The organism is Streptomyces sp. NPDC002870, assembly GCF_042888505.1.
Lineage (GTDB): Bacteria > Actinomycetota > Actinomycetes > Streptomycetales > Streptomycetaceae > Streptomyces.
On sequence record NZ_JBIAPW010000001.1, the window covers coordinates 111,658 to 166,951 of the forward strand.

A 55,294-nucleotide genomic window follows, 5' to 3' on the forward strand; every position below is an offset into this window, starting at 1 on the left:
GCGTGACCTGCGACGCCACCGTGTTCATCAGCAGCTCCGCGGACTGGTCCGTGCGCCAGACGCGGCCCGGGCCCGGGGGCGCCGGGTCGACGAGGTGGATCGTCAGCGGCGTGTCCGGGGTCAGTTCGGGGGCCGACGCGCAGAGCCGTTCGAGCACGGAGGTGCCGCGCGGGCCCGCGCCGACGACCGCGATGGCGCGGGCTGCGGCGGGGGCACCGGTGTGCGGAACTGCGGACCATGCGTCTCGTACGTGGGACAAAGCGGTGACTCCCGGGGCATGTGGGGCTGCATGGAAGCTGAGCGTCCGGCTCATCATGCCGGGGGTGCGCCGGGAGTCGAACCCCTGGGGACGAGGATCACCCTCCGCTGTGGGAAGGATCACGGCTCGCTGTCAGCTCCCGCTCGTCCGCCGTCACCAGCCGCGCGCGAGCGTCGGTACCCGCCCCGACCACCTGCGCCTGGTCCAGCCGCAGGTTCGCCGAGCGGCCCCGCAGCATGAGCGTCATCAGCTGATTGCCGAACCACGGACCGCCCGTGCGCCCCCAGTTCACCGCCGACCTGCGCACGCGGCCATGGCGGGCCAGCGCATGGCCGAGCCGCCGGCCCACCCGGCTCCAGCCGAAGGTGAAGCCGAGCTGTATTGAGCGCGGGATGGAGTTGTGCACGGGCGAGCAGGTCAGCTGCAGCACCCGGGAGTCGGGCTGCGCGCCGTGGGGCCACTCGGGCTCGGCGACGTACGCATGGTGCACATCGCCTGACAGCACGCATACCGTCGCGGGCGCGTCCTCGCCGCTGCCGACCTCCGCGATCAAGGCCGCCAGCTTCTCGAAGGAGTCGGGGAAGGCGGCCCAGTGCTCCAAGTCGGCCCGTCTGCGCAGGTCCTCGCCGACCCGCGCCCATCTCTCGCCCCGCTCACCGCGGCACAGCGCGGCGTTCCAGCTCTCCGCGTCGTGGATCAGCGGCGGCAGCAGCCACGGCAGCGAGGTGCCGATGAGCAGGTGGTCGTACGCCCCCCGATCGGCCAGCGCCTGGTCGCGCAGCCAGTGGGCCTCGTCCGGGTCGAGCATCGACCGCCGCTGCTCGTCCAGGACACGGCCCGCGCGCGTGTCTACCATCAGCAGCCGGGTCCGGCCGAAGTCGCGGCGGTAACTCCAGCGCACACAGACCGGGTCGGTGTCGGCCTCCTCGGCGAAGCGCCTGAGCCGGTCGGTCCCGTCGTCAGTCGCCCGTACCGCCGCGTACAACTCGTCCGACTCCAGCGCCTCCGGGGAGAGATTGCCCAGGTGCTGGTAGACCCAGTAGGACATCAGGGCGCTGAGCACCCGTTTCTGCCACCAGGGGGTGGCCCGCATCTCCGCCAGCCAGGACGCGCTGGTGTTCCAGTCGTCGATCACGTCGTGGTCGTCGAAGATCATGCAGCTGGGGACGGTGGAGAGCAGCCAGCGCACCTCGGGGTCCAGCCAGGACTCGTCGTAGAGGCGGGTGTACTCCTCGTAGTCCGCGACCTGCGTTGCGGGAGGCTCGCTCAGATCCCGGCGGGTGGCGAGCCATGCCTGGGTCGCCTTGGACGTCGAGTCCGCGTACACCTGGTCGCCCAGCAGGAGCAGCACATCGGGCCGTACGGCATCGGGCTCGGCGATGAGCTTCGAGGCGAGGGTGTCGAGCGCGTCCGGGCCGATCGGATCGTGCTCGTCGGCGGGCGCGGACGACCAGCGGCACGAGCCGAAGGACACGGTGACGCCGGAGGACGGGACGTCGGGCATACGGATCGTGCTCGCCGGGAACGGGGAGTCTTCGAGCGGCCAGACCCGGTGGCCGTCGAGCAGTACCTCGTACTCCGTCGCCGTGCCGGGCGTCAGCCCGGTGACGGGGACCAGCGCATAGTGGTGGCCCTCGATCTGGAATGTACGGGAAGTCCCCTTTGCGCCATCCGTGCACCGGACCTCGGCCGTGCACGGCCGGTCGGCCTCGACCCAGACGGTCGCGCTCCCGCCGGATTCCCAGTCGACGTACCGCAGCAGTGGTCCCAGGCGCAGCCCGGTCATGTATGCCCTCCTCTGTCGCACCGTACGGTACGGAACGACAGAGGAGGGCGAACAGGTTCCGGCCGGATCGTGGCCGGAGTGTAAGCGGCTGGTCAGCAGCCGTTCAGCACCGACTGCAGCGCGCTCTTCTCGGCCGAGTCCACCGACAGGTTCCAGTGGTGCTTCACGTGCACCCACATCCGGGCGTACGTGCAGCGGTAGGCGGTCCGCGGCGGCAGCCACTCCGCCGGGTCGAGGTCGCTCTTGGCCTGGTTGACGTTGTCGGTCACGGCGATCAGCTGCGGGCGGGTGAGGTCGTTGGCGAAGGACTGCCGCTGGGCCGTGGTCCAGCTGCTCGCGCCGGAGCGCCAGGCTTCGGCGAGCGCCACGACGTGATCGATGTCCAGGTCGGAGGCGAGGGACCAGGTGGCGCCGTCGTACTCGGAGTACCAAGTGCCGCTGACCGCCGCACAGCTGGAGTCCTGCTGAACGTTCTGGCCGTCGCGCTTGAGGACGACCTCACGGGTGTTGCACGCGCCCGACTGGGTGATCCAGTGCGGGAACTTGTCGCGGCTGTAGCCGGTGGAGGAACCTTCCGCCTTCACCGTCAGCTGGCCGAGGTAGGTACGGGCGGTGGAGGCGCTGATCGGGGTGGGCGGGGCGGCCTGCGCGGTGGGGGCGGTGGCGAGCAGACCGGTGGCGGCGAGGGCGGAGGTTGCGGCGAGTACGGCTATACGGCGGAAGCGACGCGCGTAGACACCAGGCATGCGAACTCCTTTGATGTGGGGGGTACTTGGCCGTTCGGGCGTGGCCATGTTGACGGCGCCAGGTTTCCTGGGGGTGGGCGCCAGGTAACAGGGTGGCGACATGGGCACGTCACATCAAGGGTTCCGACGCTCCGACGCCTCTGAATCTCCCCGGATGCCCGGTGCCGCCCGATGCCGCCGCCCCCGGACATCCCTGGACATCCAGGGTCTTGACGCCCCGGCACATGACGTGCGGCGGCGTAGGGTTGCCGGGTGCTGCTGCAGGTCAATGTCACGTTCGGGGTCGTGCTGGCCGTGCTGCTGGTCGTCGCCGCGACGGTGGCAGCCGTCGCTCACCTGGGGCGGGGGCGCGAGATCGCCGTGGCCGGCGTGCGGGCCGCGGTCCAACTCGGGGCCGTCTCACTGGTGATCGGCTGGGTGGTCCGCTCCGTACCGCTGCTGCTTGCGTTTCTGCTGCTGATGTACGCCGTCGCGGTACGCACGGCCGGCCGGCGCATCACCGCGAACAGGACCTGGTGGTGGGCCTGGCTGCCGATCGCCGCGGGCGTCGTGCCCGTCGTCTGTGCCCTGCTGCTCACGGGCCTTGTCCCGCTGAAGGGCATCGCGCTGATCCCGGTGACCGGCATCCTCATCGGCGGCGCGCTCACCGCGACCGTGCTCGGCGGGCGGCGGGCCCTGGACGAGCTGGGGCTGCGGCACGGCGAGGTGGAGGCGGGGATGGCGCTGGGGCTGCCGGACCGGGACGCGCGGATGGAGGTGGCGCGCGAGGCGGCGTCCGACGCGCTGCTGCCGGGGCTCGATCAGACGAGGACCGTCGGCCTGGTCACCCTGCCGGGCGCGTTCGTCGGCATGCTGCTCGGCGGGGCGTCACCGCTGCTGGCGGGCGCGGTGCAGCTGTTTGTGCTGGTCGCGCTGATGGCGGTGCAGGCGGTGGCGGTGTCGCTGGTGCTGGAGCTGGTGGCGCGGGGGCGGCTCTACCGCGATCCGGCTTGACGGGCCGGGCTCATGGGCCGGGCTCACACGCCGGGCTCACGGGCCGGGCTCACGGGCCGGGCTCACGGGCCGGGTGGCATACCCTGGACGGAGCAGAAGGGGAGTAGCTCTTCGCCGGAACGTCGACATACTGCTGGGCCTCGTGCCCGGCCGGCGCCCGGAGGCGGACCTTTTCCGAGACCTCGGTGAGGCCGCCAGCGAGACCTTCGGCCGCAGTTCCATGTATCCATTCATGGTGCTGCCGTGCCGAAGCGACCCCTGAAACGCTCAGGACTCTCGGCAGGGCCGCGCCCGACCGATTGAGGAATCCCAACCGTGATCAGCTTCACCGTCATGGCGGTCACCTTCGGCGTCGTCTTCCTCGCCGAACTCCCCGACAAGACCGCCCTCGCCGGTCTGATGCTCGGCACCCGCTATCGCGCCTCGTACGTCTTCGTGGGTGTCGCCGCCGCGTTCGCCGTGCATGTCACGCTCGCCGTCGCCGCGGGCAGTGTGCTGACCCTGCTGCCGCACCGGCTGGTGCAGGCGGTGGTCGGCCTGTTCTTCCTCGCGGGCGCGCTGATGCTGCTGATGAAGAAGGACGACGGCGACGAGGAGAAGATCAAGGCTCCGGCCGACCAGTCCTTCTGGAAGGTCTCCGGGGCGGGCTTCATGCTGATCCTGGTCGCGGAGTTCGGCGATCTGACCCAGATCATGACCGCGAATCTCGCGGCCCGCTACGACAGCCCGCTCTCGGTGGGGATCGGCGCGGTGCTGGCGCTGTGGGCGGTGGCGGGGATCGGGATCCTGGGTGGGCGGACGCTGATGAAGTACGTGCCGCTGCGGCTGATCACGAGGGTGGCGGCGGGGGTGATGCTCGCGCTGGCGGGGTTCAGCCTTTTTGAGGCGGTGGTGGGGTAGGGGGTGCGGGGGCGCCTGCGGCGGGCGGTGCGGCGGTGCGGGCGGTACGGTGCGGGCGCCTGCGGCGGGCCTGGTCCCCTCCCCGCCCTCCCCCAGAGCTTCGCCTGGGAGGTACCCCCATCCCGAAACCGGGGCTCCGCCCCGGGCCCCGCGCCTCAAACGCCGGCGGGGCTGGATTTGGGGGCTCCGCCCCGGGCCCCGCGCCTCAATCGCCGGCGGGGCTTGGTTCGGGGCTCCGCCCCGGGCCCCGCGCCTCAAACGCCGGCGGGGCTGGATTTGGGGGCTCCGCCCCGGGCCCCGCGCCTCAAACGCCGGCGGGGCTGGATTTGGGGCCCGGTTAAGCCGTGACGTGGAGGTGGATCGCGCCGTCCGGGGCGTGCGTCACCCGGAGGTGTGTCAGGTCCGGGACGTGGACGTCGGGGGACAGTGCCGACGCGCGCGGGCCCACGCCCACCACCCGCATCCCCGCCGACCTCGCCGCCTCGATGCCCGCCTCCGAGTCCTCGAAGGCCACGCAGTCCGCAGGGGCGAAGCCCAGCTCCGCCGCGCCCTTGAGGAAGCCCTCCGGGTCCGGCTTGCTCGCGCCGACGCGTTCGGCTGTGACGCGGGTCCGCGGCATCGGCAGGCCAGCCGCGGTCATCCGGGCCTGGGCGAGCGCCTCGTCCGCCGAGGTCACCAGGGCGTGCGGGAGCGCGGCGATCTCCGCCAGGAAGGCCGGGGCGCCCGCGACGGGGACGACGCCTTCGGTGTCCGCGGTCTCCTGGGCGAGCATCACGCGGTTGTCGGCGTAGTTCTGCTCCATCGGCCGGTCCGGGAGAAGCGCCGCCATGGTCGCGTACCCCTGCCGGCCGTGGACGACCTTCAGCGCCTCGTCCGGGTCCAGGTCGTGCTCGGTCGCCCAGGCGCGCCAGCAGCGCTCCACCACCGCGTCCGAGTTGACGATGGTGCCGTCCATGTCGAGCAGGAGGGCACGGGCGGTCAGGACGGGCGGCGGGACGGTTGCCGGCATCGGCGTACTCCAAGGCGCGGGAGAAGAGAAACAAGGCGGTTCCGCCCGCCGGTCAGGGAGTACGGGCGGAACCACTTTGTTCAACCACGATACAAAAACGGGGCGGCCGACGCCACCCCGTCTCGCAACCCGTACTCAGCACCCCGTTCCGCTCAGCACCCCGACCGCCCGCCCGCTCGGAGTGAGCCGGGACTCACGGCTCGCTCGTCTCCGCCTCCAGCGCCCGGCGCGTCTTCGGTCCGTAGACCCCCTTCGGATCACCCTTGACGTTCCGGCTGTCCTGGTAGGACCGCACCGCGTTCTCGACGGACTGTCCGTACCGTCCGTCCATCGGGCCCACGTACAGCAACAGCTTGGCCAGCCGCTGCTGGAGTTCCACGACCTCCTCCCCGCTGTCCCCGCTTCGCAGCGTGCCCGACCCCGCCGCCTGCGGCGCCTCGGTCACCGCGCCCGTGGCCTGCTCCGTCGAGGGCGCAGCGGCCGACGGGTCGGCAGGTGCGGACGGGTCGGTGGACGCGCCCGCCGACAACCGCCCCGCCGACGCCGTACCGGACGGTGAGGCCGAGGCACTGGCCGAAGCGGACCCGGACGGCGACGACGTGGGTGTGTCCGGCAGTGCGCTCACGGTCGGCGCGCTCGTCCACCTGTCCGGCAGGGCCTTTTCGCGCTCGTCCTCCCCCGAGAAGAGCCCTCCGGCGAACGCGGCCGTCCCGGCCACCGTCACCGCCGCCGCGACCACCATGAGCCCCTTGTGCGGCTGCCGCCGGCGCCGACGGTGCCGCGCCGGGGTGAGGTTGACGGGGTCGAGAGTCGCCGGCTCGTCACGCGGCGCCAGATCCATCGCGTCCGGCAGCGGCAGCGGCACCGTCCCCCCGTCAGGCGCCGGCAGCCGCACCGCCCCGCCGACCGGCGCGGGACCGCTCGGGGCCACGTTCCGCAGCGTCACATAGGGCCGTACGCGCAGCGGATCGAAAACCTCGGCCGCCGCGATCTCCGCCCCCTGCCCTGCCTCCCGCTCCGCCCGTACCGCGTCCGCGGCCCGCTCCGCGCAGGCGCAGCCGGGCCCGGCTCTGCCCTCGGTATCTCGCGGCGTACCGCATTCAGGACACAGGTGTCCGGTCATTGCTGATTCCCTCCCCTTGCGCTGCGAGCGATTATGCAGCCGCCCGCCGCGACGCCCAACGCCGCCCGCCCGCCCGCCGCCCACTCAGCAGGCCGTAACCGGTCACAACGCCCAGGATGGGGAGGAGAGTGATGGAGGGCCGCGTAACCGAGGAGATCGGCATGGCTCAGGAAGTGAGCACTCCGGCCGTGAATCCGGCGCCGGGGGAGGGCCAGAACCGGCGGGCCGTCCTGGTAGCCATCGGCGCACTCCTGCTCGGCATGCTGCTCGCCTCCCTCGACCAGACCATCGTCTCCACCGCCCTGCCGACCATCGTCAGCGAACTCGGCGGCATGGACCATCTGTCCTGGGTCGTCACCGCGTACCTGCTCGCCTCGACGGCGGCCACCCCGCTGTGGGGCAAGCTCGGCGACCAGTACGGCCGCAAAAGACTCTTCCAGGCCGCCATCGTCATCTTCCTGATCGGCTCCGCGCTGTGCGGCATCGCCCAGAACATGCCGCAGCTCATCGGCTTCCGCGCGCTCCAGGGCCTGGGCGGCGGCGGCCTCATGGTGCTGTCCATGGCGATCGTCGGCGACATCGTCTCGCCGCGCGAACGCGGAAAATACCAGGGCCTGTTCGGCGCGGTGTTCGGCGCGACCAGCGTCCTCGGCCCGCTGCTCGGCGGCTTCTTCACCCAACACCTCAGCTGGCGCTGGGTGTTCTACATCAACCTCCCCATCGGCATCGTCGCGCTGCTCGTCATCGCCGCCGTACTGCACATTCCGGCCCGCCGGACCCGCCACACCATCGACTACCTCGGCACCTTCCTCCTCGCCTCCGTCACCACCTGCCTGGTCATCGTCGCCTCCCTCGGCGGCACCACCTGGGCCTGGGGCTCGGCGCAGATCATCGGCCTCGCCGTGCTCGGCGCCGTACTCCTGGTCGTTTTCGTGTCCGTCGAGCGGCGCGCCGCCGAACCGGTGCTGCCGCTGAAACTGTTCCGGATCCGCACCTTCACGCTTGTCGCCGTCATCAGCTTCGTCGTCGGCTTCGCGATGTTCGGCGCGTTGACCTATCTGCCGACGTTCCTGCAGGTCGTACACGGCATCTCACCGACCCTGTCCGGTGTGCACGTGCTGCCGATGGTGCTCGGCCTGCTGCTCACCTCCACCGCGTCGGGGCAGCTCGTCAGCCGCACCGGACGCTGGAAGGTCTTCCCCATCGCGGGCACCGCCGTCACCGCCGTGGGCCTGGTGCTGCTCCACCGGCTCAACGAGTTCAGTTCCACCGCGGAGATGAGCGCGTGCTTCTTCGTCTTCGGCGCCGGTCTGGGCCTGGTCATGCAGGTGCTCGTACTCGTCGTCCAGAACGCCGTCACATACGAGGATCTGGGCGTCGCCACCTCCGGCGCGACCTTCTTCCGTTCCATCGGGGCCTCGTTCGGCGTTGCCGTCTTCGGCACGATCTTCAACAGCCGGCTGGAGGACAAGCTGACCGAGGCGCTCGCCGGACAGACCGTGCCCCCCGGCGCCGGCCCCGGGCAGCTGGCCGCCGACCCGCGCGCGATCGCCGAACTGCCGCCCGCGCTGCGCCCGTCGGTGCTCCACGCGTACTCGTCGTCCATCACCGACGTCTTCCTGTACGCCGTGCCCGTGGCCGTCCTCGCCTTCCTCGTCTCCTGGTTCCTCAAGGAGGACAAGCTGCGCGGCTCGGTCACCGCGCCCGATCCCAGCGAGACCCTGGCGTCCAACCCGGTCCACCGCTCCTCCCATGAGGAGGTGGCGCGGGCCCTGTCGGTCCTCGGCTCGCGCGAGGGCCGGCGCAAGATCTACGAGAAGATCACCGAGCGGGCGGGGTACGACCTGCTGCCCGCGGCCAGCTGGCTGCTGCTGCGCATCCGCCGCCACGGCATGGTCGAGCCCGCGCTGCTCGCCGACAGCACGATCGTGCCGCTGCGTGTCATCACCGAGGCCGCCCGCCAGGTGGAGGTACGCGGCCTCGCCCGCCGCGAGGGACTGGATCTGCTGCTGACCGACCGGGGCCTGGAGGCGGCCGTACGGCTGGCGAAGGCCCGCGAGGACTCGCTCGCGGAGCTGCTCGGCGACTGGTGGGACCCGGAGCGGCCGACCGATCTGGTGAAACTGGTCCAGGAGTTGACCACGGAGCTGTGCGGCTCGGACCATGAGCGGCCGGACGGCCCGCCTCCCAGGCGCGACCACGCGGCCTGAACTCCGCCTGCCTCACAGCTCCTTGCCGTACCAGATTTCCATGTACGGACCCGAGCAGTACGCCGGGATCTCGGCGTAGCCGTTCCGGACGTACAGCGTGCGTGCCTCGATCAGATCGAGCCGCGTATTGAGCACCATGCGCCGAGCGCCGAGCCCGCGCGCCTCGTCCTCCAGGGTCCGCAGCAGCAGCCCGGCGCCCTTCCTGCCGCGGAAGGCGGGCCGCAGATACACCCGCGTGAGCTCGGCGCGCCCGGCGTCCAGCAGCAGGATGCCGCCGCAGGCCGCGGCCTTGCCGCCGTACCGCCCGACGACGAACTGGCCGGTGGGCGGCGTGAGTTGCTCGACGCCGTCCCCGGCGAGCCCCTCGGCGATCTCCTGGGGGGTCGCGGGCCGCTTCCAGTAGCGGCTCGCGACCTCGTCGTAGTACTCACGCCGCAGGGCGCTCGCGTCGGGGGAGTCGAAGGCCTCGGGGGCCAGGGTCCAGGTCGTCATGCCGGTCTCTGTACCGGACAGACAGCCCCCGCGGCCAACGATTTCCCGCGCCCGGCCCGTGCTGGGCAGCTACGCCTTCGGGGCGGCCTGCTGCACGACCTCGAAGGACCACAGCGTCGACCCGGTGGCGGCGGGCTTCGGCCGCTCGCCGCCCTCGCTGCCCGCGCCGCCTCCGCCCCCGTGCGAGGCCCGCATCGAGCCCTCCATCCAGGCCTGGAAGGACGCCTCGTCGGCCCAGCGGGTGTAGACGAGGTACTGGTCAGTGCCTTCGAGCGGGCGCAGCAGCTCGAACCACTCGAAGCCGTCGGAGTTCTCCACCGAGCCCGCGCGGGACGCGAAGCGCTTCTCCAGCACCTCGCGCTGCTCCTCGGGAACGGTCAGGACGTTGATCTTCACGATGCTCATGAGTCCCATCCTGCCGTACGGCACACGCCCGCCCGCGGCCCCTCGGGCCACCACACCGCCCGCCTGCTCAGGCCACCACACGCGCCAGCAGGAACCCGTCGTACCCCTTCGCGCCCACCGTCTGGACCGCGGTCGCGTCCAGCCGTGGTTCGCGCGCCACCTGCTCGTACATCCGCCGTGTGCCGACGATCGCCGGGTCCGTGCTGTCCGCGTCCAGCACCGCCCCGCCCCGGATGGCGTTGTCGACGATGATCACGCTGCCGAGCCGGCTGAGCTTCAGCGCCCACTCCACGTACTGCGGGTTGTTCTGCTTGTCCGCGTCGATGAAGACCAGGTCGAACGGGCCCACGCCCGGCTCCGTCGCCAGCGTCGGCAGTGTCTCGAGCGCCGCGCCCGTCCGGACTTCGGCGACCTTGTCGAGGCCCGCGTTGGCGAGGTTCGTCCGGGCCACGTCCGCGTGGACCGGGTTGTATTCGAGGGAGATCAGCCTGCCGCTCTCCGGTAGCGCTCTGGCCAGCCAGATCGTGCTGTAGCCGCCGAGTGTGCCGATTTCGAGGATCGTGCGCGCGCCCTGCATCTGCGCGAGCAGATACAGCAGCTTGCCCTGGTTCTGCGCGACCTGGATGGGCGGGAGACCGGCCGCTTCGCTCGCCGCGAGGGCTGTGGTCAGAGCTTCGTCGTCGGGCGCGAGGTGGTCGGTGACGTAGCTGTCGACGGCGTTCCACTGGTCCTGGGGCTGCTCCTGGGTCATGTGCCCAACCTATTTCAGGCGACCGGCGACGGCACGGGAATCTGCGAAGGCGACCGCACCTGCCCGCGCCGCCGGCGCTGCGGATCTCGCGGTCCGGTGCAGCCCCGGGAGATGTCCCGAGAGATATTCAGCCAAAACGGGGTGACAGTCAGGCGAAGAGGGGGTTGCCTGAGTCTCCTTCATGGAGCAATGCGAGGCTCTATGAACCAGAAACGCGGAACGTAAACGCGGAACGTAGCGGAACGTAGGGGAGGCGCGGCGCGACGTGGCGAACGCGGAGCACAGCGTGCGGGGGAGTGCGACGACGGACACGAGGACGGGCGCGGCCAGGGCCGCCCTGTGGCTTGTTGCCGCCGTACTCGCGATACGGCAGGCGGCGGCGGTGCTCCGGCAGCCGCCCGGTGAGCGGTTGACCGACCTGGAGACCTGGATCGGCGAGAACGGCGTCCTGCATGTGAAGGGCTCGCTGTACGACGCCGACAAGTTCACCGGTACGCCCTTCGCCGGACTCGTGCTCAAGCCACTGGCCCGCTCCGCCGAGCAGAGCCTCGGTGTCGCCTGGACCTTCGGCACGCTCCTGCTCGTCGTCGGCATAGGCCTGGTCGTCGCCCGCGCCCTGCCCGGCCCGGTCTCACGCCGCAGCGGCCTGCTCGCCGCGCCCATCGCCATCAGCCTGCTGATGCTGTCGCTGCCCGTACGCAACAGCTTCTATCTCGGCCAGACCAGCATCATCCCGGTCCTGCTCGTCCTCCTCGGCTGCTTCGCGGCGCGCGGGGAGAGATCCTCGGGCGTACTGATCGGCCTCGGCGCGGCCCTTCAGCCCACCGTCCTCCTCTTCGCGCCACTGCTCTGGTTCACCGGCCGGAAAAACGCCGCCGTCACCTCGGCCGGCACCTTCGCCGCCCTCTCGGCGCTCGCCTGGGCCGCGCTGCCCAGCGACTCCTGGGCCTACTGGGTGCACCATGTCGCGGGCGCGGGCCTCGGCGCCCGCCCGGACAGTCTCGCCAACCAGTCCCTGCACGGCGCACTGCTCCGCTTCGGTCTCGAGGGCCCGCTCGAGATAGCCCTGTACGTCGCCCTCGCCGCCGCCGTCTGCTGGTTCGGCCTGCGCCGCGCCGTCCGGTACGCCCAGGACGGCCAGCTCCTCCTCGCCGTCGCCCTCACCGGATGCGTCGCCGTCGCCGTCTCGCCCACCGCCTGGCAGCACCAGCTCCTGTGGGTGCTCCTCGCCGTCGTCGGCCGCGTCGGAAAGCGCGCCTCCGACCGCATGCTCTGGCCGGTCCTGATCATCCTGGCGATAACCCTGCCCGGGAAGATGCTGCTGCCCAACATGGCGGTGCTCTACCCGATACGCGAGAATGTCCTGCTGATCGCCGCCGTCGCCGCGGCCTGCGCGGTGCCCTTCCTGCCGCGCACCTCGCCGTACTTCCGCCGGCCCGTCCCCACCGAGTACGCGACGCCCGCCCCGGCCCGCTGGGCCCTGGTTCCGCTGCTGCCCTTCTGGCGGCGCGTCCTCAGCCGCCCCAACCTGCTCCTCGAACTCCTGGTGATCCGGGTCGGCTACTCCGTCTACTCGCACATCCGCGCCGCCGCGACCGGCGGCGTCGCCGCAGCCGAGGAGCACGGCCGCCAGATCGTCTCCGCCGAGCGGGCCCTCGGCCTCGACGTCGAGCACTGGGTCAACCACGCGGTGGTGAACGCGAAGTGGGCCGAAGCCTTCTTCGACTTCTACTACACGTCCTTCCACTTCGTGGTCCCGCTCGCCATCCTCGGCGTCCTGTACGTCCGCCGCCCCGCCGACTACCGCTGGGCACGCTCGTCGCTCGCCTTCGCGACGGTCCTCGCGCTCCTCGGCTTCTGGCTCTACCCACTGGCCCCGCCGCGCCTGATGCCCGGCATGGGCTTCATCGACACCGTCCACGGCCCGCAGGACCTCGCCAACCCGGACTACGGCGCGATGACCGCCGTCACCAACCAGTACGCGGCCATGCCCTCGCTGCACTTCGGCTGGTCCCTCTGGTGCGGCCTGGTCGTCTTCATCCTCGCGCCCAAGCTGTGGATGAAGCTCCTCGGCCTGCTCCACCCGCTCTTCACCGTCTGCGCGATAGTCGCCACCGCGAACCACTGGGTCCTCGACGCGGCAGGCGGAGCGGCGGTGGTGGGCGCGGGCTTCGGCCTGACGTACGTACTGGCAGGCCGCCGCGATCTCCTGGTGCCCCAGGGCGCGGTGCCGCCCGCACGGGCGCACGTCGGAACCCCGGTCCCGGCCGCGCCCAAGTAGCACGCGCGCCCCAGGGAGTACGGGTCAGTGCCCGCACCCCCTGGGGTGGATCGTCGCGTTCAAGCCAGCATCCACCCGCGGGCCCGTTTCCGCCACTCGGGCAAGTGCGGCCCCACCCGAACCCCACAGGACCGGCCGCGGTGGTGGCCGGTGGCTAACGGGCCAGCTCGAACCACACCGTTTTGCCTGGCCCGCGGCTCGTCTCCACGCCCCACTTGTCCACCACGGCATCCAGCAGCGCCAGGCCTCTGCCCGACTCCTCCTCCCCGCCCGCGTCGCGGGCCAGCGGCAGCCCGGGCGCGCGGTCGGAGACCTCGACCCGCAGTCCTTCCGGATGCCGCAGGATCAGCAACCCGCAGTGCCGGTCGGGCACATGGCGTACGACATTGGCGAGCAGCTCGGTCACGGCGAGCTCGGCGGCGTCGGTCAGTTCGGGCATGCCCCACACTCCGAGGTAGCTGCGGACGATCCGCCGGACGTGCCGCGCGGAGTGCTCGCCGACGGTGAAGCGCATGCCGTACTGGGAAAGTTCTTCGTTCACGGTACGAGCGTGGAGCGCGTTGACTACTCTCGGCTACGGGCCGGATACAACGTGCCCCGCCGTTGGCGGAGTTGAACGAGGGGATGCCCGCCATGACCCACATCAACGTTCTCGACCCGAGCGCGTCGCCGCTGGACTACTACGGGTATGAGCTGCGGCGATACCGCGAGGCGGCGGAGCTTACGCAGAAGCAGCTGGGCGCGGTCATCAACTACACGGGGTCGCTGGTCGGCCAGATCGAGACGGCGCGGAAGTTGCCGACGGCGGAGTTCAGCGAGCGGGTGGATGTGGCGCTGGGTACGGGTGGGTTATTGACGCGCCTGCTGGGGCTGGTACTGCGGAGCCAACTCCCGGCGTGGTTCCAGCAGGTGGCGGAGCTTGAGGCGCGGGCCAGTGAGATCTACGTCTTCCAACCGCAGCTGGTGCACGGGCTGCTGCAGACCGAGGGGTACGCGCGGGCTGTGCTCGGCGTCGTGGACCAGAGTGATCTGGACAACCGAACAGCCGCCCGGATGGCGCGGCAGCGCATCTTGGAGAAGGAAAAGCCGCCGGTGCTCTGGGCGGTTCTCGGCGAGACGGTGCTGCGTCAGGAGATTGGAGGCACGGAGGTCATGCGGAACCAACTGGCCCACTTGTTGAGCTTCGAGTCCAACTCCCGGGTGCACATTCAGGTACTGCCCTTCAAGGTCGGGGCGCACGCTGGACTGCCGGGTTCCTTCGACCTCTTCCGATTCGCAAGCGACCCGGCCATCGTCTATAGCGAGGGCTATGAGGCCGGGCATCCAAGCGCTAACCCGGATGAGTTCGGGGCCCGTTCGCTCCGTTACGATCACCTCCAAGCCGCCGCCCTGTCCATCCAGGATTCGGCGGAGCTGATCCGGCGCACGATGGAGGAACGCTATGGGGAGCAGCACGAAGTGGCGTAAGTCCAGCTACAGCACCGACACCGGCGGGTCCTGCGTGGAGTGCGCCCCGCTCGGCGGTGCCGCCTGGCGTAAGTCCAGCTTCAGCGGCAGCACCGGCGGCGAATGCGTCGAGGTCGCCGAGACCCTCCACACCGTCGCCGTACGCGACTCCAAGAACCCCGACGGACCCGCCCTCACCGTTTCCCGCACAGCCTTCGCGGCCTTTGTCGCTGCCGCCCGCCTTCGTTGAACCATGCGACATACGATGGCAGTTGGTGGATAGCGCGGCGGTGAGTCGCGAGTTCTGAGGGGGACGATTGCCGCCGGTTACGACGACGACGTGCTGGTGCTGGTGGCGGCGTTCTACATCGGTTCGGGGCTCTACGAGGGATGGCGGACCTCGTACCGCATTCTGCTGGGCATGGACCATCCCCCGGTGAAGTCGATCCCCTTGCTGCCGTGATCCGTTTCGCTGACGGCTGGGTGCTGGTGCCGGGTCTGGTGGGTGGTCTCGCCGGTCACATCATCGCCGCCCGAATATCCCGGACGGGCGGCACGTCCTCTGCCGGGCCGTTCTCCCGCCGTTCATGGAAGCAGCGGCTGACGCCGCCGCCTGTGCTGCACTGGCTCGGTGACTACTTCCACGGCCAGGACAGCGATGTGCACTTCGTGGAGTGCTTCGTGCGGGTGGCGCACAAGAACGACTGGCTCGTGGCACAGGATCACTGGGAGACGACGGTCACCGAGGTGATGCGGACGGCCGAGTTCTCGGAGCTGGGGCGACTGGAGAACCTGCCGAAGGCCCAGAGTCTCTGCAAGATCGTGCTCCGGATCGTCGCGCTCACGGGGAAGTGTGTTGTTTGCGAGGCCCGCAAATGACGGGCTCGGAAGTGAAGGTGGGGAACCATGCGCCCTCGCAGCGCTGTTGAGATGGCGCGGACCATGCTCGGGGATGTCTTCGTCCGGGCGGATGACCAGGGACTGGACGAGGCCGCTCGCTATCTCGTCCGCTGGGGATCCGAAGGGGTCGGTGACCGGCTTGATGAGCAGTCGACCCTGATGCTGCTGTTTGACCTGATGGGGGTGGTGCGGGACGAGCCGGACGGTGTCGTCGTGGTCCAACCGCGTGGCGAACCCGACCCCGAGACCAGGACCTGGCGGCATCCCGGCGCAACCCGGGGTTGACCCGGGACTGCGGTGATGACAGGGCGGCGGGGACCGGGGCGTGGGTGAGGTGGTCCCCGCCACCCTCGATGGGGGGCGGTCAGCCGTGCGTGACCTGGAGTTCCTTGATGCCGTTCAGCCAGGCCGAGCGCAGCCGGCGCGGGTCGCCCGCGAGGCGCAGGTGGGGCAGGACGTCGGCTATCGCGTTGAAGATCAGGTTGATCTCCATCACGGCAAGGGACTTGCCGAGGCAGAAGTGCGGGCCTCCGCCGCCGAAGCCGAGGTGGGGGTTCGGGTCGCGGGTGACGTCGAACTGCTCGGGCGTGTCGAAGACTTCGGGATCGTTGTTGGCGGATGAGTAGAAGAGGCCGACCCGGTCGCCCTTCTTGATCTGCTGACCGCCCAGCTCCAGGTCCTGGGTTGCCGTGCGCTGGAAGGAGACGACGGGCGTCGCCCAGCGCACGATCTCCTCGGCCGCCGTCTCCGGCCGGTCCCGCTTGTAGATCTCCCACTGCTCGGGGTGCGTGAGAAACGCGTGCATGCCGTGGCTGATGGCGTTTCTCGTCGTCTCATTGCCCGCGACCGCCAGCAGGATCACGAAGAAGCCGAACTCGTCGTTGGAGAGGTTGCCTTCGTCCTCGGCCGCGACCAGCTGGCTGACGATGTCCTTGGCCGGACACTCCTTGCGGGCGGCCGCGAGGTTCATCGAGTACGAGACGATCTCCATGGCCGCCTCGGCGCCGATCTCTTCGGTGATGGCGTACTCGGGGTCGTCGTACGCCGCCATCTTGTTGGACCAGTCGAAGATCTTGGTGCGGTCCTCCTGCGGTACGCCGATGAGTTCGGCGATGGCCTGGAGCGGGAGCTCTACGGCGATGTTGGTGACGAAGTCGAAGCTGCCGTCGTCCTTCGCGCCCGCGAGCGCGGTCTCGACGATGCTGCGGGCGCGGTTGCGGAGGGCGTCCTCCAGGGACCGGACGGCGCGCGGGGTGAAGCCGCGCTGGACGATCTGGCGGACGCGGGTGTGCTCTGGCGGGTCCATGTTGAGCATGATCAGCTTCTGGACCTCGATCTGGTCACGGCTGATGGACTCGTTGAAGCGGATGACCGCGGTGTTGGTGTTGGAGGAGAACAGTTCGGGGTGTGTGGAGACGTGCTTTACGTCGGCATGCCGGGTAACGACCCAGTAGCCCTCGTCCTGGAAGCCGGAGATGCCGACGGGCTGTGCGCACCACCAGACCGGGGCGGTCTGCCGCATCCGGGCGAACTCCGGGTGGGGGATGCGCGCTTGGAGCAGATCGGGATCGGTGAAGTCGAACCCTTCGGGCAGATGGGGGCAGTCCTTCGGCAGCTTCAAGGTCAACTCCAGGTTCTGGCAGGGGTGTCGGTGACAGCGGCTTGTCTGACGACCCATCAGAAGTTGACGGAAAGGTAGTAACGAGTTCTACAAGTGGCAAGGGCCACGGCGGGATCTGTTGCGGGCAAGAGCTGCAGTGGGGGCGTGCAAGGCCCTTGCGTACCGGGGGTAGCACTTATCAGACTGCACAGAGAACTAGAACGCGTACTAGTTCGGCCGTAGGGCGCCGGGACGCCCAGCGGCTGTGTGAGGAGAGGACGAGCTCATGGCCGCGGAACCCGTCATCGTCGAAGCCGTACGCACCCCCATCGGCAAGCGCGGAGGCGCGCTCGCCAATCTGCATCCCGCCTATCTGATGGGCGAGACCTACCGTGAACTCCTCGGCCGCACCGGCATCCACGCCGACTGCGTCGAGCAGGTGGTGGGCGGCACGGTCACCCACGCCGGCGAACAGTCCATGAACCCCGCGCGGAACGCCTGGCTGGCGATGGGGCTGCCGTACGAGACGGCGGCGACGACGGTGGACTGCCAGTGCGGATCGTCGCAGCAGGCGAGTCATATGGTCGCGAACATGATCTCGGCCGGGGTCATCGACGTCGGGATCAGCTGCGGGGTGGAGGCGATGTCGCGGGTGCCGCTGGGGAGCGGGTCCAAGCACGGGCCGGGAAAGCCGTTCCCCGACGAGTGGAATGTGGACCTGCCGAACCAGTTCGAGGCGGCGGAGCGCATCGCGCGCAACCGCGGTCTTTCGCGGGAACGGGTCGACTCGCTGGGGCTCCTGTCGCAGGAGCGGGCGGGGGTGGCGTGGGCGGAGGAGCGCTTCAAGCGCGAGACGTTCGCGGTGCAGGTGCCGACGACGGAGGAGGAGCAGGCGGCGGGGCAGGGCATGTGGCGGCTCGTCGACCGGGACGAAGGGCTGCGGGACACGAGCATGGAGGCGCTGGCGAAGCTGAAGCCGGTCATGCCGACGGCGGTGCACACGGCCGGGAACTCGTCGCAGATCTCGGACGGTTCGGCGGCGATCATGTGGGCGTCGAAGCGGATGGCGCGGGCGCTGAAGCTGAAGCCGCGGGCTCGTATCGTCGCGCAGGCGCTGGTCGGGGCGGACCCGCACTACCACCTGGACGGGCCGATCGACGCGACGCGTGCGGTGCTGGGCAAGGCGGGGATGTCGCTGAAGGACATCGACCTGGTCGAGATCAACGAGGCGTTCGCTTCAGTGGTGCTGAGCTGGGCACAGGTCTTCGAGCAGGACCTGGAGAAGGTCAACGTCAATGGGGGCGCGATCGCGCTCGGGCATCCGGTGGGGGCGACGGGGGCGCGGCTGATCACTACGGCGCTGCATGAACTGGAGCGCAGGGACAGGGAGTTTGGGCTGGTGACGATGTGTGCGGGTGGGGCGCTGGCGACCGGCACGATCATTCAGCGGCTGTAAGCCGTGTGCCGGGGCTCCGCCCCGGACCCCGCGCCTCAAACTCCCCCAGACTCCGTCCGGGGGGACCCCCACGGGGCTGGGTTTCGGGGCTCCGCCCCGGACCCCGCTCCTCAATCGCCGGAGAGGCTTGATTCGGGGCTTGATGTTGCCCGGGGAGTGCGGGGTCCGGGGCGGAGCTCCAGGGTGGGGCGGCTCAGTACCAGCCCTGGGCCTGCCAGGACGCCCACGCGCCGCACGGGCTGCCGTAGCGCTCCTTCATGTAGTCCAGACCCCACTTGATCTGCGTCTCGGGGTTGGTCTTCCAGTCCGCGCCGGCGGAGGCCATCTTGCCGCCCGGCAGCGCCTGGACCAGGCCGTACGCACCGCTGGACGGGTTGGACGCGTTCACGTCCCAGTTGCTCTCGTGCGACACGATCTTGCTGAAGCACTCGAACTGCGCGGCGTCGCCGATCATCTTCTGGGCGATCGCCTTGGGGGTGCCGGACGGCGCGGCGGGAGCCTCAGCGGCGCTGGCCGGGCCGGCGCCGAGCACCATGGCGGCGGAGCTCACCACGAGCGCGGAGCCGACAAGGGCGGTCTTCGGACGGTTGGCGATGCGGCGGATGATCGAGCGAGACACAGGCGAGACCTAACTTCGGGTACAGGGCGTCGCGCGGGCATGCCGAATCTCGTTTGCACGATGGGGAATCCGGCCGCCTCCAGGGCGCGATGGGCTCGGGGTGAGCACTGGCGCCTTGCGACTGGACCATGTTTAGCGAGCCGCTCGCGCCGCCGCAATGACCCTTGTTACTAGCCGAGCTCGCACCCGGGGTGAAACCTGCCGGGGCTTGACAGGTGCTATTCGCGCAGGTCAGGGCGTAGATGGATGGGTTTGTCCGGGTTCCTGACGTCAACTACTCCGCTTCGTACCGGCCAAAGGCGTGTGGGGCGGCTCACCCCGGAGGGACCCTCCCAGGGGTCTGAAATGTGACCTGCGCCTCGAAGTTGGCGCGTCGCGTGGCTCGGCGCAGCGCCTTGAGAAGGGTCGAACCGATGGTGAAGGTCAGTACAACCGTGAGCACCGCCCGGCCCAGGTCCCAGCCGAACGAGGTCGCCGCGCAATAGGCGAGGAAGCGGACCAGGTTCTCGTGGACGGGATCGCCGGGGTGGAAGGAGATGCCGGAGGAGAGGCCGCCGATGTACGTCCAGCCCTGGAGGTTCATCACGGTGCCGTACGCGAACGCGGCGACGGCTCCGTACGCGCCGAGCATCAGCAGCTCCGCGCGGCCGCGCAGCCGGTCCGGGCCGGGCAGGAGCCCCGCGCCCATCGTGAACCAGCCCATCGACAGCATCTGGAACGGCATCCACGGGCCCACACCCCCGGTGAGCAGGGCGGACGCGAACATCGTGACCGAGCCGAGTACGAAGCCGAAACCCGGGCCGAGGACTCTGCCGCTCAGCACCATCAGGAAGAACATGGGCTCCAGTCCCGCGGTGCCCGCGCCGAGGGGGCGCAGGGCAGCCCCGACCGCGGCCAGTACGCCGAGCATCGCCACCGCCTTGGCGTCCATCCCGGTGTCGGCGATCGTCGCGACCACGACGGCCACGAGGAGCGGGAGCAGCGCCGCGAAGAGCCAGGGGGCGTCTGCGGAGTGGGCGAGCCCGGAATCGGAGTCGGCGAGCAGCGGCCAGCCGAAGGCCATGACACCGATCGCGCTGACCAGGGCGAGGGCGGCGATGGAGCGGGGGCCGAGGCGTACGGCGCGGGCCTGGGGCGTGGTCACAGCGCCTCCCTGACCTGGGCGACGGTCAGCCACTGCTGCGGGGCCAGAACCTTGGCGACCTGCGGCGCGAAGGCGGGGGAGGAGACGACGACCTCGCGGGTCGGGCCGTCCGCGAGGACCTCGCCGTCGGCGAGGATCACCACCCGGTGCGCGAGCTCGGCCGCCAGCTCCACGTCGTGGGTGGCCAGGACGATGGCGTGCCCTTCGGCGGCCAGGGCCTTGAGGATGCCGACGAGGCGGGCCTTCGCCGCGTAGTCCAGACCGCGGGTCGGCTCGTCGAGGAGGAGCAGCGGGGGCCGGCCGGTGAGCACGACGGCCAGCGCCAGGGCGAGGCGCTGCCCCTCGGAGAGGTCGCGGGGGTGGGTCGCGTCCGGCACGCCCGGCAGTAGCTCGCTGACCAGTGCCCGGCAGGAGCCGGGGGCGGCGTCCGCGTCGGCGTCCGCGGCCGCGCACTCGGCGGCCACCGTGTCCGCGTACAGCAGATCGCGCGGCTCCTGCGGTACGAGGCCGACCTGGCGGATGAGCTCGCGGGGGTGGGTGCGGTGGGGGGTGCGGCCACCGACGAGGACGGTGCCGGAGGTGGGCTCGACCATGCCGACGAGGGCGGCGAGGAGGGTGGACTTTCCGGCGCCGTTGCGGCCCATGAGGGCGAGGGTCTCGCCGGGGGCGAGGGTGAGGGTGACGCGGCGGAGGGCGTCGATGCGGTCGCGGCGTACGCCGAGCGCGCGGATTTCGGCGAGCGCCCCGCCCGAGCCGGGGCTCCGCCCCGGACCCCGCTCCTCAATCTCCCCCAGACTTCGTCCGGGGGGACCCCCAGAGGCTCCAATGGAGCCCGTCCGGCGATTGAGGACACGCCCGAAGGGCGTACTGGGGTCTGGGGGCTTGCCCCCAGTTACGGGAAAGGGCGGGGTGGGGGAAAGACCCGTCAGGCGGTCCCGCAACGCACCCGCTCGACGCCGCGCATCCCGTACCGACAGCGGCAGCGGCTCCCACCCCGCCAGCCGCCCCAGCGCCACCACCGGCGGATGCACCGGCGAGAGCGCCATGACCTCCGCCGGCGACCCGGTCACCGGCGGCGTCCCGGGCGCGGGCAGCAGAATGACCTGGTCCGCGTACTGCACCACCCGCTCCAGGCGGTGCTCGGCCATCAGGACCGTCGTGCCCAGGTCGTGGACCAGGCGCTGGAGCACCGCCAGCACCTCCTCCGCCGCCGCCGGGTCCAGCGCCGACGTCGGCTCGTCCAGGACCAGCACCTTCGGGTGCGGCGTGAGGACCGAGCCGATCGCGACGCGCTGCTGCTGACCGCCGGAGAGCGTGGCGATCGGGCGGTCGCGCAGCTCGGCCAGGCCGAGCAGGTCGAGGGTCTCCTCGACGCGGCGGCGCATCACCTCGGGGGCGAGGCCCAGCGACTCCATGCCGTACGCCAGCTCTTCCTCGACCGTGTCGGTGACGAAGTGGGCGAGCGGGTCCTGGCCCACCGTGCCGACGAGGTCGGCGAGTTCGCGGGGCTTGTGGGTGCGGGTGTCGCGGCCGTCGACGGTGACGCGGCCGCGGAGAGTGCCGCCGGTGAAGTGCGGGACGAGCCCGGACACGGCGCCCAGCAGCGTCGACTTGCCGACACCGGAAGGTCCTACGAGGAGCACCAACTCGCCTTCGGGGACGGTCAGATCGACGCCGCGGATCACGGGCACGCTGCCGTCGCCGTACGTCACCGATACGTCTTCGAAGCGGATCACGAGGTCTCCTTCGAGGGGAACGGGGCCACGAAGGCGGGGAGCAGTCCGATCAGGATGCTCGCGGCGGGCCACAGCGGCAGCGTCGGCGCGGTCAGCGGTACGACGCCGGGGTGCAGCGCGTCCGGGGCGTATGTACCCGCCCTGATCAGCAGCGCGGCGACGGCCGCGCCGGAGGCCGCGACCAGCCAGGAGCGCGGGCCGAAGCGGTCGGGGCGATAGCGGGTGCGTACGGAGCGGCGGCCGCCGAGCCGCAGGCCCACGAGTGCGGCGAGGAGCCCGGCGACGAGGAGCGGCAGACCGTACGACGCGCCCGCGGCGGCCAGCAGTCCGTACGAACCGACGCAGACGCCGAGGAGCCCGCCGAGGGTGAGGACGGTCGTCGTCCGGCGTACGGCGGGCGGGATCTGGGCGGTACGCCCGTATCCGCGCGCGTCCATCGAGGCGGCGAGCGCGACGGAGCGCTCCAACGCGCCCTCCAGGACGGGCAGTCCGATCTGGGCGATCGCCTTGATGCCGCCGGTGGGGCGGCCGCGCAGACGCCGGGCGGTACGCAGGCGTACGACGTCGGCGACCATGTTCGGCGCGAACGTCATGGCGACGACGACGGCGACGCCGACTTCGTACAGGGCGCCCGGCAGCGACTTGAGCAGCCGCGCCGGATTCGCGAGCGCGTTCGCGGCGCCCACGCAGATCAGCAGGGTCGCCAGCTTCGCACCGTCGTACAGAGCGAAGAACAACTGCTCGGCTGTGACCCGGCCACCGACGCGGACGCCCTTCGCCCAGTCGGGCAGCGGCACTTCGGGCAGCGTGAACAGGGTGTGCGTACCCGGGATCGGGGAGCCGAGGAAGACCGAGAAGAGCAGCCGGATGACGAGTACGGCGAGGCCGAGCTTGACGAAGGCACCGTAGGAGCGGGCCCAGGGGGCATGGGTACGGCGGGCGGCGACGACGTATCCGGCGACGCCGACGAGGAGGCCGAGGAGGAGGGGGTTGGTGGTCCGGGACGCGGCGGTGGCAAGCCCGAGTGCCCACAGCCACCAGGCCCCGGCGTGGACGGCGTTGCTCCGATTCGCCTCGGGCGCGCGGAGCCGAAGCCGGAGGGGGTGGCGGGCGCGGGTCGCCTCCGGCGCGGGGGTACGGGGCGCGGGTTCCGGGGTGGTCTGGACCGGCGGCCGGGTCCGCCCGCGAGGCCACCCACCGGACAGCAACCACCAACTCCCCCTGGCCCACGGCAACCACGGACCCGGCACCGGCCCCGTCCGGCTGGACTCCTCGGGGCCGGCGGCGTACGCGCCGTTTTCCGGTGACCCGCTGATTACCGCCGATCCCCGGGACGGGACGGCCGCGGGCGCGGGCGCGGGCGCGTCGGAGCTTGCCGCCGGGGCCTTCGGGGCTTCCCCGAGAAACCAGCCCCGAACGGCAGCCGCCAACGCCCCCATGCCCACGCTCATCGCGGACCGGGGTACCTGCGGCGGCGGGACTGCCACACGGCCGCCGCGCCGAGCGCGAGGATCGCCGCGAGGCCGGCCAGCAGCCCCACGGACGGGCCGCTGTCGTCGTCGGCGTCTGCCTTGGGCGCGGCGCCGGACGCGGTGCCAGACGCTGCGGCCGAGGCCTTCGGCTCGGTTGCCGCGACCTGCTCGCCGCAGCCCGTTCTCGGGTAGCCCGAGATCGCGCAGAGCAGCGCCTGGCTGTCGTACCGCAGCGGCTTCGCCACCTCAGCCAGCGCCTCCGCGGTCGTCGCGTCCTGCCGCACCTGCGCGCACGCCACCCGTGACGCCGGGGGCGTCTCGCCCGACGGGGCGTCCTCCTGCGTGCCGGAGTCGACGACGAGCGCGATCCGCTTCGCGCCCGGCTTCGGCCGCGTACCGCCGCAGATCGCCTCGAAGTCCGGAGCCGTGCGCGGCTGCGCCGAATCCCCGCTGTCCTCGCTCACCGAGAACCGGAAGCCGTTCACCGAGCCGTCGGCGGGCTTCGCCGTCGCCGGACCCTGTGTCGCGTACGTCCATGTGCCGCCGCTGCTCTGCCAGAACGACCAGTAGCGGTAGCCGGCCGCCTGCGCCGGCCCCGCGCCCAGCACCGTCAGTGCGGTGCCGAGCGCGAGGACCAGGGCGAGCAGTCGCGTACGCATCACAGCTGCCGGTTCTTGCGCCGGCCGCTGAACAGGATGCCCGCGCCGATGCTGGCGACGAAGAACGCGCCGACGATCCACCACATCCCGGTGTCCGAGCCCGAGCCGGAGTCCTTGTTCGCGGAGTCCTTCTTGTCGGCGGACTCGTCAGCCGACGCCGCGGGCTTCTCCGGTGCCGGGCCCGTCGCGTTCAGGGCCGCCACCAGGTCCGTACCGCCGAAGCTCTTCGGGTCCGCGCCGGCCGCGTGCGCCGCCAGGATCAGCTGCGCGTACGCCGCCGGGCCCGACTCCTTCGCCCAGGCGACGGAGTTCTGCTGCAGCCACGCGAGCGGCTTCTTCGCCTGGTCGCCCATGCCCTGCGCGTTGAGCGCGACTACCGCGTCCGCCGTGTTGCCGAAGTCCGGCTTCTCGGCCGGGTCCGTCGCGCCCGGCATGGGCGGGGTGTTGAGATGGCCGGTCTTGGCGAGCGCGGTCGCGAGATACGCCGCGCCGTTGTGCGCCGCACCCTCGACGGTCGTCGACTTCTCGCAGACCGTGCCCTTCGCGTCCTTTGTGCCCTTCGCGCTCGCCGTAACGACAAGACCCTTGCCGTGCGCACCGAGCACCGCGGCCGCGGTGGAGTCGGCGACCATCCCCGGCTGCTTCGGCTGGAAGACGAACGCGCCGCCGTCCTTCCCGCCGCACGGCTGCGCGAACGTCAGCAGCGCGTCGTACGGCGTCTTGCCGCCCTTCGACTTCACTCCGTCCGGCTTCTCGCCGGCCGCCGCGAGCGCGCCGATGACTATGGAGGTGGAGTTCGCGTCGCTGGCCCCGCCCGGGTTGTAGCCCCAGCCGCCGTCGGCGTTCTGGACGGACTTCAGCCAGCCGACCGTCTTCTTCACGGTGGCGTCCTGCCCGCCGAGCGCGGCGAGCGCCTGCACGGCGGCCGCGCTCGCGTTGGAGTCCAGCGGCAGCTTCGCGTCGCACGGCTTGGTCGCGTCGGCGCGGTACGCGGGGAAGGCCCCGCCGTCGCACTGCTGCCCGGTCAGCCAGTCCACGGCCTTCGCGGCGGGCTTGACGCCCACCGTGTCCTGCGCGAGCAGCGCGAGCGACTGCCGCCAGACGCCGTCGTACGTCGGATCGACCGTGCCGTACAGGCCGGAAGGCAGCACGGTGGAGGGCGTCGGGGCCGGCGCTGCGACGGCGGCCGGTGCGGCGGCCGAGGCGATGGCCATGCCGACTACGGCGGAGGCGGCGAGCGTTGCGGCGCTGCGGCGAACGGTGGTCATGGCGGGCTGGGCCTCTCCTGCGGGAGCCGGGCACAGGCACGCTGAGGCACCAGGGCTCAGCTCCGTATGCCTCGACGGTGCCTGCCACCGGCGGTTCCGGTGGCGATGAGCCGGTCACGACCGCGTACGGGGCATTCCGACTCACCGCTTTCGACGGCGGTTCACGGCTGCGGGTCAGTGCCGGAATTGCACCGGCTTCCCCCCGTACGGGCATGATGACGACTCGCCCACTGTACCGGCCGGTCATCGACGCACTGTGGGCGGCCGCCAGGGTCGATATCCAGCCAAGATCACAGGGCTGCGTACGTTGTGGGCGCGCTGCCCGACAGCACCTCCGCGCGCCCCAGCTTCACCAGCCTGCGCAGATGCGCCTCCGCCTCCGAGACCGCGATGTTCCGTGATCCGTACGGAATCTGCTCCCATGGCCGGTTCCACTCCATCCGCTCGGCGACCTGCCAGGGGGTGAGCGGCTCGGCCAGCAGGGCGAGCAGTCCGGCGAGGCGCTCCTCGTGGTGGGTGAGCAACTCCCGCACCCGGCCCGCCGCGTCGGGGAAGGCGTACTGGTGGGCCGGGAGCACCTCGGCGGGGGCGAGGCGGCCGATGCGCTCCAGGGAGTCGAGATAGTCGCCGAGGGGGTCGGTGACGGTGGTGTCGTCCGGGTCCTCGTACAGGCCGATGTGCGGGGTGATCTCGGGCAGGAGGTGGTCGCCGGAGAAGAGCCGGCCGTTGCCGGGCCGGTTTGCCGGGTGGGTCTCCTCCAGGTGGAGGCAGACATGGCCGGGGGTGTGGCCCGGGGTCCAGATGGCGCGGAGCCGCCGGCCCGCCAGGTCGAGGAGCTCGCCGGGGACGATCTCCCGGTCGGGCAGGGCCGCGCGCAGCCCCGGCAGCGTACGCATCCGGCCCGAGGCGCGGGCCGCGCGCAGCGGCTCGATGTGCGCGTCGGGAGCGCCTGCCCTGGCGAGCTTGTCCGCCAAGTAGTCGAGCCAGAGGCCGGGTTCGGCCTCGCGGGTGCGGCGTACCACCGTGCTGTCGGCGGCATGCATCGCGATCCACGCGCCGGACGCGTCACGGACCTGCCCGGACAGGCCGTGGTGGTCGGGGTGGTGGTGGGTGATGACGACGCCGTGGATCTCGGCGACGGAGACACCGAGCGAGCCGAGACCGGCGGTGAGGGTGTCCCAGGACGTCGGGTCGTCCCACCCGGTGTCGATGAGGACGGGGCCGCGGTCGGTGTCGAGCAGGTGGACGAGGGTGTGACCGAGCGGGTTGTCCGGAATGGGCACCTCGATGGACCAGACGCCGCCGCCGTGCTCGGTCACCTGCGTCATGGGGCTCTCATCTCTCTTCGGCGGCCCGGCCATCCATTGCTCACTATAACTAGAACTGGTTCCAATGGTCGCCCAAGTCGACTGGTCTTGCGGGGAGTTGACTGACCTGCGGTGTTCTCTCGCGCGCTGCGGCCGCGGCACCGCTGGTGCGGACAGCCCAGGCCGAAACTAGACTGGCGGTGGTGTGGAAAGTCCTGAAATCAGGGAGATGTGCGCGATGGCCAAGCGAGGGAACAAGCGACGCGCCCGGAAGAAGAAGAACGCCAATCACGGCAAGCGCCCCAACGCCTGAGCCGCTGGTCAGCGGGTTGATCACGCTGTCCGGCTGAAGCACCCGGCAGGCCGGCCCGCGCGGCGTCGACCTCGTGTGTCCGCCTCGCGTGTCCGCAGCTAGTCGGTTGGTCCGTCGGCGTGAACGCCTGTCGCGAATGAGTCCGCCGCCGCCTGGACCGCGGCAACGTACTCCCGCCACCAGGCCTCGTCCCCGATCTCGTCATGATCGGGACCTGCGCGCCCGTCGATGAGCTCGCGGACGACATCTGCGTGGCCGGCATGCTGGGCAGTCTCGGCCACCATCCGGATGAGCAGTACGCCCAAGGTCGTGTCGCGTCTGTCCTGCGGCCAATGTGCCACCCACCCGGGGGCCTGCAGGTCCAGCTCCGCGATGGTCTGATCGCCGTGCGCGCAGGCACGCTTGTAGAGCCCGATCAGGTACTCGCTGGACTCGTCCGGGGTCGCCCACATGTCGGCGCCCTCCCACAGCGAGCCGTCCTCGACCCACGACATGGTCTCAAGCGGCGGCCGCTTGAACGAAGCGCCGAGGTACTCGTACTCGACTCCGGCCAGGTGCTTGACGATGCCGAGCAGGTTGGTGCCGGTCGGTGTCATGGGCCGGCGCAGGTCGAACTCGCTCAAGCCCTCAAGCTTGGACAGGAGCCCTGCCCTGCCGACCTGCAGCTTGCGGTGCAACTCCTCTTTCAGATCGGACATGCTCGCTCCTCTGGCCAACGGATGCCTGTACGTCATATCCAAGCATCCGCGCCGACTTTGGCCGGCCCGAAGCAGCACGCCGCTGTCTCCGGAGCCTGCGCGCACCGAGGGCCGGGCAGCTGGTCCTCGGCCGGGTCGATGCCGACTCATGCCCCTGGCCAGTAGGAAATGCCTGGTCGGGGCTCTTTCGCCATGGCCATTGCCCACCATAACCAGAACGCGTTCCATAGCCCTCCGAGTCGAGATCTCCCACATGGCCGCTCTCGTGATGCCGGCCTCTGGCATAACTCCGACCTCAGCAGTCCCTGCGGAGAGGCCATCGGATAGTAGTAGCGATCTTTAGCCCCCGAAGTGGGCGACGAGGTTACGTACTGCGAGTGCGCGCGATACAGTCAGGTACCGCATCGTCAGAAGCCTGTCGATGAGCGGTAATTGGCCAACTCGGGCGGCAGAATAGATGCGTCCAGCCGCCCCAGACGGGAACAGGAACGATGACCTCCACCAACCTCGCAGAGTTTCGAGCCAAGTTTCGCCTCGACGAGCTCACTATTCACTCGACAGAGCATTGGACATGGTCTGTTCGACCCGTCCACTCCACGCTCGGATCAGGAATCCTGTCTCTCAATCGGTACGCGGACAGTTTTGCCGCCATCACGCCGGAAGAGGGAGCGGACCTGACGGCTATGACTCGGCACATCGAGTCCAAGCTGAAGAGTGTCTTCGGTCCGCAGAAGATGAACTACATCATGCTCATGATGGTGGACAGTCATCTTCACTTTCACGTACTGCCGCGTTACGCGACCGAGCAACAGTTCGCCGGTCTCGGCTGGTCGGATTCTGGTTGGCCGACCCCGCCCGCATTGACCGACAACGCCGACAGGGCCGACTCGCCGGCGCTCGTCGAGGTTCGGGACGCACTCAAGTAGTTCGTAGGAGGCTGACATGAGGTCTCGTGAGATCCTTCCAGGGGATCCGGCGCAAAAGTTTCTCATTCCGCACCTCGAGAAGACCGAGCGAGTACTTAGGTCAGCACTTCGAAAGATGGACCCGGAAGCGGAGTGCAAAATTACTCCTGCTGCCGATCTGTGCGTTCCTCACGACGTGATCAGAATTGCAGGCGGATTTGCAACCGGCTGCCTGGTGGATTGGCAGTGCGCCGTGCCGATCATTCCAGTCGACACAACAGTGAATATCGACACGTCTTCCATCTTCTGGCTCTCGGATCATGCTGCGGATACGTGGACTGCTCAACGCTTCGATGAATTACGGGCGATCATAGATCAGTCAAGCAGCTACGAATGGAACTTTCACAAAGGTAACCATTTCATCGCCGGCGTGGTTCGAGAGTCCGACGGGCAGCCCGGTATTGTGATCCACAGCAATGAGAAAGAGTTCAAATACCAGTACAACGGCTTGATGCCCGTACCTGGTAATTGGTTCATGGACGACGTTGTCGTGCATGAACAGGATGATCATTACGTCCGACTTCTGGTCGGCCCCAAGGCCACGCTGTTTGCACAGATTGCGCTCGACCTCGAACCCTTCAACATCAACCGGCACAGATTCCTCGCGACCTTGCTCACCGAAGGGGGTGCGCACATTCAGGACGAGTACCACAAGCAGCACTACTACATGCCTTCCAGTACGGCAGTGGCGATCGGGTGTTACTTATGCCAGCCGGGTGAAGTGGTCCCGGTTTTCAGCAAGCCCGGCGCAGACATCCACCTGTTTGAATGTCACGATGGCGGCCAGAATCAGATCCTGTGCCTTAACGGCGAACGCTCACTGATTGTCCCCCACGGATGGGGAAAGACGTTTGCGAACGATCTCCTGGTCACCCGCGGGGAAAAAATTTTGAATGTTAATGGTGTCAGCTTCGAGGTCGCTCCGAAGGTGACTCTGGGAGCGCATCCGGATTTGATGGTCCGTGCGTTCTCGGAGGACCCGGGTGATCCACAGAGTCTGTACGCGAAGATGCGTGAACATACCCCAGGAAGAGTTGTAGACAGGTTGCACCAGGTAAGTTCCTACTCCAAGGCTGGATACGTTCGGCATCGTGCGGTGACCGGCTGGTGAACGCGATGAGCGAGGGCCGAACTGTCTTTCTCGTGCGGCATGGGCAAACAACCTCCAATGCCGGCGGAGTCTACCAAGGGGCGTCTGATTCACCCGCCTTGAGCGATCACGGCAAACGTCAAGTGAACCAACTGATGGACTACCTGGCGGATGCACGCATTGGCCAGGTGTTGAGCAGCCCTTTGCTCCGTGCTCGTCAGACCCTTGAGTTGATGCTGCGCAGCCCAAATCTCGCGAGTGTGTCAGCCCACATTCGGGACGACCTCGTCGAAACGTCCATTCCGGAATGGGATGGACGCGTGAAGAGTGAGATCGCAGCAACCGACCACGTACAGCTGAGTACATGGCGTGAGAAGCCACATGATTTCATCGCGATGTCAGGGCGCTCACCTCTGACCGACACCCTGGAAAGGACGCGAGACCTTCTCCACACTCTCCGACAGGGCGGCGAATCGGGACGTCTGGTCATTGCTCACGACCACGTCAACAGATGTCTTCTGACGTCCCTGATGGGTGTGCCAGCCGATATTCATGCGTCACTTCCGCAGAAAAACGCCGCCTTGACAGTGCTGACCGCTGTGGAAGGTGCCAGCGATTTCTCCCTGAAATCCAACAATATTGGCCCCACTTCCTTCGCCTCACTGGCGGAAGATGCCGGAAAGCCAAGGATTCTGCTGGTGAGGCATGGCACAACCGAGGCCAACAGGAACAGAATCTATCAGGGAAGTCTTATTGATTTGCCGCTGGACGCCCGCGGAGGCATGCAGGCCGATTTGCTTGGGAGGACCATCTCGGCTGTCGCGCCCCGTGTAGTCATTTCCAGCCGCTTGCGCAGGGCTCGGCAAACGGTCGCGCGTCTGAAACTGAGCCGCAAAGTCCCGCACGTAACCGACAGTCGCTTGAATGAATTTGACTACGGTCATTGGACTGGGCTCACCGCGTCGGAAGTTCAGAGAAGATTTCCGGTCGAACTTCGTGACTGGGACCGGTTGAGGAACGAGCGACCCATCTCGGGCGCCGAATCTCTGAAGCAACTGGACGAGCGAGTCAGAGGGGCCATGCGGGCTGCCTGGAAGGAGGCCAACAAGGGTGGGACAGTTCTTTTGGTGGCCCATGACGTCGTCATCAGAACAGCTATTTCCCAGTCCCTCGGTCTGAGTATTGAACACTCCTGGAAGTTCCCTATCACGAACGGAGCATTGTCGGAACTGTCCATGGCTTCCAGTGGAAGGGTTCTTTTGAGGCATCACAACATGTTGCCGGGGAGACTGAGCGATCGTCATGATAACGACTTCCTATGAGCGGCAACGCAATCTGAACACCACGATCATGCTGCTCGTGGTGTTCATCGCCGTGCAAGCTCATCAGATATTTCCCCGGCTGGAGAAAAATCTCCTGGTCAACCTTGTCATTGTTGTCACCTCCAAGGGTCTCTACGAGATCCTCATAAAATTGATCTACCGGCTCATCAATTCCAGCGAGATGCTGCTGCGTCTATATTGGGGGCCTCTCTTCCTGCGTGGCTGCTGGTCGTACGAGTACACGCTGAATGGCGCCACCTATTTTGGTGTCTGGGAGTTCGACCAGAACACCTGGGATTTTCAGGTCATCGGAAACGGGTTGAGCCCGGATTTTCATAGCAGGACGATCGTGAGGTCGGTCAGTCCACTGATTCCCGAGCAAGGAGGATATTTTGTCCTCAACCGCAGGAATGAGTTGTCGAACGACAATGCCCTCGTCTTCTCGAAGACCACGCTCCTGCTGAACAAGCCGCGTCGCTCCTGGCATCTGGTGATGACGATGCGGGCTACGACAGAGGTGTACGGCGGACCTTCGGATCGCCAGTTGCACGCGAACGTCGTCTTCCTCCGGCATCCGAAGGCCGCAAGTATCGAAGAGGTCATCGACTACCTGCGGGACAAGTACAGCACCGCGTCCTGAACTCGAGCGGTACGCGCAGACGGCCCTGCCCAGCTCAAGTAGAGCCCTGCCCAGCTCAAGTAGCCCCCTGGCCAGCGGGAAAGCACTGGTCGGGGGCTATTTCGTTCCTGCCGTGGACTCCTTGAACTAGAACTGGTATCAGTTCTGAAACAGTGTCAGAAAGCGCCGGGCAGCGGGAGGCAGCAGCCATGACCGAGCTTGTGGAACACGGAAAGCTGTTCATCGGCGGGGAGTTGACCGATCCCCTCGGTGGCGACGCCATCGAGGTCGTCTCGCCCCACACCGAGCAGGTCATCGGTCGCGTCCCGCACGCCTCCCGCGCGGACGTCGACCGGGCGGTGGCCGCCGCCCGCAAGGCCTTCGACGACGGGCCCTGGCCGCGGGCGACGCTGGAGGAGCGGATCGCGGTGGTGAGCCGGATCAAGGACGCGATCGCCGTACGGCACGAGGAGATCGCCCGCTCCATCAGCTCGCAGAACGGCTCCCCGTACTCCTGGAGCGTTCTCGCCCAGGCGCTCGGCGCGATGATGGTGTGGGACGCGGCGATCACCGTCGCCCGGGACTGTCCGCACGAGGAGCAGCGGGCCGGAGTGCTCGGACCGATCCTCGTACGACGGGAGCCGGTGGGCGTCGTCGCGGCCGTCGTGCCGTGGAACGTCCCGCAGTTCACGGCCGCGGCCAAGCTCGGCCCTGCGCTGCTGGCCGGCTGCACCGTGGTGCTCAAGCCCTCGCCCGAGTCGCCCCTCGACTCGTACATCCTCGGCGAGATCGCCCAGGAGGCCGGGCTCCCGGAGGGTGTCCTGTCGATCCTGCCCGCCGACCGGGAGGTGAGCGAGTACCTGGTCGGGCATCCCGGCGTCGACAAGGTGTCCTTCACCGGGTCGGTCGCCGCGGGCAAGCGGGTCATGGAGGTCGCCTCGCGCAACCTCACCCGGGTCACCCTGGAGTTGGGCGGCAAGTCGGCGGCGGTGATCCTGCCGGACGCGGACCTGGAGTCGGCGGTCGCCGGGATCGTGCCCGCGGCGTGGATGAACAACGGGCAGGCGTGCGTGGCCCAGACCCGTATCCTCGCGCCGCGCAGCCGCTACGACGAGATCGCCGAGGCGTTCGCGGCGGCGGCCTCCGCGCTGGTGGTGGGGGACCCGCTCGACGCGGTGACGCAGGTCGGGCCGCTGGTGGCCAGGCGCCAGCAGCAGCGTTCGCTCGACTTCATCAGGATCGGCCAGGAGGAAGGCGCCAAGATTCTCACCGGCGGTGGGCGTCCGGCCGCTCTGGAGCGGGGCTGGTACGTCGAGCCGACGCTCTTCGGCGGGGTCGACAACTCGATGCGCATCGCCCGAGAAGAGATTTTCGGGCCGGTGATCTGTCTGCTGCCGTACGGGGACGAGAGCGAGGCGGCGAAGATCGCGAACGACTCGGACTACGGGCTCAGCGGCAGCGTCTGGACCGCGGACGTCGAGCGCGGCGTTGATTTCGCTCGGCGAGTCAGAACCGGGACATACAACGTCAATACGTTCAGCCTCGATATGCTCGGGCCGTTCGGGGGCTACAAGAACTCGGGCCTTGGGCGGGAGTTCGGGCCCGAGGGGTACGCCGCGTACCTGGAGCACAAGATGATCCACCTGCCGACCGGGTACGGGAGTGAGTGATGGGTGACCGCTGGCACGTCGAGGTCGACCGGAGCGTGTGCATCGGCTCGGGCATGTGCGTGAGCCACGCCCCGGACGGGTTTGAGCTGGACTCGGCACGGCAGTCGCATCCGCAGACCGCCGACACCGATGCCAATGAGCTGCTCCTGGCGGCGGCGGAGAACTGCCCCGTGGAGGCGATCGCGATCAGGCTGGAGAGCGGGGAGCCGGTCTTTCCCCCGGAGGACTAGGCGCCTGGGGCATCCCGGGCCTGGGGCTTCGCCCCCAGGCCCCCAGGCCTCAAACTCCCCCAGACTTCGTCCGGGGGCCCTCAGGGGCTGGATTTTCCGGCGCGTCCGGGCGGGGCGGCCCGTCCGGGCGGAGCGGGCGGAGTCCCAGTCAGGTCGATCAGGCGGCACACCGTCTCGATGTCGATCTTCACCTGGGCGATCGACGCCCGGCCCGAGAGCCAGGTGATCAGCGCCGAGTGCCAGGTGTGCTCGATCACGCGGACCGCGGACAGCTGCTCCGGCGTCGGGTTCTCCAGGCCCATCGCGTCCAGGATGATCGCCGTCGTCTGCCGGGACACCGTGTCCACCTCGGGGCTCACGCTGCGGTCCGCGAAGGTCAGCGCCCGTACCATCGCGTCCGCGAGATGCGGCTCCCGCTGCAGCGCGCGGAACGCCCGCATCAGCGTCTCGGCCACCCGCTCCGCCGCGGTGTCCCCGGCCGGGGGCCGCTTTCGCAGCGTCGTGTGCATGTGCTGGAGCTGGTCCTGCATGGTGGCGACCAGCAGATGGACCTTGGAGGGGAAGTATCGGTAGAGCGTGCCGAGCGCGACGGACGAGGACTCGGCAACCTCGCGCATCTGCACCGCGTCGAAGCCGCCCCGGCTGGCCAGCTGTGCGCTGGCGTGCAGGATGCGGCGCCGACGCGCCTCCTGGCGTTCTGTCAGGGGCGGCGACGCCGGCCGAGCAGACTTGGCTTCCGCTGTCATATGTCCCGTTCCATGCGCGAGTCCGGATCGCAAAGCATGGCAGCGTGCCCGTCGTGGCGCGAATCACCTGATCCGGCCCTCACAGCGGCGCTACCTGCCGGTAGATTCGAAGCTCCTTGAACGATCAAGTCTGTAACTTGTTCTAGATTAGCGCGAGCGGTTACGCTCCGGCGAAAACGCAGTGAGAAGGGGGCCGTGAGTGACCGCAGAGGCCATAGAGGCCGGCCCTCGTTCGGGCCCGTCCGGGGAGTCGTCCGGGCGCCCGTCCGGCGGTGACGATCCGCTGCGAATCGCGCTCCTCACCTACAAGGGCAACCCCTTCTGCGGCGGTCAGGGCGTCTATGTGCGGCACCTTTCGCGCGAGCTCGCCCGGCTCGGCCACAGCGTCGAGGTGATCGGCGCGCAGCCCTATCCCGTACTGGACGAAGGCGTGCCGCTCACCGAGCTGGGCAGCCTGGACCTTTACCGGAGCCCGGACCCGTTCCGTACGCCGAGGCCCGGCGAGTACCGCGACTGGATCGACGCGGTCGAGGTCGCGACGATGTGGACCGGCGGCTTCCCCGAACCCCTGACCTTCTCGCTGCGGGCCCGGCGTCATCTGTCCGCGCGGCGCGGCCAGTTCGACGTCGTCCACGACAACCAGACGCTCGGATACGGGCTGCTGGCCGACCTCGGTGCGCCGCTGGTCACCACCATCCACCACCCGATCACGGTGGACCGCCAGTTGGAGCTGGACGCCGCGGACGGCTGGCGGCGGCGTGCGTCGGTGCGGCGCTGGTACGGCTTTACCCGGATGCAGAAGCGGGTGGCCCGGCGGCTGCCGTCCGTGCTGACCGTCTCCGGCTCCTCGCAGCAGGAGATCGTGGACCACCTCGGGGTACGGAGCGATCGCGTCCATGTCGTGCACATCGGGGCCGACACGGACCTGTGGTCGCCCGACCCGGCGGTCGCGGAGGTCCCCGGCCGGATCGTCACCACGTCCAGCGCGGACGTCCCGCTGAAGGGCCTCGTGCACCTGGTCGAGGCGCTGGCGAAGCTCCGTACGGAGAACCCCGCCGCGCATCTCGTCGTCGTCGGCAAGCGCGCGGAGGACGGGCCGGTCGCGCAGGTCATAGAGCGGTACGGGCTCGTGGACGCGGTCGAGTTCGTCAAGGGGATCACGGACGCGGAACTGGTCGACCTGGTACGGAGCGCGCAGATCGCGTGTGTGCCGTCGCTGTACGAGGGCTTCTCGCTGCCGGCGGCGGAGGCGATGGCCACGGGGACGCCGCTCGTCGCCACGACCGGAGGTGCGATTCCGGAGGTGGCCGGGCCGGACGGGGAGACGTGCCTGGCGGTGCCGCCGGGTGACGCGGGGGCGCTGGCGGCGGCGCTGGGCCGGCTGCTGGGCGATCCCGAGCTGCGGGTACGGCTGGGGGCGGCGGGCCGGGAGCGGGTGCTGGCCCGGTTCACCTGGCGCCAGGCGGCGATCGGCACGGCGGAGTACTACCGCGAGGCGATCGCGGCACGGCAGCCATCGGCCCGCTCCGCGACCCCGTCTCCCGTCCGGTCCGCGGCCACGGGAGTTGCCCGGTGACGCGTCAGTCGCAGACCGTCCGCCGTTCCGCGGGCCGCGGGGATGCCCCGGTGACGCGGCACGCTCAGGCTGTCGCCCGCGGGGGTGCCCCGGTGACGCGGCAGCCGCAGGCCCCTGCCCGTGCCGCGGGCCAAGGGCGCCGCCGGACCCCGCAGTCGCAGGCCCCTGACCGCTTCGCGGTACCGTCTCCCGGCCGCTCCGCGGCCCCACGTACCTCCTGGGCACGGTGCGTCCAGGGCGCTCGCCGCTCCGCGGCCACAGGAACTGGTTCCTCCGACCTCGAAGGCAGGCCGACCCCGTGCTGACCGTCGACTTCTCCCGCTTTCCGCTTGCCGCAGGCGACCGCGTGCTCGACCTCGGGTGCGGCGCCGGGCGGCACGCGTTCGAGTGCTACCGGCGCGGTGCGCAGGTCGTGGCGCTCGACCAGAACGGCGAGGAGATCCGCGAGGTCGCCAAGTGGTTCGCCGCGATGAAGGACGCGGGCGAGGCGCCCGAGGGCGCGACCGCCACCGCCATGGAAGGCGACGCCCTCAACCTCCCCTTTCCCGACGAGTCGTTCGACGTCGTGATCATCTCCGAGGTGATGGAGCACATCCCGGACGACAAGGGCGTGCTCGCCGAGATGGTGCGGGTCCTCAAGCCCGGCGGGCGCATCGCCGTCACCGTCCCCCGCTACGGCCCGGAGAAGATCTGCTGGGCGCTCAGCGACGCGTACCACGAGGTCGAGGGCGGCCACATCCGCATCTACAAGGCCGACGAGCTGATCGGCAAGATGCGGGAGGCCGGGCTCAAGCCGTACGGCACGCATCACGCGCATGCGCTGCACTCGCCCTACTGGTGGCTCAAGTGCGCCTTCGGCGTGGACAACGACAAGGCCCTGCCGGTCAAGGCGTACCACCGGCTGCTGGTCTGGGACATCATGAAGAAGCCACTGGCCACCCGCCTCGCCGAGCAGGCGCTCAACCCGCTGATCGGCAAGAGTTTCGTGGCGTACGCGACCAAGCCGCACCTGCCTGCGGCGGCCGCCAAGTGACCTCTCCGGGCCGTACTGAGCACCTCGTCCTGCCCGGGGTGCTCACCGCGGAGGAAGCCGCAGAGACGGTCGCGGGGATTCTCGCCGCGCAGTGCGAGGACGGCGCGATTCCGTGGTTCCGCGGGCACCACCTCGACCCGTGGGACCACACCGAAGCCGCCATGGCGCTGGACGCGGCGGGCGAGCACGAGGCCGCGGCCCGTGCGTACGAGTGGCTGGCGCGGCACCAGAACCGGGACGGGTCCTGGTACGCCGCGTACCAGGACGGCGACGCGGACCGCCCCACCGACCGCGGCCGCGAGACCAACTTCTGCGCGTACATCGCCGTCGGCGTCTGGCACCACTACCTCGCCACCGGCGACGAGGCGTTCGTCGACCGGATGTGGCCGGCCGTGTTCGCCGCCATCGAGTTCGTACTGGAGCTGCAGCAGCCCGGTGGCCAGATCGGCTGGAAGCGGGAGGCGGACGGCACCGCGGTGAACGACGCGCTGCTGACCGGCAGTTCGTCGGTCCACCAGGCGCTGCGCTGCGCGCTGGCGATCGCCGAGGCGCGCGAAGAGCCGCAGCCCGACTGGGAGTTGGCGGCGGGCGCGCTCGCGCACGCGATATGCAGGCACCCCGAACGCTTCCTCGACAAGAGCCACTACTCCATGGACTGGTACTACCCGATCCTCGGCGGCGCGCTGACGGGCGTGGAGGCCAAGTCCCGTATCGAGCAGAGCTGGGACGATTTCGTGGTCCCCGGCCTCGGGGTGCGGTGTGTGCTGCCCAACCCCTGGGTGACCGGCGGCGAGAGCTGTGAACTGGCCCTGGCCCTGTGGGTGATGGGCGAGTCCGACCGGGCGCTGGAGATCCTCCAGTCCGTCCAGCATCTGCGGGCCGAGGGCGGCCTGTACTGGACGGGTTACGTCTTCGAGGGCAGCCGGGCCGTCTGGCCGGAGGAGCTCACCACCTGGACGGCGGGATCGCTGCTGCTGGCGGTGGCCGCGCTCGGAGGGGACGAGGCGACGACCGCGGTCTTCGGCGGGGAGCGGTTGCCGCGGGGGCTGGCGCCGGACTGCTGCTAGGGCGGCGCCCGCGGCGGGCCTCTTCCCCACCCCGCCCTTTCCCGTAACCGGGGGCAAGGCTGACCTGGCTACGGTGTTGAGGCTGCGGGAGGGAAGGTTCTTCTCTGTCATGACCTGCCGCAAAACACGTCGTTGACCAGCGAGGATGTGCTGATCGCCTCTACTCAGGGCGCTCAGGACGGCATACTTCCTACCGCATCCCGGGACCTGCGTCATGCTGCAGGTCCCGGGATGCGGTAGGAAGCTCCCAGACCCCCGTACGCGCTTCGCGCGTGTCCTCAAATGCCGGAGGGGCTGAACATTCAGCCCCTCCGGCATTTGAGGAGCGGGGGTCCGGGGCGGAGCCCCGGTTACGGGAAGGGGCGGGGTGGGGGAACTCCCCGGTCACCCCCTAGTGCCTGCGCAGGCGGCCCGCCACCGCGTGGCCGACGAAGAGGTACACCACGGCGGCCAGGCCGTAGCCGGATACGACTCGCGCCCATGCCTCGTCGAAGGTGAACAGGTCGTAGGACCAGCCTGCCAGCCAGCGGGCGGCGTCCTGGACGAAGCCCACCAGGTCGTTGGCGCGGTTGGCGTCCAGCAGATACATCAGGATCCAGAGGCCGAGGATGACGGCCATGACATCGGCAACGATCATGACGACCGTCGCGGCCTGATTCGTTCCCTTGCGTTGACTGAGACTCATACCCTTCGGGTTGCCGCTTGTGAGCCTGTGAAACCCATTCCGGTCTCTGAGGGCCCCTGGGCCTACGAGTTGAGCTCTGCCAGGACCCGGAGGGTGTGCGGGTCCGGGGCGGTCACCAGCAAGTCCGTGACCGGGCCCTTGCGCCACAGCTCCAGGCGTTCGGCGATCCGACGCCGTGGTCCGACGAGTGAGATCTCGTCGGCGAAGGCGTCGGGGACGGCGAGGACGGCCTCCTCGCGGCGGCCGTCGGCGAACAGTTGCTGGATGTGCCGGGCTTCGGACGCGTACCCCATGCGCGCCATCAGGTCGGCGTGGAAGTTACGGGCCGCGTGGCCCATGCCGCCGATGTAGAAGCCGAGCATCGCCTTGACCGGAAGCAGTCCCTCTGCGACGTCGTCGCAGACCTTGGCGCGGGCCATCGGCGCGATCACGAAGCCTTCGGGCAGCTCGGTGAGGGAGGCCTCGTACACATCCGTGCGCAGTGGCGACCAGTACAACGGGAGCCAGCCGTCGGCGATGCGCGTCGTCTGGGAGATGTTTTTCGGCCCTTCCGCGCCCAGCAGGACGGGCAGCGAGGCACGCAGCGGATGCGTGATGGGCTTGAGCGGTTTGCCCAGACCACTGCCGTCCTCACCGGCGTACGGATAGGAGTGGAAGCGGCCCGCCAGCTCAACGGGGGCCTCGCGTCTGAGGACTTGGCGGATCACGTCGACGTATTCGCGGGTCGCCGTCAGCGGGCTCTTCGGGAAGGGGCGGCCGTACCAGCCCTCCACCACCTGCGGTCCCGACAGGCCGAGCCCGAGCATCATCCGGCCGCCGGAGAGGTGGTCCAGGGTGAGCGCGTGCATCGCGGTGGCGGTGGGCGTGCGGGCGGCCATCTGGGCCACCGCTGTGCCGAGCCGGATGCGGGAGGTGTGTGCGGCGATCCAGGTGAGGGGGGTGAAGGCGTCGGAGCCCCAGGCCTCGGCGGTCCACACGGAGTCGTAGCCGAGTTGTTCGGCCTCGCGGGCGAGCTCCAGATGGCCGGGGTCGGGGCCGCGGCCCCAGTAGCCGAGAGCAAGGCCGAGTCGCATACCGGGTTCCCTCCAGCCGTACCTCTCTGACGGGGCGTCAGAGTACGGCAACAGCCCCCCGCCCGGAAGGGCGAGGGGCCGTGAACGGACCGTGCGAGTCAGCCGCCGGCATCAGCCGTGTGTGTCAGCCGCCGACGTCAACCGCTTGCGGCAACCACGTGCCTCAGCCGCGCTGGATGCCCGAGGTGTCCTGCAGGACGCCACGACGGCCGTCCTGCGTCTGGGCGATGAGGCCCGGACCGCGCTGCTCGACCGCGAGGTACCAGGTGCCCGGTGCGAGTTCGGCGATCGGGGTCGGCGAACCGTCCTCGCCGTACAGCGGACGGGCCACCGGAACCGCGAACCAGAACGGCGTGAAGTCGGCGGCGCCGCCGGTCTGCTGCGGCGCGGCCGGGGCGTGCTGCTGACCCGGCTGCTGCGGCTGGGCGCCGTACGGCTGGGGCTGACCCGGCTGCGCGCCGTAGGGCTGCTGCTGGGCGCCCGGGTAGCCGTAGCCGCCGGGGACGCCGGGCTGCGCGCCGTACGGGGTCGCGGCCGGCTTCGGGGCGCCGACGAGCGGGGCCTTGAAGGCGGGCACGATCAGGGAGCAGACGGCGCCGGCCGCGAGGACGAGCGCCGCGATGAAGCCGAGGATCAGGCCGGTGCCGGCGTCGACGCTGTCACCGACGTCAAGGGAGCCCGCCGGGTCGAAGATCGCGCCGAGCGCGCTCCACGCGGTGAAGACCGTCAGGGCGACGCCGAGCTGGCCGAGGTCGAGTCCGATGACCTTGGGCGGCTGCGGCAGCGCGCGGGAGATGACGATCAGCGCCGCACCGATGATGCCGGCCAGGTAGACACCCAGCAGCAGGGAACCGTTGTCCCAGGCGGTCGGCACGTCGTCGCAGTTGCTGCCGGAGCAGTCGAACGTGTCGAGGAACGAGGCGATGAACAGCAACACCGCTGCTCCGATCACCACGCCATCGCCTCGAGTGAGGGAGCGGATGTTCACGTAAAGAATCCTTCGTCGGTCGTCTCATCGGGGCGGTCGTCGCTGCCGCCTGTGTGGCGGTGTGCACGGCGCGGAGCTCGGGGGTGACTCCCCATCGTAGAGGTGAATCTATCGTCTGCCCGATCCCGCCGTCTGCCGGGTATCGCACTGTTACCTCTGGAGGTAACTGCCGATGCCGTCCGCGATTCCCTGCGCCGCTTTCTGCCGCCAGCTCGAACTCTTCAGCAGGGCCGCGTCTTTCGGGTCACGCATATTGCCGCATTCGATGAACACCTTGGGCACGGTGGACAGATTCAGGCCGCCGAGATCCTCGCGCACGTCCAACCCGGTGCCGCCGCCGAGGTAGTTGGAGGGGGCGCTGCCGGTCGCGCGTACGAACTTTCCCGCGATCCGCTCGCCGAGGTCGCGGGACGGGGCGACGATCTTCGCGGTGTCCGCCGCACCGCCCTTGACCAGGGCGGGAAGGATGACGTGGAAGCCGCGGTTGCCGACGCCCGAGCCGTCCGCGTGGACGGAGACGACCGCGTCCGCCTCTGCCTTGTTGCCGATCCGCGCCCGTTCGTCCACGCAGGGACCGAAGGGACGGTCGTTGGTGTGGGTGAATTCGACCGTCGCGCCCTGCTTTTCGAGCAGTGTGCGAAGACGTTGTGAAACATCGAAGGTGAATGCGGCTTCGGTGTAGCCGTCGTTGGTGGCTGTGCCCGTCGTGTCGCATTCCTTGCGATTGGTTCCGATATCCACGAGTTCATTGATTTCGCTCGTGTGCCGGAAATTTCCGGGATTGTGCCCCGGGTCGACGACCACGACCTTGCCGGCCAGCGGCCCCGACGCACTCCCCTTCGGGGGCAAGGACGTGGACGAGGCGGCGGGGGAGGAGGCCGACGGCGAAGGCGACGGGGCAGGTCCCGGCTTGCCCGCGGTGGTCTGCTTGCTCGGCGTCGGCAGCGCTTTCGGCGGCTCGTTGTCCTCCGGGCCGTTCATCGCTTTCCAGACCAGCCACCCGGCCAGGGCGGTCGGCACCAGCGCGGCGATCGCGATGGCCAGATTGCCGCGGCCGGTGCGGTGCGGACGGGTTGGGGGCTGGTTCTCGTCGTACGACACCCTCGCGATGCTAGCGGGGCGGCTCAGATCCCCGGCCCCGTACGTCGCAGGACGCGCAGCGAGTCGGTCACCGAGACCTCGGTGAACGCGCCGGACGCGAGTGCCCGGAGGTAGACGCGGTACGGGGCCTGGCCGGTCCACTCGTCGGCCGGGTCGGGGAAGACATCGTGGATCACCAGCAGGCCGCCGTCGGCGACATGCGGGGCCCAGCCCTCGTAGTCCGCGGCCGCGTGCTCGTCGGTGTGCCCGCCGTCGATGAAGACCAGGCCCAGTGGCGTACCCCACATCTTCGCGACCTGCGGGGACCGGCCCACGACCGCGATGACGTGGTCTTCCAGACCGGCCCTGTGCAGGGTGCGACGGAAGGTGGGAAGCGTGTCCATACGGCCGATCTCGGGGTCCACGGTCTCCGTGTCGTGGTAGTCCCAGCCCGGCTGCTGCTCCTCGCTGCCCCGGTGGTGGTCGACCGTGACGGCGACCGTGCCCGCCTCGCGGGCGGCGTCGGCGAGCAGGATGGTCGAGCGTCCGCAGTACGTGCCGACCTCGAGCAGCGGCAGCCCGAGCTTGCCGGCCTCCGCCGCGGCCGCGTACAGGGCGAGCCCCTCCTGTACGGGCATGAAGCCCTTGGCCGCCTCGAAGGCGGCGAGGGTCTCCGGCTTGGGGGCGGCGGCCATGGGTTCCTCCAGGTCGTACGGGGTGTCCGGCCGCCCATCGTGCCTCACGCGTCGCACTCGAACCACATCGTCTTCCCGCCGGGCCGAGGCCCCCGACGGCGCCGTCCTCGGAGGACGGCGCTCAGCCTCCTTCGAGTTCCCGGCGCACGGTAGCGGCGATGCGGGTGAGTGCGGCCCCGAGGTGGCGGCGCTGAGCGGCGCTGAGCGGATCGAACACGAGCCGCTTCACCTGCGCGACGTGTTCCGGTGCGCTCTCGACGAGCTTCTGCCGGCCGGCGTCGGTCAGGGTGGCGAGGGTGTATCGACCGTCGCTGGGGTCGAGTCGGCGGGCGGCCCAGTCGCGGGCTTCGAAGCGGTCCATCACCTTCGACAGGCGGGGCTGGGTGCTGTCGCAGACCCGGGCCAGGTCGCTGAGCCGCATCGTGGCCTCGTCGGCTATGGAAAGCCGGGCCAGAACCCCGTACTCGAAGTTGGAGATGCCTGCGTCTCGCTGCAGCTGGCGGTCGAGGGCCGCCGGGAGGGCAATGACGACTGTGAGGAGCGCCTGCCACAGGTCCTGCTGCCCGTCGTCGAGCCAGGGTGACTGGTTGTTCATGAGCCCCATCATACTTGCCCGGGCAACTCGCATCACTTGCCTAGGCAACTCTTGGTGAGCTACTTTTCAACTTGCCTTGGCAAGTGAAAACACTTGCCAAGGCAAGTGAAGGAGCTGATTTCGATGACCACCACGAGCAGCCTGGCCTCCCCGAGCGGCCCGACTTCCCCAGTCCCGTCGCGCACACCAGCCGCGGCGTACGACGACCTCCTGGCCCGGGTCCTGCCACAGGCGCGCGAGCAGCGGGTGTGGAAGCCCTCCGACGGTCCCCTGCCCAGCCTCTTCGTCAGTCACGGGGCCCCGTTCACCCTCGACGATGCGCAGTGGCTCAGCGACCTCTTCGACTGGGCCCAGTCGATGCCCAAACCCCGGGCCATCGTCGTCATCTCGGCGCACTGGGAACAGGCACCGGTCGCGATATCCGCAGCCGCGGCCGGCACCCCGCTCTACTACGATTTCAGCGGCTTCCACCCCCGCTACAAGACCCTTCCCTACGCGACCCCGGACGCCACCGACCTGGCTCGGCGACTCACGGGCCTGCTGGGCCGGACGCCGGTGCACGAGTTCGCCGACCGCGGCCTCGACCACGGCGCCTTCATCCCGCTCATGGCCATGCATCCCGCGGCCGACGTCCCGGTCGTGCAGTTGTCGATGCCCAGCCTCGACCCCAGCGCTCTGCTCGAACTCGGGGCACGCCTGCGGCCCCTGCGCGGAGAAGGCATCCTCGTTCTCGGCTCGGGCTTCATGACGCACAGCTTCGCCGTCTTCCGCCAGCCGGAGCTCGCCGCCGACACCACGGCCTTCGACGAATGGGCCGTTGACGCCCTGGCCCGGGGCGACGCCGACGCCCTCACCGACTACCGCAACAAGGCACCCAGCGCCGCGGTCGCCCATCCGACGGCCGACCACTTCGTACCGCTGCTGCTCACCGTCGGCGCCGCCGATGACCCCGGAAGCGCCGTGAGCGCCATCGACCGCATGGTGATGGGCAACTCCACCCGGTCGGTGCAGCTGACCTGAGCGCCTCGACGTGCTTCACCTTCCCGCCTGATCGCCTCATCCCTTGGCGACGACATCAATTCACCCTGGAGGAAAGTGCCATGAAGGCAATTCGTTTCCACGAGTTCGGCAGCAGCGAGGTCCTGCGCTACGAGGACGTCGACCGTCCGGTCCCCGGCACCGGGCAGGTGCTGGTGCGGGTGGCGGCCACGTCGTTCAACCCCGTCGACGACCACATCCGCGCCGGTGTCCTGGCCGAGATGATCCCGATCACTCTCCCGTACGTGCCGGGGATCGACCTGGCGGGTACCGTCGCTGAACTCGGCGCGGACGTGACGGGCCTGGAGGTCGGCGACCGGGTCGTGGCGATGCTGCCCCTCGACTCCGCCGGCGGCGCCGCCGAGTACGTGCTCGCCCCGGCCGAGTCCCTGGCCCCGGCGCCCCGGACGACCGAGCTGGTCGACGCCGCGGCGCTGCCGCTGACCGGCCTGGCGGCCTGGCAGACGGCATTCGAGCTCGCCGAGCTGAAGCCCGGTCAGACCGTCCTGGTCAACGGGGCGGGGGGCGCGGTGGGCAGCCTCGTGGTGCAGCTCGCCGTCGACGCGGGAGCGCACGTGACCGCGGTGGACGCGCCGCAGCACGCCGACCGCCTTCGGGGCTACGGCGCGGACCGGGTCGTCGGCCCCCTCGACCTCGCCGCGGGTCCGGCCGCCGTGGGCGGTCCGTTCCAGGTCGTGGTGAACCACGTGCGCGTCTCCCCGGAGGAACTCGCGCAGCTGACGAATTACGTCGCCGACGGCGGGGTCGCCGCCAGCACAGCCGGCCCGATACCCGAGGGCCCCACCCGGGGGGTGCGCAGCGCAAGCCTGTGGGTCCGCAGCGACGGAGCCCAGCTGGCCGAGCTGGTCGCCAAGGTGGATGCCGGCAAGCTCCGGCTCCACGTCGCCGCCCACCGCCCGGTGGCCGATCTGGCAGCCGTGCATGAGGACGCCGGCGCCGGGCGGCTGCCCGGCAAGACGGTCGTGCTCGCTCCCTGATCACACCCTGACCGCACCCGACTGGGCAGCGGCAGCTGCGGGCGCCACCAGCCTTCCGCCAGATTGGAACGTGTTCTAGTCTGCCGCTCATGGGGATCGGAATCACGCACGAACAGAGGGAGTTGGCCAGGTCCGTACGCGGCTGGCTGACGCGCGCCGTGCCGCCCGGGGAAGTGCGCAAGCTCCTCGATGTGCCCTCCAGCGGGGTCGGGCGGCCCGGCTACTGGGACGGCGCGGCCGGGCAGGGGCTCCTCGGCGTGCATCTCGCCGAGGAGCACGGCGGCGGGGGCGGGACGGTGCTCGACCTGGCCGTCGTCCTGGAGGAGACGGGGCGGGGCGCGCTGCCGGGGCCGTATCTGCCCAGCGTGCTCGCCTCCGCCGTGCTGGCCCGCGCGGGCAGGGGCGATCTGGCGGGCGCACTCGCGGGCGGGGAACGCATCGGGGCCGTTGCCCTCGGCCCCGGGTCGCTCACCGCCGTCGCCGTCGACGGCGGCCTGCTGCTGGACGGGACGGCCCCGCCCGTACTCGCCGGGGCGCAGGCGGATGTGCTGCTGCTCGCCGCCGAGTCCGCGCTGGGCACGCTCTGGGCCGTGGTGGAAGCGAACGCGCTCACCGTTCGCGTGCACGAGAGCGCCGACCCGACCCGGCCCACCGCCGAGGTGAGCGCGCATGGCGTGACAGTGCCCCGGGACCGCGTACTGGACATCGACACCGCTCTCGTACGGGACCTCGCCTGCACGCTGTTCGCGGCAGAAGCGTGCGGCACAGCCGCCTGGGCGCTGCACACCGCCGCCGAGTACGCCAAGGTGCGCGAACAGTTCGGGCGACCCATCGGGCAGTTCCAGGCCGTCAAGCACCTGTGCGCCGACATGCTGGTGCGCGTCGAGCAGGCCCGCGCGCTGGCGTGGGACGCGGCACGCGCGGTGGACGCCAGTGCCGGCGTACGCGGCCTGGTGGCTTCGCTCGCCGCGGCGGCCGCGCTGGACGCCGCGTACACCTGCGCCAAGGACTGCGTCCAGGTGCTCGGCGGGATCGGCTTCACCTGGGAGCACGACGCGCACCTGTATCTGCGCCGGGCCCTGGTCGCACGGCAGTTGCTGGGGTCCGGCGACGGCCACCGGCTGCGGGCGGTCTCACTCGCGGCGGGCGGGGCGCGGCGTGAGCTGCGGCTGGAGCTGCCGGGGGAGGCCGCGTCCTACCGGGGTCCGGCCCGGGCGGCGGCCGAGGGCGTACGAGGACTGGACCCGGCCGCCGTACGCCGCGCCCTCGCTCCCACCGGGTACGCCGCCCCGCATCTGCCGGAGCCGTACGGACTGGGCGCGGGAGCCGTGCAACAGCTCGTCGTGCAGGAGGAGTTGCGAGCCGCCGGGGTGCAGGTGAGCGACCTCGGCATCGCGACGTGGGTGGTGCCTTCACTCATCGCGTACGGGACGCCCGCGCAGCAGGAGCGCTTCCTCGGGCCGACGCTGTGCGGCGATCTGCGCTGGTGCCAGCTGTTCTCCGAGCCGGGGGCCGGATCGGACCTGGCCAGTCTGCGGACCAGGGCCGAGAAGACCCGGGACGGCTGGCTCATCAGCGGCCAGAAGGTGTGGACGAGCTCCGCCCAGCGGGCCGACTACGGCATTCTGCTCGCCCGCACCGATCCCGACGTCCCCAAGCACAAGGGGCTCACCTACTTTGTCGTCGACATGAAGCGGACGGACGGCATCGACATCCGGCCGCTCAAGGAGATCACCGGCGATTCCCTCTTCAACGAGGTGTACTTCGACGGCGCACTGCTGCCCGACGACGCCGTCGTGGGGAAGGTCGGGGAGGGCTGGAAAGTCGCCCGCAACACCCTCGGCAACGAACGCGTCCATATGGCTGACCAGTTGACCTTCGACACGGGACTTGAGGCGCTGCTCGCGCAGGCGTCCGGCCTGGACGGCGCCGACCGCGTACGTATCGGGGCGCTGGCCGCCGAGGCGCACGCCCTCGCCTGCATCGGTCTGCGGACCACGATGCGACAGGTGTCCGGGCTCGAACCGGGCGCGGGTGCGTCCGTACGCAAGCTCGTCCAGACCGTGCACCAGCAGAAGGCCGCCGAGCTCGCCCTCGAACTGCTGGGACCCGAGGGCGCGTTGTGCGAAGGAGCGGGTGCGCGGGCCGTGCACGGCTTTCTCATGTCGCGCTGTCTCACCATCGCGGGTGGCACCACGCAGGTTCAGCTCAATGTCGTCGCCGAGCGCATCCTCGGCCTGCCCAGAGACTGAGAGGAAGCCATGAAGACGTACATCGTCGGGGTCGGGACGACGAAATTCGAGAAGCCCGAGTCGAGGGACTGGCAGTACTGGGACATGGCGAAGGAGGCGGGGACGCGGGCGCTCGCCGATGCGGGAATCTCGTACGACCTTGTCGAGCAGGTGCCTGTCGGGTACTGCTTCCAGGCCTCGACGGCGGGCCAGCGCGCCGCGTACGAACTGGGTCTGACCGGCGTCCCCGTCTACAACGTCAACAACAACTGCGCGACCGGCTCGACGGCGCTGATGATGGCGCGGCAGTTCGTCGAGGGCGGCATCAGCGACTGCGTACTGGCGCTCGGCTTCGAGAAGATGACCCGCGGGGCGCTGGGGGCGGGTGCGGACGGCGGGGACTTCGCCACGTCACCGGTCGCGCGTCATTACGGGGTCATGGCGGCCGCGCACGGCTTCGAGATGACACCCCCCACCGCCCAGATCTTCGGCAATGCCGCCCGTGAGCACATGGAGCGGTACGGCACCACCGAGGCGCAGTTCGCCGCCGTCGGCGCGAAGAACCACCGGCATTCGGCGAACAACCCCGATGCCCAGTTCCAGGACGTGTATTCGGTCGACGAGATCCTCGCGGCGAAGACGATCCACCGGCCGCTGACCAAGCTCCAGTGCTCGCCGACCTCCGACGGGTCGGCCGCCGCCGTGGTCGTGTCCGAGCGCTTCGTCGTCCAGCACGGCCTGCACGACAAGGCCGTGGAGATCGCCGCCCAGGCCATGACCACCGACACCGAGGAGTCCTTCGCCTCCGGATCGTGCATCGACGTCGTCGGCAAGCCGATGTCACGGGCCGCCGGGCGGCAGGTCTTCGCGAACTCCGGGCTCGGCATCGAGGACGTCGACGTCATCGAGCTGCACGACTGCTTCTCCGTCAACGAACTGCTCACCTACGAGGCGCTGGGCATGTGCGCGGACGGCGAGTCGGGCAAGCTCGTGGAGAGCGGGGCGACGACGTACGGCGGCCGTTGGGTGGTCAACCCCTCCGGCGGCCTGATCTCCAAGGGGCATCCGCTCGGCGCGACCGGTCTGGCCCAGGCGGCAGAGCTGGTCCGGCAGTTGAGGGGCGAGGCGGGAACGCGGCAGGTGGCGGGCGCGCGGGTGGGGCTCGCGCACAACATCGGGCTCGGCGGGGCGGCGGTCGTCACGCTGCTGCGAAAGTCCTAGGTACCGATTCGGGATGGGGGGTACCTCCCCACGGCCGCCAGGCCGTGGGGGGAGGGCGGGGTGGGGAACAAGCCCGCCGCGGGCGCCTACAGCCAGCCCTGCTGACGTGCCGCCCGCACCGCCTCCATGCGGTTGCGCGTGCCCGTCTTGCCGATGGCCGACGACAGGTAGTTCCGTACCGTCGACTCGGACAGATGCAGCGCAGCGGCGATGTCGGAGACCGTCGCTCCGTCCACCGCGGCGTTCAGGACATCCCGCTCCCGCGCGGTGAGCGGACTCGGTCCCGCGCTCAGCGCCGCCGCGGCCAGCGCCGGATCGATCACGGTCTCGCCCGTCAACACCCGCCGGATCGCCGCGGCCAGCTCCTCCACCGGCCCGTCCTTGACCAGAAACCCCGCGGCCCCGGCCTCCATCGCCCGCCGCAGATACCCGGGCCGCCCGAAGGTCGTCAGGATCAGCACCCGGCAGTCGGGCACCTCGTTCCGCAGGTCGGCGGCCGCGTCGAGCCCGCTGCGCCCGGGCAGTTCGATGTCCAGCAGCGCGACATCGGGCCGCGCCACGAGCGCGGCGTCCACGATCTCGTCACCCCGGCCGACCTGCGCGACGACCTCGATGTCCTCCTCCAGCCCGAGGAGCATCGCGAGCGCGCCGCGCATCATGCCCTGGTCCTCGGCGAGAAGTACACGTACGGACTTGCCGGGCCGGTGGTCACGGGGCATCTCTTCCACGACGCAAGGGTATGGCGGACAGATCGCCCCGGCACTGCTCAGTCGGGCGCACTCGTTCCGCACCCCGTACCGCGTCCACCGGCAGTTCCGCGCTCACCCGAAAGCCGCCCCGGGGCGACGGGCCTGCATCCGCGCTCGCAACCGGGCCCGCATCTGCGCCCGCACCCGCGCCGGCAACCGGGCCCGCCACCAGTGAGCCGCCGGCCGCCGAGAGGCGCTCGCGCAGACCTTTCAGCCCGCTGCCGGGCGTGCCCGACCCGACGCCCCGGCCGTCATCCGTGATCACCAGACGGGCCCGTTCGGGGGTTCCGGTGACCTCGATCTCGCAGCGCGACGCCTTGGAGTGGCGTACGACATTGGTGACGGACTCGCGGACCACCCAGCTCAGCAGTGCCTCGGACTGGGGCTCCAGCGGCTGCCCCGACTGCCGTACGACCGGCTTGATGCCGACCGTCGCGAGGATGTCGCGGGCCCGGTCGAGCTCCGTCGCCAGGCTGCCTTCGCGGTAGCCGGTCACCGCCTCCCGGATCTCGGTGAGGGCCTGGCGGCCGACCGTCTCGATGTCGGTGATCTGGACGATCGCGGCGTCCATGTCCCGCGGGGCCAGCCGGCGGGCGGCCTCCGACTTGACCACGATGACCGAGAGGGTGTGGCCGAGCAGATCGTGCAGGTCGCGGGAGAAGCGCAGCCGCTCCTTCTCCACCGCCGTACGGGCCAGCTCCTCGCGCGTCGCGCGCAGCTCCTTGACGGTCTCGGACAGGGCGAGGATCGCGGCGGTCACCATGCAGGAGATGAACGTGCCGTACGCGACATTGACCGCGCCCCAGCCGTCCCGCAGCCCGGCGATGACGCCGGCCAGGGCGCTCAGGCCGAGCCCGACCGGGCCGAGCGGCTTTCCCCGTACGACGGATCCGGTGGCCAGGCCGAGCAGCGGGAAGAAGAGCAGCCAGCTGCCGCCGTAGCCGATCGCCAGAGCGCAGGTGATGGCGGCCATCGCGACCAGCAGCCAGGCAGTGGCGGGCGCTTCCCGCTTCTCCTTCACGAAGGCGCGGAAAACCACGCTGATGTAGAGGGAGTTGAAGGCCAGCAGGCCGATGCCGCCGACCCACGGGTTCGGGGTCTTGCCCTGCAGCAGGTTGGCGAAGGCTCCCATGCCCATCAGCAGCCACGGCAGCAGGGCGTAGCCGGGCGGGCCCACCCCCTCCGGCGGCTGTGCGGCCTTCTTCAGCTTCAGCACCACTCCGCTCCTCGGCTCGCCGGTCCTCGCGGACCGACGGTACGAGACCCGCGCTGTCCGCGTCTGCGTCTGCGGCTGTGTATGCGTCATGCGGATCACGCTACGGACGGGGAACAGGGCTCCGGCAGATGCGCATGTACGCACTCGGCAGTGACAAATGTCCCGGGTGCGGTTGGTTCTGACATGGCGTCAGCAGTCTTCACAAGTAATGGGGGCTGCGTTATACATATGGCCACCGACTCCTAGAACGCGTTCTAGAACCGCTCAGGGGGCGGCCCCGTACGACCTCGGTGCGGCCGACGGTGCGGACGGCCGCGCCGAGGTCTTCCACTCATCAGGGAGCAGCATCCTCATGCCCATCGATGCCGCCAAGGCCGTCGCCGCCGAGCCCCGCAGCGCCAGGATCAGCTGGGGCCACAAGGACGTCCAGCTCTACCACCTCGGCCTCGGCGCGGGCGTCCCCGCCACCGACCCCGACGAGCTCCGCTACACCCTCGAGTCGAAGCTCCATGTGCTGCCGAGCTTCGCCACCGTCGCGGGCTCGGGCCTGGGCGTCGTCAGCGGGCTCTTCGGACCCGGCCTCGACGTCGACCTGGCAGCCGTGCTGCACGGCGGGCAGAGCATTCGGCTGCACCGGCCGATCCCGGTCGAGGGCAGCGCCGTATCGACCTCCAAGGTCGCGGCCGTGTACGACAAGGGCAAGGCCGCGATCCTCGTCCTGCGTACCGAAGCGGCCGACGACGAAGGCCCGTTGTGGACGAGCGACGCCCAGATCTTCGTACGCGGAGAAGGCGGCTTCGGCGGCGACCGCGGGCCCTCGCCGCGCATCGAACTCCCCTCCCGAGAACCGGACAAGACCGTGGAGAAGACGGTCCGGGAGGACCAGGCGCTGCTCTACCGGCTCTCCGGCGACTGGAACCCGCTGCACGCCGACCCCGAGTTCGCCGCGCGCGCCGGCTTCCAGCGGCCCATCCTGCACGGGCTCTGCTCGTACGGCATGACGCTCAAGGCGGTCGTCGACACGCTGCTCGGCGGGGACGTCAGCCGTGTCCGCTCGTACGCCACCCGCTTTGCCGGGGTGGTCTTCCCCGGCGAGACCCTGCGTATCCGGATGTGGTCCGGCTCGCCGGAGTCCGACCACGTCCAGGTGGCGGTGAGCGCCGTCGAGAGGGACGACGCCCCGGTCCTCGCCGACACCGTCGTCGAACGCGCCTAGAAACAAGCCGCGAGCACGCCGAGAGCACGCGGAGAGCACGCGGAGAGCACGTCGAAGGCACGCCTGGGGCACGCCCAGTGCACGCCTGGAACACGCCCAGCCATCCGTACGAGAGGAGCCGCACCGTGCGCGCAGCCGTACTGCACGAGACAGGGCAGGACAAGCTCGAGATCCTCGACGACGTCGAGGCGGTGGGGTTCGGCCCGGGCAAGGTCAAGATCCGGGTCCGGGTCACCGGACTGTGCCACTCCGACATCTCCGCGATGAACGGCGTGCTGCCGCAGCCCGCGCCCTTCGTCCCCGGGCACGAGGGTGCCGGCGAGATCATCGACGTCGGCGACGGCGTCACCGGTCTCAAGCAGGGCGACCGGGTGCTGCTGTGCTGGCTGCCCGCGTGCGGCGTCTGTCCGGCCTGCAAGCGCGGCCAGACCGAACTGTGTCTGGCCGGCTTCATGAACGCCGGCACCCCCAACTTCAAGCGCCCCGGTGCCAGCCCCTCTGACGTGTTCGGCTTCGCCGGCACCGGCACCTTCACCGAGGAGGTCGTCGTCGACGCCGCGTGCGCCGTGCCGATCCCCGACGACGTGCCGTTCGACATCGCCGCGCTCATCGGCTGTGGAGTGACCACGGGGCTCGGCGCGGCCATCAACACCGCGGACGTGACGGCCGGTTCGTCGGTCGCCGTCATAGGCTGCGGCGGTGTCGGCATCTCCGCGATCCAGGGCGCGCGGCTCAAGGGCGCGGCCCAGATCGTCGCCGTCGACCCGGTCGGCACCCGGCGCGAAGCCGCGCTCAGATTCGGCGCCACCGAGGCCGTGTCGCCCGACGGACTGGCCGACGCCAAGCAGCGCGTCACCGCGGGCGAGGGATTCGACTACGTCTTCGAAGTCGTCGGCAAGTCCGTCACCGCGCGCACGGCCTACGAGACGACCCGGCGCGGCGGCACCCTGTGCATCGTCGGCGCCGGCGCCATGGACGACTTCCTCCAGCTCAACATGTTCGAGCTGTTCTTCGACGAGAAGCGGATCCTGCCGTCGATGTACGGCGGCGGCGACGTGCTCACCTCGTACGAACGGGCCATCGCCCTGTGGCGGGCGGGCCGCATCGACCTCGAAGGGCTGATCACCCACCGGGTGCGGCTCGCGGAGGTCAATGACGCCCTGGCCCAGATGCGTACAGGCGAGGCGCTGCGCACCTGCATCGAGATCTGAGAGGGCTTTGATGTCACTGCCACTTGAGGGCCTGTCCGCGATCGTCACCGGGGCGGGCCGCGGCCTCGGGCGCGCCGAAGCGCTCGAACTCGCCCGCCTCGGCGCGAGCGTCGTCGTCAACGACTACGGCCGGCCGGGCCGGGACGGCTCGGGCGAGGCGTCGGCGACACCGGCGGAGGAGGTCGCAGAGGAGATCCGCGCGGCGGGCGGCTCCGCCACCGCCCACCACGGCGACGTCTCCGACTTCGCCCAGGCCCGCGACCTGGCCGGGCTGGCGGTCTCCACGTACGGAAAGCTGGACATCCTGGTCAACAACGCGGGCATCCTGCGCGACCGGATGGTCTTCTCGATGAGCGAGAGCGAGTGGGACTCGGTGATCCGCGTCCACCTCAAGGGGCACTTCAACACGACTCATTTCGCGTCGGTGCACTGGCGCGAGCGCTCCAAGGCATCCGGGGCACCGGTCTACGGGCGGATCGTCAACACCTCCTCGGAGGCGTTCCTCGCGGGCTCGGCGGGCCAGCCGAACTACGCGGCGGCCAAGGGCGGCATCGTCGGCCTGACCACTTCGACGGCGCTGGCGCTCGCCAAGTACGGGGTCACGGCCAATGTGATCTGCCCGCGCGCCAGGACCCGGATGACGCAGGACGTGTTCGCCGGCTTCGGACAACCGCAGGACGGCGGGCTCGACCCGCTGGCGCCGGAGCATGTCTCTCCGCTGGTGGGCTACCTGGCCTCGCCCGCGGCGGCGAAGGTCAACGGGCAGCTGCTGGTCGTGCACGGCGGGATGGTGGCGATCGTCGAACGCCCGAGGGTGGCGGCGAAGTTCGACACCGCGAAGGAGGCGTTCTCGTACGACGAGCTGGATGCGGTGCTGACAGCGCACTACGCGGACCGCCCGGCGAACGAGACGTTCGCGGCGGCGGAGGTGCTGACCCTGAAACGGGGCTGACCGGCGCCGCCGGTAGCTGTCTTCGTCCAGGGGGATGGATTCCAGGGGATCCCCAACGGCCTTCAAAGCGAACGCCGGACGGGCGGAAATCCAGCCCTTTGGGGGTCCCCCCGGACGAAGTCTGGGGGAGTTTGAGGAGTGGGGGTCCCCCATACCCGAAGGGCTATGGGGGAGGTCTGGGGCGGAGCCCCAGGAATCCGCGTCAGGCGCTGCGAACCCCCTCCGGCCGCCGGTGGCGGCCAAGCGCGGGAGTCGCAGACTCCTCCGTCGTCGCCGCACCGCCCCGGTGCTTTCCGGCGCCGCCGGCTTCGGCCCGCTCTGCGGCCGCAGGCTGCGGACGCTCCTGGGTCGTGTCGGTTCGGGCTTGAGACATGTGGGAAGTCACCCCGTTGTGATCGCTGATTACCTGTCGCAAGGCACCCCTGCCACACCTGCGAACCCCCGTCACCGTCGACGTCCGGTCGGTGCGGCCGCGTAGCCCCGGCCCGAGAGTTTAACCAGGGGACCCGCCGTCGGTGAGAGGTGCCTGCTGCAGAGGAACCGGCTTGTACACAATGGAAGTCCCGGTACCCCAGGATGATTCCCCACCAGGCCATTTCGACGGTGCAGGTTCTGTGATCACCCTCGTATCCGTGATCACATCCGGTACGAGCGCGTCCGCCGGACCGTCGATCCGCGCCATCCCGCACGGCACCGCCCTGGTGGCGTAAGGGAGTTGCAGGACGCCCTCCCGGCTCCACAGGCCGGCCCCCGCCAACCACCCATCGGGAGCCGCCAGTTGATGCAGCCGCCGTCCCGAGGGGCGCCACACCCCCAGCCAGCTCCCCGCCGCGCCGTCGATCCGCAGCGCCACCGCGCAACTCTCCGGCATCAGCACCTGCCCCGGCTGTACGGCGAACGGCGTCACCGCGCAGTCCGCCAGCCGCAGGCACTCGGGAAAGCGGACCGGCCGCATGCTCCCCAGCACGCCCCAGCCGAGCAGGTCGTGGCCCGGCGCGTTCGAGCGGATCAGCAGCAGGCCGCTGTCCATGTCGGCCAGCAGCAGCCGGTCGTCGCTGTCGTCCGTGATCTGCAGCAGCGGCGTCACCTCCCCGCCCCGCTCCAGATCGACCGCCACCGCTTTCACCGGGCCGCCGCCCAGCCGCCGGTCCAGGGCCAGTATCCGCCCCGCACGGTCCAGCCAGACCCCGCCGGAGCAGCGGCCGGGCACCTCGGCGACAAGCTCGGGGCCGAACGCCCCGCCCGCCACCAGCCAGACCGCCGTCGACTCCGCGCCGGGCGCCAGGGCGTACGCCCTCTTGCCGTCCGGCGCAGGCGGAAGCAGCCGCAGCTCGGCCGAATCGATGGCGCCGAGCGGCAGTTCGCCCGTCCCCGGCCCGGTCGGATACAGCAGCGCGAAGACATGCAGTCCCGCCACCCGCCGCCGGATCAGCACCCGCCCGTCGGCCAGTGGCA

General features: G+C 70.0%; 55 protein-coding genes and 1 riboswitch (2 of these 56 running past the window's edge). Of the genes, 27 read left to right on the top strand and 28 right to left on the bottom strand.

The genetic code is table 11. The features are described 5' to 3' along the window. The 3 genes from ACFYWY_RS00550 to ACFYWY_RS00560 all read right to left on the bottom strand — a co-directional run. A protein-coding gene (locus ACFYWY_RS00550) for an FAD/NAD(P)-binding protein (RefSeq protein ID WP_389177372.1) crosses the window boundary here: on the bottom strand, positions 1-259 show its 5' portion. 2,144 nt of this gene lie to the left of the window's left edge; 259 of the gene's 2,403 nt are visible here — the first part of the coding sequence; it begins with the start codon at positions 257-259; the stop codon falls past the left edge of the window. Between the two features lie 97 nt (positions 260-356). Next, positions 357-2,045, bottom strand: coding sequence for an alkaline phosphatase D family protein (locus tag ACFYWY_RS00555; protein WP_389177375.1), 1,689 nt, complete (start codon positions 2,043-2,045; stop codon positions 357-359). Positions 2,046-2,137: 92 nt separating this feature from the next. After that, positions 2,138-2,791 (bottom strand): HNH endonuclease family protein, encoded by a 654-nt coding sequence (locus ACFYWY_RS00560; RefSeq protein ID WP_389177377.1) that lies wholly within the window; start codon positions 2,789-2,791, stop codon positions 2,138-2,140. A gap of 252 nt (positions 2,792-3,043) precedes the next feature. Between ACFYWY_RS00560 and ACFYWY_RS00565 the strand changes: the two genes are divergently transcribed. Both ACFYWY_RS00565 and ACFYWY_RS00570 read left to right on the top strand, forming a co-directional pair. Next, the gene (locus tag ACFYWY_RS00565) at positions 3,044-3,784 is read left to right on the top strand and encodes an ABC transporter permease (protein WP_389177380.1); all 741 of its coding nucleotides are present in this window, start codon (positions 3,044-3,046) and stop codon (positions 3,782-3,784) included. 315 nt (positions 3,785-4,099) lie between these two features. After that, positions 4,100-4,684: a TMEM165/GDT1 family protein gene (locus ACFYWY_RS00570; protein ID WP_389177383.1), complete on the top strand. Its 585-nt coding sequence runs from the start codon at positions 4,100-4,102 to the stop codon at positions 4,682-4,684. A 337-nt stretch (positions 4,685-5,021) separates the two neighbouring features. Here the strand turns inward: ACFYWY_RS00570 and ACFYWY_RS00575 are convergent, their stop codons facing one another. Then, complete coding sequence (locus ACFYWY_RS00575) at positions 5,022-5,693, bottom strand: HAD-IA family hydrolase (protein WP_389177386.1); 672 nt, start codon at positions 5,691-5,693, stop codon at positions 5,022-5,024. Between the two features lie 193 nt (positions 5,694-5,886). Continuing rightward, the gene (locus ACFYWY_RS00580; RefSeq protein ID WP_389177389.1) at positions 5,887-6,816 is read right to left on the bottom strand and encodes a peptidoglycan-binding protein; all 930 of its coding nucleotides are present in this window, start codon (positions 6,814-6,816) and stop codon (positions 5,887-5,889) included. A 161-nt stretch (positions 6,817-6,977) separates the two neighbouring features. On the opposite strand from ACFYWY_RS00580, the gene ACFYWY_RS00585 reads away from it, so the two are divergent. Beyond that, complete coding sequence (locus ACFYWY_RS00585) at positions 6,978-9,026, top strand: MDR family MFS transporter (protein ID WP_389178380.1); 2,049 nt, start codon at positions 6,978-6,980, stop codon at positions 9,024-9,026. A gap of 12 nt (positions 9,027-9,038) precedes the next feature. Here ACFYWY_RS00585 and ACFYWY_RS00590 read toward each other — a convergent pair whose 3' ends face one another. From ACFYWY_RS00590 to ACFYWY_RS00600, 3 genes are all read right to left on the bottom strand, one after another. After that, the gene (locus ACFYWY_RS00590; protein ID WP_389177392.1) at positions 9,039-9,518 is read right to left on the bottom strand and encodes a GNAT family N-acetyltransferase; all 480 of its coding nucleotides are present in this window, start codon (positions 9,516-9,518) and stop codon (positions 9,039-9,041) included. 69 nt (positions 9,519-9,587) lie between these two features. Continuing rightward, positions 9,588-9,923, bottom strand: a complete 336-nt coding sequence (locus ACFYWY_RS00595) for an antibiotic biosynthesis monooxygenase family protein (RefSeq protein ID WP_389177395.1) — start codon at positions 9,921-9,923, stop codon at positions 9,588-9,590. A gap of 67 nt (positions 9,924-9,990) precedes the next feature. Then, positions 9,991-10,674 carry an O-methyltransferase gene (locus ACFYWY_RS00600; RefSeq protein ID WP_389177398.1) on the bottom strand — a complete coding sequence of 228 codons (684 nt, stop codon included), beginning with the start codon at positions 10,672-10,674 and terminating at the stop codon, positions 9,991-9,993. Between the two features lie 265 nt (positions 10,675-10,939). Here ACFYWY_RS00600 and ACFYWY_RS00605 point away from each other — a divergent pair, with 265 nt between their 5' ends. Next, the gene (locus ACFYWY_RS00605) at positions 10,940-12,955 is read left to right on the top strand and encodes a bifunctional glycosyltransferase 87/phosphatase PAP2 family protein (RefSeq protein WP_389177401.1); all 2,016 of its coding nucleotides are present in this window, start codon (positions 10,940-10,942) and stop codon (positions 12,953-12,955) included. A gap of 154 nt (positions 12,956-13,109) precedes the next feature. On the opposite strand, the gene ACFYWY_RS00610 is transcribed toward ACFYWY_RS00605, so the two are convergent. Continuing rightward, positions 13,110-13,469 (bottom strand): ATP-binding protein, encoded by a 360-nt coding sequence (locus ACFYWY_RS00610; RefSeq protein ID WP_389178383.1) that lies wholly within the window; start codon positions 13,467-13,469, stop codon positions 13,110-13,112. A 119-nt stretch (positions 13,470-13,588) separates the two neighbouring features. Here ACFYWY_RS00610 and ACFYWY_RS00615 point away from each other — a divergent pair, with 119 nt between their 5' ends. From ACFYWY_RS00615 to ACFYWY_RS00635, 5 genes are all read left to right on the top strand, one after another. After that, on the top strand, positions 13,589-14,422 hold the full coding sequence (locus tag ACFYWY_RS00615; protein WP_389177404.1) for a Scr1 family TA system antitoxin-like transcriptional regulator: 834 nt from the start codon (positions 13,589-13,591) through the stop codon (positions 14,420-14,422). Beyond that, on the top strand, positions 14,397-14,651 hold the full coding sequence (locus ACFYWY_RS00620) for a DUF397 domain-containing protein (protein WP_389177407.1): 255 nt from the start codon (positions 14,397-14,399) through the stop codon (positions 14,649-14,651). The genes ACFYWY_RS00615 and ACFYWY_RS00620 overlap by 26 nt, the downstream gene beginning before the upstream one ends. A 90-nt stretch (positions 14,652-14,741) precedes the next feature. Beyond that, positions 14,742-14,864, top strand: coding sequence for a hypothetical protein (locus ACFYWY_RS00625; RefSeq protein ID WP_389177410.1), 123 nt, complete (start codon positions 14,742-14,744; stop codon positions 14,862-14,864). After that, the gene (locus tag ACFYWY_RS00630) at positions 14,861-15,280 is read left to right on the top strand and encodes a DUF6313 family protein (protein WP_389177413.1); all 420 of its coding nucleotides are present in this window, start codon (positions 14,861-14,863) and stop codon (positions 15,278-15,280) included. Before ACFYWY_RS00625 ends, ACFYWY_RS00630 begins: the two co-directional genes overlap by 4 nt. A gap of 27 nt (positions 15,281-15,307) precedes the next feature. Then, positions 15,308-15,586, top strand: coding sequence for a hypothetical protein (locus ACFYWY_RS00635; RefSeq protein ID WP_389177416.1), 279 nt, complete (start codon positions 15,308-15,310; stop codon positions 15,584-15,586). 79 nt (positions 15,587-15,665) lie between these two features. On the opposite strand, the gene ACFYWY_RS00640 is transcribed toward ACFYWY_RS00635, so the two are convergent. Continuing rightward, the gene (locus ACFYWY_RS00640; protein WP_389177420.1) at positions 15,666-16,922 is read right to left on the bottom strand and encodes a cytochrome P450; all 1,257 of its coding nucleotides are present in this window, start codon (positions 16,920-16,922) and stop codon (positions 15,666-15,668) included. Positions 16,923-17,187: 265 nt separating this feature from the next. Between ACFYWY_RS00640 and ACFYWY_RS00645 the strand changes: the two genes are divergently transcribed. Beyond that, complete coding sequence (locus ACFYWY_RS00645; protein ID WP_389177423.1) at positions 17,188-18,357, top strand: steroid 3-ketoacyl-CoA thiolase; 1,170 nt, start codon at positions 17,188-17,190, stop codon at positions 18,355-18,357. Between the two features lie 193 nt (positions 18,358-18,550). On the opposite strand, the gene ACFYWY_RS00650 is transcribed toward ACFYWY_RS00645, so the two are convergent. The 7 genes from ACFYWY_RS00650 to ACFYWY_RS00680 form a co-directional block, all read right to left on the bottom strand. Next, positions 18,551-18,976 (bottom strand): transglycosylase SLT domain-containing protein, encoded by a 426-nt coding sequence (locus ACFYWY_RS00650; RefSeq protein WP_389177426.1) that lies wholly within the window; start codon positions 18,974-18,976, stop codon positions 18,551-18,553. 313 nt (positions 18,977-19,289) lie between these two features. Next, positions 19,290-20,120, bottom strand: coding sequence for an ECF transporter S component (locus tag ACFYWY_RS00655; RefSeq protein ID WP_389177429.1), 831 nt, complete (start codon positions 20,118-20,120; stop codon positions 19,290-19,292). Beyond that, positions 20,117-21,856: an ABC transporter ATP-binding protein gene (locus ACFYWY_RS00660; RefSeq protein ID WP_389177432.1), complete on the bottom strand. Its 1,740-nt coding sequence runs from the start codon at positions 21,854-21,856 to the stop codon at positions 20,117-20,119. The genes ACFYWY_RS00655 and ACFYWY_RS00660 overlap by 4 nt, the downstream gene beginning before the upstream one ends. Then, positions 21,853-23,064 carry an energy-coupling factor transporter transmembrane component T gene (locus tag ACFYWY_RS00665; RefSeq protein WP_389177435.1) on the bottom strand — a complete coding sequence of 404 codons (1,212 nt, stop codon included), beginning with the start codon at positions 23,062-23,064 and terminating at the stop codon, positions 21,853-21,855. Before ACFYWY_RS00665 ends, ACFYWY_RS00660 begins: the two co-directional genes overlap by 4 nt. Positions 23,065-23,303: 239 nt before the next feature. Continuing rightward, positions 23,304-23,987 (bottom strand): SCO2322 family protein, encoded by a 684-nt coding sequence (locus tag ACFYWY_RS00670; RefSeq protein ID WP_389177438.1) that lies wholly within the window; start codon positions 23,985-23,987, stop codon positions 23,304-23,306. Continuing rightward, on the bottom strand, positions 23,987-25,255 hold the full coding sequence (locus ACFYWY_RS00675) for a prenyltransferase/squalene oxidase repeat-containing protein (RefSeq protein ID WP_389177441.1): 1,269 nt from the start codon (positions 25,253-25,255) through the stop codon (positions 23,987-23,989). Before ACFYWY_RS00675 ends, ACFYWY_RS00670 begins: the two co-directional genes overlap by 1 nt. A 129-nt stretch (positions 25,256-25,384) precedes the next feature. Next, positions 25,385-25,457: riboswitch (cobalamin riboswitch) on the bottom strand. Positions 25,458-25,545: 88 nt separating this feature from the next. Continuing rightward, positions 25,546-26,583, bottom strand: coding sequence for an MBL fold metallo-hydrolase (locus tag ACFYWY_RS00680; RefSeq protein ID WP_389177444.1), 1,038 nt, complete (start codon positions 26,581-26,583; stop codon positions 25,546-25,548). A gap of 217 nt (positions 26,584-26,800) precedes the next feature. Between ACFYWY_RS00680 and ACFYWY_RS00685 the strand changes: the two genes are divergently transcribed. Beyond that, complete coding sequence (locus ACFYWY_RS00685; protein ID WP_015034725.1) at positions 26,801-26,875, top strand: 50S ribosomal protein bL37; 75 nt, start codon at positions 26,801-26,803, stop codon at positions 26,873-26,875. 98 nt (positions 26,876-26,973) lie between these two features. Here ACFYWY_RS00685 and ACFYWY_RS00690 read toward each other — a convergent pair whose 3' ends face one another. Further along, complete coding sequence (locus ACFYWY_RS00690) at positions 26,974-27,573, bottom strand: DinB family protein (RefSeq protein ID WP_389177447.1); 600 nt, start codon at positions 27,571-27,573, stop codon at positions 26,974-26,976. Positions 27,574-28,064: 491 nt separating this feature from the next. Here ACFYWY_RS00690 and ACFYWY_RS00695 point away from each other — a divergent pair, with 491 nt between their 5' ends. From ACFYWY_RS00695 to ACFYWY_RS00720, 6 genes are all read left to right on the top strand, one after another. Continuing rightward, the gene (locus tag ACFYWY_RS00695; RefSeq protein ID WP_389177450.1) at positions 28,065-28,499 is read left to right on the top strand and encodes an HIT family protein; all 435 of its coding nucleotides are present in this window, start codon (positions 28,065-28,067) and stop codon (positions 28,497-28,499) included. Positions 28,500-28,515: 16 nt separating this feature from the next. Further along, on the top strand, positions 28,516-29,649 hold the full coding sequence (locus ACFYWY_RS00700; protein WP_389177453.1) for a hypothetical protein: 1,134 nt from the start codon (positions 28,516-28,518) through the stop codon (positions 29,647-29,649). A 5-nt stretch (positions 29,650-29,654) separates the two neighbouring features. Next, entirely contained in the window at positions 29,655-30,950 is a 1,296-nt protein-coding gene (locus tag ACFYWY_RS00705) for a histidine phosphatase family protein (RefSeq protein ID WP_389178385.1), read from the top strand. Next, positions 30,931-31,590 carry a hypothetical protein gene (locus ACFYWY_RS00710; protein ID WP_389177456.1) on the top strand — a complete coding sequence of 220 codons (660 nt, stop codon included), beginning with the start codon at positions 30,931-30,933 and terminating at the stop codon, positions 31,588-31,590. The genes ACFYWY_RS00705 and ACFYWY_RS00710 overlap by 20 nt, the downstream gene beginning before the upstream one ends. Positions 31,591-31,778: 188 nt before the next feature. After that, positions 31,779-33,239 (top strand): aldehyde dehydrogenase, encoded by a 1,461-nt coding sequence (locus ACFYWY_RS00715; RefSeq protein WP_389177459.1) that lies wholly within the window; start codon positions 31,779-31,781, stop codon positions 33,237-33,239. After that, positions 33,239-33,469, top strand: coding sequence for a ferredoxin (locus ACFYWY_RS00720; RefSeq protein ID WP_389177461.1), 231 nt, complete (start codon positions 33,239-33,241; stop codon positions 33,467-33,469). Before ACFYWY_RS00715 ends, ACFYWY_RS00720 begins: the two co-directional genes overlap by 1 nt. 80 nt (positions 33,470-33,549) lie before the next feature. On the opposite strand, the gene ACFYWY_RS00725 is transcribed toward ACFYWY_RS00720, so the two are convergent. Further along, the gene (locus ACFYWY_RS00725; RefSeq protein ID WP_389177464.1) at positions 33,550-34,215 is read right to left on the bottom strand and encodes a TetR family transcriptional regulator; all 666 of its coding nucleotides are present in this window, start codon (positions 34,213-34,215) and stop codon (positions 33,550-33,552) included. Between the two features lie 199 nt (positions 34,216-34,414). Here ACFYWY_RS00725 and ACFYWY_RS00730 point away from each other — a divergent pair, with 199 nt between their 5' ends. The 3 genes from ACFYWY_RS00730 (at position 34,415) to ACFYWY_RS00740 (ending at position 37,891) form a co-directional block, all read left to right on the top strand. After that, positions 34,415-35,791 carry a glycosyltransferase family 4 protein gene (locus tag ACFYWY_RS00730; RefSeq protein ID WP_389177467.1) on the top strand — a complete coding sequence of 459 codons (1,377 nt, stop codon included), beginning with the start codon at positions 34,415-34,417 and terminating at the stop codon, positions 35,789-35,791. A gap of 298 nt (positions 35,792-36,089) precedes the next feature. Further along, complete coding sequence (locus ACFYWY_RS00735) at positions 36,090-36,824, top strand: class I SAM-dependent methyltransferase (RefSeq protein ID WP_389177470.1); 735 nt, start codon at positions 36,090-36,092, stop codon at positions 36,822-36,824. After that, entirely contained in the window at positions 36,821-37,891 is a 1,071-nt protein-coding gene (locus tag ACFYWY_RS00740) for a prenyltransferase (protein WP_389177473.1), read from the top strand. The genes ACFYWY_RS00735 and ACFYWY_RS00740 overlap by 4 nt, the downstream gene beginning before the upstream one ends. A 391-nt stretch (positions 37,892-38,282) precedes the next feature. Here the strand turns inward: ACFYWY_RS00740 and ACFYWY_RS00745 are convergent, their stop codons facing one another. From ACFYWY_RS00745 to ACFYWY_RS00770, 6 genes are all read right to left on the bottom strand, one after another. Next, the gene (locus ACFYWY_RS00745) at positions 38,283-38,576 is read right to left on the bottom strand and encodes a hypothetical protein (RefSeq protein WP_389177476.1); all 294 of its coding nucleotides are present in this window, start codon (positions 38,574-38,576) and stop codon (positions 38,283-38,285) included. A gap of 62 nt (positions 38,577-38,638) precedes the next feature. Next, positions 38,639-39,649, bottom strand: a complete 1,011-nt coding sequence (locus ACFYWY_RS00750) for an LLM class F420-dependent oxidoreductase (protein ID WP_389177479.1) — start codon at positions 39,647-39,649, stop codon at positions 38,639-38,641. Positions 39,650-39,812: 163 nt separating this feature from the next. Continuing rightward, positions 39,813-40,637: a hypothetical protein gene (locus ACFYWY_RS00755; protein ID WP_389177482.1), complete on the bottom strand. Its 825-nt coding sequence runs from the start codon at positions 40,635-40,637 to the stop codon at positions 39,813-39,815. 150 nt (positions 40,638-40,787) lie between these two features. Beyond that, the gene (locus ACFYWY_RS00760; protein ID WP_389177485.1) at positions 40,788-41,738 is read right to left on the bottom strand and encodes an N-acetylmuramoyl-L-alanine amidase; all 951 of its coding nucleotides are present in this window, start codon (positions 41,736-41,738) and stop codon (positions 40,788-40,790) included. Between the two features lie 23 nt (positions 41,739-41,761). After that, complete coding sequence (locus ACFYWY_RS00765) at positions 41,762-42,412, bottom strand: class I SAM-dependent methyltransferase (protein ID WP_389178387.1); 651 nt, start codon at positions 42,410-42,412, stop codon at positions 41,762-41,764. A 121-nt stretch (positions 42,413-42,533) separates the two neighbouring features. Further along, positions 42,534-43,007 (bottom strand): MarR family winged helix-turn-helix transcriptional regulator, encoded by a 474-nt coding sequence (locus ACFYWY_RS00770; RefSeq protein ID WP_389177488.1) that lies wholly within the window; start codon positions 43,005-43,007, stop codon positions 42,534-42,536. Positions 43,008-43,130: 123 nt separating this feature from the next. Between ACFYWY_RS00770 and ACFYWY_RS00775 the strand changes: the two genes are divergently transcribed. The 4 genes from ACFYWY_RS00775 (at position 43,131) to ACFYWY_RS00790 (ending at position 48,495) form a co-directional block, all read left to right on the top strand. Beyond that, positions 43,131-44,027, top strand: coding sequence for a DODA-type extradiol aromatic ring-opening family dioxygenase (locus tag ACFYWY_RS00775; protein ID WP_389177491.1), 897 nt, complete (start codon positions 43,131-43,133; stop codon positions 44,025-44,027). A gap of 80 nt (positions 44,028-44,107) precedes the next feature. Beyond that, positions 44,108-45,043, top strand: coding sequence for an NADP-dependent oxidoreductase (locus ACFYWY_RS00780; protein WP_389177494.1), 936 nt, complete (start codon positions 44,108-44,110; stop codon positions 45,041-45,043). 89 nt (positions 45,044-45,132) lie between these two features. Further along, positions 45,133-47,295, top strand: coding sequence for an acyl-CoA dehydrogenase (locus tag ACFYWY_RS00785; RefSeq protein WP_389177497.1), 2,163 nt, complete (start codon positions 45,133-45,135; stop codon positions 47,293-47,295). A 9-nt stretch (positions 47,296-47,304) separates the two neighbouring features. Continuing rightward, positions 47,305-48,495, top strand: coding sequence for a lipid-transfer protein (locus ACFYWY_RS00790; RefSeq protein WP_389177500.1), 1,191 nt, complete (start codon positions 47,305-47,307; stop codon positions 48,493-48,495). An 86-nt stretch (positions 48,496-48,581) separates the two neighbouring features. Here the strand turns inward: ACFYWY_RS00790 and ACFYWY_RS00795 are convergent, their stop codons facing one another. After that, the gene (locus ACFYWY_RS00795) at positions 48,582-49,214 is read right to left on the bottom strand and encodes a response regulator (RefSeq protein ID WP_389178389.1); all 633 of its coding nucleotides are present in this window, start codon (positions 49,212-49,214) and stop codon (positions 48,582-48,584) included. After that, a complete protein-coding gene (locus tag ACFYWY_RS00800; protein WP_389177503.1) occupies positions 49,204-50,550 on the bottom strand; it encodes a sensor histidine kinase in 1,347 nt (448 codons plus the stop codon). The genes ACFYWY_RS00795 and ACFYWY_RS00800 overlap by 11 nt, the downstream gene beginning before the upstream one ends. Positions 50,551-50,812: 262 nt before the next feature. Here ACFYWY_RS00800 and ACFYWY_RS00805 point away from each other — a divergent pair, with 262 nt between their 5' ends. From ACFYWY_RS00805 to ACFYWY_RS00815, 3 genes are all read left to right on the top strand, one after another. Further along, entirely contained in the window at positions 50,813-51,676 is an 864-nt protein-coding gene (locus tag ACFYWY_RS00805) for a MaoC/PaaZ C-terminal domain-containing protein (RefSeq protein WP_389177505.1), read from the top strand. 125 nt (positions 51,677-51,801) lie between these two features. Further along, positions 51,802-52,887 carry a Zn-dependent alcohol dehydrogenase gene (locus ACFYWY_RS00810; protein WP_389177507.1) on the top strand — a complete coding sequence of 362 codons (1,086 nt, stop codon included), beginning with the start codon at positions 51,802-51,804 and terminating at the stop codon, positions 52,885-52,887. Positions 52,888-52,897: 10 nt separating this feature from the next. Beyond that, positions 52,898-53,839 carry a 3-oxoacyl-ACP reductase gene (locus ACFYWY_RS00815; protein ID WP_389177510.1) on the top strand — a complete coding sequence of 314 codons (942 nt, stop codon included), beginning with the start codon at positions 52,898-52,900 and terminating at the stop codon, positions 53,837-53,839. Positions 53,840-54,332: 493 nt separating this feature from the next. Here ACFYWY_RS00815 and ACFYWY_RS00820 read toward each other — a convergent pair whose 3' ends face one another. Beyond that, on the bottom strand, positions 54,333-55,294 hold the 3' portion of the coding sequence (locus tag ACFYWY_RS00820; RefSeq protein WP_389177513.1) for a hypothetical protein. 202 nt of this gene lie beyond the right edge of the window; 962 of the gene's 1,164 nt are visible here — the last part of the coding sequence; its start codon lies off the right edge, out of view; the stop codon is at positions 54,333-54,335.

What these genes read in the sequence shown, in the direction of transcription:
- ACFYWY_RS00555 (WP_389177375.1), bottom strand. Translation starts at nt 2,045, where the DNA reads ATGACCGGGCTGCGCCTGGGACCACTGCTGCGGTACGTCGACTGGGAA.
- ACFYWY_RS00560 (WP_389177377.1), bottom strand. Translation starts at nt 2,791, where the DNA reads ATGCCTGGTGTCTACGCGCGTCGCTTCCGCCGTATAGCCGTACTCGCC.
- ACFYWY_RS00575 (WP_389177386.1), bottom strand. Translation starts at nt 5,693, where the DNA reads ATGCCGGCAACCGTCCCGCCGCCCGTCCTGACCGCCCGTGCCCTCCTG.
- ACFYWY_RS00580 (WP_389177389.1), bottom strand. Translation starts at nt 6,816, where the DNA reads ATGACCGGACACCTGTGTCCTGAATGCGGTACGCCGCGAGATACCGAG.
- ACFYWY_RS00585 (WP_389178380.1), top strand. Translation starts at nt 6,978, where the DNA reads ATGGCTCAGGAAGTGAGCACTCCGGCCGTGAATCCGGCGCCGGGGGAG.
- ACFYWY_RS00590 (WP_389177392.1), bottom strand. Translation starts at nt 9,518, where the DNA reads ATGACGACCTGGACCCTGGCCCCCGAGGCCTTCGACTCCCCCGACGCG.
- ACFYWY_RS00595 (WP_389177395.1), bottom strand. Translation starts at nt 9,923, where the DNA reads ATGAGCATCGTGAAGATCAACGTCCTGACCGTTCCCGAGGAGCAGCGC.
- ACFYWY_RS00600 (WP_389177398.1), bottom strand. Translation starts at nt 10,674, where the DNA reads ATGACCCAGGAGCAGCCCCAGGACCAGTGGAACGCCGTCGACAGCTAC.
- ACFYWY_RS00610 (WP_389178383.1), bottom strand. Translation starts at nt 13,469, where the DNA reads ATGCGCTTCACCGTCGGCGAGCACTCCGCGCGGCACGTCCGGCGGATC.
- ACFYWY_RS00615 (WP_389177404.1), top strand. Translation starts at nt 13,589, where the DNA reads ATGACCCACATCAACGTTCTCGACCCGAGCGCGTCGCCGCTGGACTAC.
- ACFYWY_RS00620 (WP_389177407.1), top strand. Translation starts at nt 14,397, where the DNA reads ATGGGGAGCAGCACGAAGTGGCGTAAGTCCAGCTACAGCACCGACACC.
- ACFYWY_RS00635 (WP_389177416.1), top strand. Translation starts at nt 15,308, where the DNA reads ATGCGCCCTCGCAGCGCTGTTGAGATGGCGCGGACCATGCTCGGGGAT.
- ACFYWY_RS00645 (WP_389177423.1), top strand. Translation starts at nt 17,188, where the DNA reads ATGGCCGCGGAACCCGTCATCGTCGAAGCCGTACGCACCCCCATCGGC.
- ACFYWY_RS00670 (WP_389177438.1), bottom strand. Translation starts at nt 23,987, where the DNA reads ATGCGTACGCGACTGCTCGCCCTGGTCCTCGCGCTCGGCACCGCACTG.
- ACFYWY_RS00675 (WP_389177441.1), bottom strand. Translation starts at nt 25,255, where the DNA reads ATGACCACCGTTCGCCGCAGCGCCGCAACGCTCGCCGCCTCCGCCGTA.
- ACFYWY_RS00680 (WP_389177444.1), bottom strand. Translation starts at nt 26,583, where the DNA reads ATGACGCAGGTGACCGAGCACGGCGGCGGCGTCTGGTCCATCGAGGTG.
- ACFYWY_RS00690 (WP_389177447.1), bottom strand. Translation starts at nt 27,573, where the DNA reads ATGTCCGATCTGAAAGAGGAGTTGCACCGCAAGCTGCAGGTCGGCAGG.
- ACFYWY_RS00695 (WP_389177450.1), top strand. Translation starts at nt 28,065, where the DNA reads ATGACCTCCACCAACCTCGCAGAGTTTCGAGCCAAGTTTCGCCTCGAC.
- ACFYWY_RS00700 (WP_389177453.1), top strand. Translation starts at nt 28,516, where the DNA reads ATGAGGTCTCGTGAGATCCTTCCAGGGGATCCGGCGCAAAAGTTTCTC.
- ACFYWY_RS00705 (WP_389178385.1), top strand. Translation starts at nt 29,655, where the DNA reads ATGAGCGAGGGCCGAACTGTCTTTCTCGTGCGGCATGGGCAAACAACC.
- ACFYWY_RS00710 (WP_389177456.1), top strand. Translation starts at nt 30,931, where the DNA reads ATGATAACGACTTCCTATGAGCGGCAACGCAATCTGAACACCACGATC.
- ACFYWY_RS00715 (WP_389177459.1), top strand. Translation starts at nt 31,779, where the DNA reads ATGACCGAGCTTGTGGAACACGGAAAGCTGTTCATCGGCGGGGAGTTG.
- ACFYWY_RS00720 (WP_389177461.1), top strand. Translation starts at nt 33,239, where the DNA reads ATGGGTGACCGCTGGCACGTCGAGGTCGACCGGAGCGTGTGCATCGGC.
- ACFYWY_RS00725 (WP_389177464.1), bottom strand. Translation starts at nt 34,215, where the DNA reads ATGACAGCGGAAGCCAAGTCTGCTCGGCCGGCGTCGCCGCCCCTGACA.
- ACFYWY_RS00745 (WP_389177476.1), bottom strand. Translation starts at nt 38,576, where the DNA reads ATGAGTCTCAGTCAACGCAAGGGAACGAATCAGGCCGCGACGGTCGTC.
- ACFYWY_RS00750 (WP_389177479.1), bottom strand. Translation starts at nt 39,649, where the DNA reads ATGCGACTCGGCCTTGCTCTCGGCTACTGGGGCCGCGGCCCCGACCCC.
- ACFYWY_RS00765 (WP_389178387.1), bottom strand. Translation starts at nt 42,412, where the DNA reads ATGGCCGCCGCCCCCAAGCCGGAGACCCTCGCCGCCTTCGAGGCGGCC.
- ACFYWY_RS00770 (WP_389177488.1), bottom strand. Translation starts at nt 43,007, where the DNA reads ATGAACAACCAGTCACCCTGGCTCGACGACGGGCAGCAGGACCTGTGG.
- ACFYWY_RS00775 (WP_389177491.1), top strand. Translation starts at nt 43,131, where the DNA reads ATGACCACCACGAGCAGCCTGGCCTCCCCGAGCGGCCCGACTTCCCCA.
- ACFYWY_RS00780 (WP_389177494.1), top strand. Translation starts at nt 44,108, where the DNA reads ATGAAGGCAATTCGTTTCCACGAGTTCGGCAGCAGCGAGGTCCTGCGC.
- ACFYWY_RS00785 (WP_389177497.1), top strand. Translation starts at nt 45,133, where the DNA reads ATGGGGATCGGAATCACGCACGAACAGAGGGAGTTGGCCAGGTCCGTA.
- ACFYWY_RS00790 (WP_389177500.1), top strand. Translation starts at nt 47,305, where the DNA reads ATGAAGACGTACATCGTCGGGGTCGGGACGACGAAATTCGAGAAGCCC.
- ACFYWY_RS00795 (WP_389178389.1), bottom strand. Translation starts at nt 49,214, where the DNA reads ATGCCCCGTGACCACCGGCCCGGCAAGTCCGTACGTGTACTTCTCGCC.
- ACFYWY_RS00800 (WP_389177503.1), bottom strand. Translation starts at nt 50,550, where the DNA reads ATGACGCATACACAGCCGCAGACGCAGACGCGGACAGCGCGGGTCTCG.
- ACFYWY_RS00805 (WP_389177505.1), top strand. Translation starts at nt 50,813, where the DNA reads ATGCCCATCGATGCCGCCAAGGCCGTCGCCGCCGAGCCCCGCAGCGCC.
- ACFYWY_RS00815 (WP_389177510.1), top strand. Translation starts at nt 52,898, where the DNA reads ATGTCACTGCCACTTGAGGGCCTGTCCGCGATCGTCACCGGGGCGGGC.